The 57,671-nt window shown below is 67.5% G+C and carries 49 protein-coding genes (1 of these 49 running past the window's edge); 27 read left to right on the forward strand and 22 right to left on the reverse strand.

All coding sequences use genetic code 11. The annotated features are described in order from the left end of the window. Positions 1 to 1,180: (Fe-S)-binding protein (locus ABZX86_RS36900; protein WP_355130573.1), on the reverse strand; the 1,180-nt coding region annotated here is incomplete at its 3' end. A 387-nt stretch (positions 1,181 to 1,567) separates the two neighbouring features. Between ABZX86_RS36900 and ABZX86_RS36905 the strand changes: the two genes are divergently transcribed. Next, entirely contained in the window at positions 1,568 to 2,305 is a 738-nt protein-coding gene (locus tag ABZX86_RS36905) for a hypothetical protein (protein WP_355130575.1), read from the forward strand. Positions 2,306 to 2,392: 87 nt separating this feature from the next. Here the strand turns inward: ABZX86_RS36905 and ABZX86_RS36910 are convergent, their stop codons facing one another. From ABZX86_RS36910 to ABZX86_RS36940, 7 genes are all read right to left on the reverse strand, one after another. Beyond that, on the reverse strand, positions 2,393 to 2,650 hold the full coding sequence (locus ABZX86_RS36910) for an NRDE family protein (protein ID WP_355130577.1): 258 nt from the start codon (positions 2,648 to 2,650) through the stop codon (positions 2,393 to 2,395). Continuing rightward, positions 2,565 to 3,227: an NRDE family protein gene (locus ABZX86_RS36915; RefSeq protein ID WP_355130579.1), complete on the reverse strand. Its 663-nt coding sequence runs from the start codon at positions 3,225 to 3,227 to the stop codon at positions 2,565 to 2,567. The genes ABZX86_RS36910 and ABZX86_RS36915 overlap by 86 nt, the downstream gene beginning before the upstream one ends. Positions 3,228 to 3,377: 150 nt before the next feature. Beyond that, the gene (locus ABZX86_RS36920; RefSeq protein WP_355130580.1) at positions 3,378 to 4,730 is read right to left on the reverse strand and encodes a S1 family peptidase; all 1,353 of its coding nucleotides are present in this window, start codon (positions 4,728 to 4,730) and stop codon (positions 3,378 to 3,380) included. A gap of 189 nt (positions 4,731 to 4,919) precedes the next feature. After that, positions 4,920 to 6,278, reverse strand: coding sequence for a S1 family peptidase (locus ABZX86_RS36925; RefSeq protein WP_355130581.1), 1,359 nt, complete (start codon positions 6,276 to 6,278; stop codon positions 4,920 to 4,922). A 104-nt stretch (positions 6,279 to 6,382) separates the two neighbouring features. Next, positions 6,383 to 7,522, reverse strand: coding sequence for a hypothetical protein (locus tag ABZX86_RS36930; RefSeq protein WP_355130583.1), 1,140 nt, complete (start codon positions 7,520 to 7,522; stop codon positions 6,383 to 6,385). Between the two features lie 46 nt (positions 7,523 to 7,568). Continuing rightward, entirely contained in the window at positions 7,569 to 10,922 is a 3,354-nt protein-coding gene (locus tag ABZX86_RS36935; protein WP_355130585.1) for a LuxR C-terminal-related transcriptional regulator, read from the reverse strand. 14 nt (positions 10,923 to 10,936) lie between these two features. Further along, positions 10,937 to 12,718 carry an Hsp70 family protein gene (locus ABZX86_RS36940; RefSeq protein ID WP_355130587.1) on the reverse strand — a complete coding sequence of 594 codons (1,782 nt, stop codon included), beginning with the start codon at positions 12,716 to 12,718 and terminating at the stop codon, positions 10,937 to 10,939. A gap of 316 nt (positions 12,719 to 13,034) precedes the next feature. Here ABZX86_RS36940 and ABZX86_RS36945 point away from each other — a divergent pair, with 316 nt between their 5' ends. From ABZX86_RS36945 to ABZX86_RS36960, 4 genes are all read left to right on the forward strand, one after another. Beyond that, positions 13,035 to 15,482, forward strand: coding sequence for an IniB N-terminal domain-containing protein (locus tag ABZX86_RS36945; RefSeq protein WP_355130589.1), 2,448 nt, complete (start codon positions 13,035 to 13,037; stop codon positions 15,480 to 15,482). A gap of 91 nt (positions 15,483 to 15,573) precedes the next feature. Further along, positions 15,574 to 17,412: a dynamin family protein gene (locus ABZX86_RS36950; RefSeq protein WP_355130591.1), complete on the forward strand. Its 1,839-nt coding sequence runs from the start codon at positions 15,574 to 15,576 to the stop codon at positions 17,410 to 17,412. Further along, the gene (locus tag ABZX86_RS36955; RefSeq protein WP_355130593.1) at positions 17,409 to 17,558 is read left to right on the forward strand and encodes a hypothetical protein; all 150 of its coding nucleotides are present in this window, start codon (positions 17,409 to 17,411) and stop codon (positions 17,556 to 17,558) included. The genes ABZX86_RS36950 and ABZX86_RS36955 overlap by 4 nt, the downstream gene beginning before the upstream one ends. 291 nt (positions 17,559 to 17,849) lie before the next feature. Next, positions 17,850 to 19,427 carry a dynamin family protein gene (locus ABZX86_RS36960; RefSeq protein WP_355130595.1) on the forward strand — a complete coding sequence of 526 codons (1,578 nt, stop codon included), beginning with the start codon at positions 17,850 to 17,852 and terminating at the stop codon, positions 19,425 to 19,427. Between the two features lie 150 nt (positions 19,428 to 19,577). Here ABZX86_RS36960 and ABZX86_RS36965 read toward each other — a convergent pair whose 3' ends face one another. Beyond that, positions 19,578 to 20,738, reverse strand: coding sequence for a zinc-binding dehydrogenase (locus ABZX86_RS36965; RefSeq protein ID WP_355130597.1), 1,161 nt, complete (start codon positions 20,736 to 20,738; stop codon positions 19,578 to 19,580). Positions 20,739 to 20,855: 117 nt separating this feature from the next. Beyond that, positions 20,856 to 22,538 carry an MFS transporter gene (locus ABZX86_RS36970; RefSeq protein ID WP_355130599.1) on the reverse strand — a complete coding sequence of 561 codons (1,683 nt, stop codon included), beginning with the start codon at positions 22,536 to 22,538 and terminating at the stop codon, positions 20,856 to 20,858. A gap of 112 nt (positions 22,539 to 22,650) precedes the next feature. On the opposite strand from ABZX86_RS36970, the gene ABZX86_RS36975 reads away from it, so the two are divergent. The 3 genes from ABZX86_RS36975 (at position 22,651) to ABZX86_RS36985 (ending at position 25,265) form a co-directional block, all read left to right on the forward strand. Then, positions 22,651 to 23,163, forward strand: a complete 513-nt coding sequence (locus ABZX86_RS36975; protein ID WP_355130601.1) for a MarR family winged helix-turn-helix transcriptional regulator — start codon at positions 22,651 to 22,653, stop codon at positions 23,161 to 23,163. Positions 23,164 to 23,237: 74 nt separating this feature from the next. Continuing rightward, positions 23,238 to 24,110: a haloalkane dehalogenase gene (locus ABZX86_RS36980; RefSeq protein ID WP_355130603.1), complete on the forward strand. Its 873-nt coding sequence runs from the start codon at positions 23,238 to 23,240 to the stop codon at positions 24,108 to 24,110. Between the two features lie 48 nt (positions 24,111 to 24,158). Beyond that, positions 24,159 to 25,265: an RNA polymerase sigma factor gene (locus ABZX86_RS36985; protein WP_355130605.1), complete on the forward strand. Its 1,107-nt coding sequence runs from the start codon at positions 24,159 to 24,161 to the stop codon at positions 25,263 to 25,265. Between the two features lie 192 nt (positions 25,266 to 25,457). Here ABZX86_RS36985 and ABZX86_RS36990 read toward each other — a convergent pair whose 3' ends face one another. Beyond that, positions 25,458 to 26,345 (reverse strand): LLM class flavin-dependent oxidoreductase, encoded by an 888-nt coding sequence (locus tag ABZX86_RS36990; protein ID WP_355130607.1) that lies wholly within the window; start codon positions 26,343 to 26,345, stop codon positions 25,458 to 25,460. A 281-nt stretch (positions 26,346 to 26,626) separates the two neighbouring features. On the opposite strand from ABZX86_RS36990, the gene ABZX86_RS36995 reads away from it, so the two are divergent. From ABZX86_RS36995 to ABZX86_RS37025, 7 genes are all read left to right on the forward strand, one after another. Beyond that, positions 26,627 to 27,718 carry a DUF1707 domain-containing protein gene (locus ABZX86_RS36995; protein WP_355130609.1) on the forward strand — a complete coding sequence of 364 codons (1,092 nt, stop codon included), beginning with the start codon at positions 26,627 to 26,629 and terminating at the stop codon, positions 27,716 to 27,718. Positions 27,719 to 27,726: 8 nt separating this feature from the next. Next, positions 27,727 to 28,494, forward strand: coding sequence for a DUF1707 domain-containing protein (locus ABZX86_RS37000; RefSeq protein WP_355130611.1), 768 nt, complete (start codon positions 27,727 to 27,729; stop codon positions 28,492 to 28,494). A 231-nt stretch (positions 28,495 to 28,725) separates the two neighbouring features. After that, positions 28,726 to 30,564 (forward strand): molecular chaperone DnaK, encoded by a 1,839-nt coding sequence (dnaK, locus tag ABZX86_RS37005; protein WP_355130613.1) that lies wholly within the window; start codon positions 28,726 to 28,728, stop codon positions 30,562 to 30,564. Beyond that, the gene (gene grpE / locus ABZX86_RS37010) at positions 30,561 to 31,169 is read left to right on the forward strand and encodes a nucleotide exchange factor GrpE (protein ID WP_355130615.1); all 609 of its coding nucleotides are present in this window, start codon (positions 30,561 to 30,563) and stop codon (positions 31,167 to 31,169) included. The genes dnaK and grpE overlap by 4 nt, the downstream gene beginning before the upstream one ends. Before the next feature lie 84 nt (positions 31,170 to 31,253). Continuing rightward, on the forward strand, positions 31,254 to 32,438 hold the full coding sequence (dnaJ, locus tag ABZX86_RS37015; RefSeq protein WP_355130617.1) for a molecular chaperone DnaJ: 1,185 nt from the start codon (positions 31,254 to 31,256) through the stop codon (positions 32,436 to 32,438). Continuing rightward, positions 32,438 to 32,830: a helix-turn-helix transcriptional regulator gene (locus ABZX86_RS37020; protein ID WP_327142684.1), complete on the forward strand. Its 393-nt coding sequence runs from the start codon at positions 32,438 to 32,440 to the stop codon at positions 32,828 to 32,830. The genes dnaJ and ABZX86_RS37020 overlap by 1 nt, the downstream gene beginning before the upstream one ends. A 526-nt stretch (positions 32,831 to 33,356) precedes the next feature. After that, positions 33,357 to 34,526: a globin domain-containing protein gene (locus ABZX86_RS37025; protein ID WP_355130619.1), complete on the forward strand. Its 1,170-nt coding sequence runs from the start codon at positions 33,357 to 33,359 to the stop codon at positions 34,524 to 34,526. A 102-nt stretch (positions 34,527 to 34,628) separates the two neighbouring features. On the opposite strand, the gene ABZX86_RS37030 is transcribed toward ABZX86_RS37025, so the two are convergent. The 3 genes from ABZX86_RS37030 to ABZX86_RS37040 form a co-directional block, all read right to left on the reverse strand. Then, positions 34,629 to 35,414: an FAD-binding oxidoreductase gene (locus ABZX86_RS37030; protein ID WP_355130760.1), complete on the reverse strand. Its 786-nt coding sequence runs from the start codon at positions 35,412 to 35,414 to the stop codon at positions 34,629 to 34,631. A 70-nt stretch (positions 35,415 to 35,484) separates the two neighbouring features. After that, positions 35,485 to 36,645 (reverse strand): FAD-binding oxidoreductase, encoded by a 1,161-nt coding sequence (locus tag ABZX86_RS37035; protein WP_327142682.1) that lies wholly within the window; start codon positions 36,643 to 36,645, stop codon positions 35,485 to 35,487. 121 nt (positions 36,646 to 36,766) lie between these two features. Further along, entirely contained in the window at positions 36,767 to 37,744 is a 978-nt protein-coding gene (locus tag ABZX86_RS37040) for an NADP-dependent oxidoreductase (protein ID WP_355130621.1), read from the reverse strand. A gap of 279 nt (positions 37,745 to 38,023) precedes the next feature. On the opposite strand from ABZX86_RS37040, the gene clpB reads away from it, so the two are divergent. From clpB to ABZX86_RS37075, 7 genes are all read left to right on the forward strand, one after another. Next, positions 38,024 to 40,579, forward strand: a complete 2,556-nt coding sequence (gene clpB, locus ABZX86_RS37045) for an ATP-dependent chaperone ClpB (protein ID WP_355130623.1) — start codon at positions 38,024 to 38,026, stop codon at positions 40,577 to 40,579. A gap of 244 nt (positions 40,580 to 40,823) precedes the next feature. Further along, on the forward strand, positions 40,824 to 41,693 hold the full coding sequence (locus ABZX86_RS37050) for a DUF5666 domain-containing protein (protein WP_355130625.1): 870 nt from the start codon (positions 40,824 to 40,826) through the stop codon (positions 41,691 to 41,693). A gap of 59 nt (positions 41,694 to 41,752) precedes the next feature. Then, positions 41,753 to 42,874 (forward strand): hypothetical protein, encoded by a 1,122-nt coding sequence (locus tag ABZX86_RS37055; protein WP_355130627.1) that lies wholly within the window; start codon positions 41,753 to 41,755, stop codon positions 42,872 to 42,874. Between the two features lie 180 nt (positions 42,875 to 43,054). Then, positions 43,055 to 43,855, forward strand: coding sequence for an SDR family NAD(P)-dependent oxidoreductase (locus ABZX86_RS37060; RefSeq protein WP_355130629.1), 801 nt, complete (start codon positions 43,055 to 43,057; stop codon positions 43,853 to 43,855). An 8-nt stretch (positions 43,856 to 43,863) separates the two neighbouring features. After that, complete coding sequence (gene pyrE / locus ABZX86_RS37065; protein ID WP_297623653.1) at positions 43,864 to 44,409, forward strand: orotate phosphoribosyltransferase; 546 nt, start codon at positions 43,864 to 43,866, stop codon at positions 44,407 to 44,409. Between the two features lie 86 nt (positions 44,410 to 44,495). Then, entirely contained in the window at positions 44,496 to 45,554 is a 1,059-nt protein-coding gene (locus ABZX86_RS37070) for a beta-ketoacyl-ACP synthase III (RefSeq protein WP_355130631.1), read from the forward strand. 14 nt (positions 45,555 to 45,568) lie between these two features. Then, the gene (locus tag ABZX86_RS37075; RefSeq protein ID WP_355130633.1) at positions 45,569 to 46,255 is read left to right on the forward strand and encodes a lysoplasmalogenase; all 687 of its coding nucleotides are present in this window, start codon (positions 45,569 to 45,571) and stop codon (positions 46,253 to 46,255) included. A gap of 186 nt (positions 46,256 to 46,441) precedes the next feature. Here the strand turns inward: ABZX86_RS37075 and ABZX86_RS37080 are convergent, their stop codons facing one another. The 6 genes from ABZX86_RS37080 to ABZX86_RS37105 all read right to left on the reverse strand — a co-directional run bounded on the left by ABZX86_RS37080 (position 46,442) and on the right by ABZX86_RS37105 (position 52,412). Further along, entirely contained in the window at positions 46,442 to 47,551 is a 1,110-nt protein-coding gene (locus ABZX86_RS37080; protein ID WP_355130635.1) for a phosphotransferase, read from the reverse strand. Next, a complete protein-coding gene (locus ABZX86_RS37085) occupies positions 47,538 to 48,887 on the reverse strand; it encodes a cytosine permease (RefSeq protein WP_355130637.1) in 1,350 nt (449 codons plus the stop codon). The genes ABZX86_RS37080 and ABZX86_RS37085 overlap by 14 nt, the downstream gene beginning before the upstream one ends. Before the next feature lie 175 nt (positions 48,888 to 49,062). Further along, on the reverse strand, positions 49,063 to 49,509 hold the full coding sequence (locus tag ABZX86_RS37090; protein WP_355130639.1) for a hypothetical protein: 447 nt from the start codon (positions 49,507 to 49,509) through the stop codon (positions 49,063 to 49,065). 75 nt (positions 49,510 to 49,584) lie between these two features. Then, on the reverse strand, positions 49,585 to 50,163 hold the full coding sequence (locus tag ABZX86_RS37095; protein ID WP_355130641.1) for a Uma2 family endonuclease: 579 nt from the start codon (positions 50,161 to 50,163) through the stop codon (positions 49,585 to 49,587). A gap of 79 nt (positions 50,164 to 50,242) precedes the next feature. Next, entirely contained in the window at positions 50,243 to 50,884 is a 642-nt protein-coding gene (locus ABZX86_RS37100; protein ID WP_355130762.1) for a response regulator transcription factor, read from the reverse strand. A gap of 136 nt (positions 50,885 to 51,020) precedes the next feature. Continuing rightward, entirely contained in the window at positions 51,021 to 52,412 is a 1,392-nt protein-coding gene (locus ABZX86_RS37105; protein ID WP_355130643.1) for a sensor domain-containing protein, read from the reverse strand. A gap of 141 nt (positions 52,413 to 52,553) precedes the next feature. Between ABZX86_RS37105 and ABZX86_RS37110 the strand changes: the two genes are divergently transcribed. The 3 genes from ABZX86_RS37110 to ABZX86_RS37120 are packed head-to-tail and all read left to right on the forward strand — an operon-like array spanning position 52,554 to position 54,796. Then, on the forward strand, positions 52,554 to 52,880 hold the full coding sequence (locus ABZX86_RS37110; RefSeq protein WP_355130645.1) for a DUF4190 domain-containing protein: 327 nt from the start codon (positions 52,554 to 52,556) through the stop codon (positions 52,878 to 52,880). A gap of 44 nt (positions 52,881 to 52,924) precedes the next feature. Next, positions 52,925 to 53,608, forward strand: a complete 684-nt coding sequence (locus tag ABZX86_RS37115; protein WP_355130647.1) for an RNA methyltransferase — start codon at positions 52,925 to 52,927, stop codon at positions 53,606 to 53,608. Positions 53,609 to 53,653: 45 nt separating this feature from the next. Beyond that, positions 53,654 to 54,796: a glycoside hydrolase family 76 protein gene (locus tag ABZX86_RS37120; RefSeq protein WP_355130649.1), complete on the forward strand. Its 1,143-nt coding sequence runs from the start codon at positions 53,654 to 53,656 to the stop codon at positions 54,794 to 54,796. Positions 54,797 to 54,849: 53 nt separating this feature from the next. Here ABZX86_RS37120 and ABZX86_RS37125 read toward each other — a convergent pair whose 3' ends face one another. Then, positions 54,850 to 55,560, reverse strand: coding sequence for a DedA family protein (locus ABZX86_RS37125; RefSeq protein WP_355130651.1), 711 nt, complete (start codon positions 55,558 to 55,560; stop codon positions 54,850 to 54,852). Positions 55,561 to 55,567: 7 nt separating this feature from the next. Continuing rightward, positions 55,568 to 56,257, reverse strand: a complete 690-nt coding sequence (locus tag ABZX86_RS37130) for a VTT domain-containing protein (RefSeq protein WP_327146308.1) — start codon at positions 56,255 to 56,257, stop codon at positions 55,568 to 55,570. 174 nt (positions 56,258 to 56,431) lie between these two features. Between ABZX86_RS37130 and fbaA the strand changes: the two genes are divergently transcribed. Continuing rightward, entirely contained in the window at positions 56,432 to 57,469 is a 1,038-nt protein-coding gene (fbaA, locus tag ABZX86_RS37135; protein WP_355130653.1) for a class II fructose-bisphosphate aldolase, read from the forward strand. Between the two features lie 121 nt (positions 57,470 to 57,590). Continuing rightward, on the forward strand, positions 57,591 to 57,671 hold the start of the coding sequence (locus ABZX86_RS37140) for a BTAD domain-containing putative transcriptional regulator (protein WP_297623671.1). The gene runs 1,038 nt beyond the window's last position; the window shows 81 of its 1,119 coding nt (coding positions 1–81); it begins with the start codon at positions 57,591 to 57,593; its stop codon lies off the right edge, out of view.

Below are 57,671 nucleotides of genomic sequence, written 5' to 3' on the forward strand. Positions count from 1 at the left end.
ACACCTCGGGATCGATGATGCCGTTGACCTCCGCACCACCGACCAGCGGCCGCTCCGCCTCCGCCCGCGCCTCCGCCGAAATCTTCGACAGCGCAGCCTCATTCGGCTTGCCCTCGGCATCGACGAGACCGATCTCGTCGCCGCCCATATCCTTGCGGCCACCGGCCAGCAGGTACGGCGCCTTGGCATAGCCGTGATCGCGCAGCGACATGATCAGCAGCTTCGGCGACAGCGGCTTACCGGTATTCCAAGCGGGACACTGGGATTGGCAGCGACCGCATTCGGTGCAGGTGGTGACGTCGAGGATGTCCTTCCAGGAGAAGTCCTCGAACTTGCCGACGCCGAAGGTGTCGTTGTCCGGGTCGGCGGTCTCCATATCGATCGGCTTGCCCTGCGACATCATGGGCTTCAGCGCGCCGAGCGCGACGGTGCCGTCGGCCTCACGCTTGAAGTAGATGTTGAAGAACGCCGAGAAACGGTGCCACGCAACGCCCCAGGTGATGTTGCGGCCGACGAGCAGCAGGAACATGGCGCCGGACATGAGCTTGATGAACGCGAAGATCGACACCATGGTGACGTTCGCGGGCAGCAGCTTGGCGACCTCCTGGGTGAAGAAGTCACTCCAGGTGTGGGATTCGCCGTAGGTGGCGATCTTGCCGGCCTTCACGAAGATCATGCCCAGGCCCTCGATGAGGACGATGGCCTCGATGACGTAGGCGGGCGCGAACTTGGAACCGCTGAAGCGTGAGAGCCGCTCCGGCCGGCGCGGGTGATTCAGCTGGCGGATGGTGATCAGCGTGACGATGCCGATGACCGTTCCGATGCCGAGGATCTCGTCCACCAGGTGGTAGATGCCCCAGGCGCCGACGATGGGCCAGTGGAATTCGGGGTCGAAGACCTGACCGTAGGCCTCGAACCAGAGGATGAAGCCCGCGAGGAAGCCGATCATGACCAGCCAGTGCGCCCAGCCGACCGTGCGGAACTTGTTCATCCGCGTATGCGCGAGGAACTCGATCAGCATGGTTTTCAGGCGCGGGAAGAACGGCCGCCACCGATCCGGTGCGGACTGGCCGACCATGATGGTGCGCACGATGCTTCGCGCGCCACCGATGAGCGATGCCCAACAGAAGATGGTGAGCACCGCTCCAATCGTGCCCAGTGTCACTGTCAGGGCATTCATGTCGCGACCTTTCTGACCGGTTCAACAAGCTTCCGGGGACGGCCTGGTCCGCCTCGGTTGGCTCGTATCCTAACGAACAGTAAGTTACCCGTCGGTAACTTAACTGTCCAGCGTGTTCCCACACCGTAAATCCCGGCAAATCGCACGCTTAACAAAGGGCAGGCTTACTTCGAACGTCACAGTAAAGACACAGTTCTTGGGGGCAGCAGGAATCTCGCTAACCGGCAAACCTTCGATTAAGATCACTCCGTCCGACGTCTGTGCGCATCTTCACATGCTCGGGGAGTGTTTGCCGTTAGCGCGTGGCAGGGCCCGAGGGAAGCCAGGGCCTCGCGTGGCGAAGGTGCGGACGATGGATCGAACCTGATGAAGGATTGGAAAAACCGAATGAAGTTTCGCAGCACCACTGCGGCGGCTGCCTTGGTCATCGGCGCAATGACCACGGGGATGACCGTTGCCCATGCCGACGATGCTCCGGCACCGGCTCAGCCCGCGGGGATCTCGTACTCCACCAAGCTTGTCGACAGCCACATCGTCGATGGCAAGCAGGTGGACGGTAAGACCGTCGTGTCCACGTTGAAGAACGGGACCTTCGAGCTCACTCAGCAGGATGGCGCTACGCCCGAGGACCCGAAGCAGACGGTCGTGAACGTCAAGGACGTTCAGGGGGCGACTGTGATCTCCTTCCCGCTGCAGTTCGACGTCGCGGGCACCAAGGTTCCGGCCACGGCCGATGTCAAGGAGGACGGCAAGGTCCTCGAGGTCGTGCCGACCAAGCCGGCCGATGCGCAGATCAGCACCCAGCCGGTCGCGGTCGCTCCGGTCGCGGCTGCCCAGCCCATCGCCTCGCCGATGGAAAACCAGCGCGCGATGAATGACTTCTCCAGCAAGTTCGGTATCGCCACCGCCATCGGCGGCTTCGTCGGCACTGCCGTCGGCGCGATCATCGGCTGCATTGTCACCATCGTCGCCGCCTGCGTCCCCGGCCTGCTCGCGGGCGCCGGCATCGGCGGCATCCTCGGCACCATCGCCGTGGGTGGCCCGGCGCTGCTCGCCACCGGTATCGACCTCATCAACACGATGCAGGCGCCCGATGGCACCACCCAGTGGGCCTCCGGTAAGTAATTCGCCCACCGCTCGGTTCGGCCCGCCCGCTTCGTCGGGGCGGGCCGGTCGTGTTTCCGGGGCCGGGTAATCCCCGGGCGTGTCTTCTCAGTCGGGCAGTTCGAGCCGGCCGTGGAAGGACACCGTGCCCTTGCGGCGGCCGAAGCGCGCGAAGGTGCGCTCGGTCATCTCGAAGCGCCCGTCCTCGCGCACCAGCAGCACGGTGCTGCACCGGGTTCCGTGCAGCGGATGGTTGACGAAACGCGACGAGGCCACGCGCTCACCGAGTTTGCCGATGCCGGTGTCCGGTAGTTCCGCGTCCGCGGCCCGTGTGCGGTCCGCCAGCACCCCGAGGTAGGCCGACATCGCCGGGATCGTTTTCGACGACCCTGCGCAAGCTCAGCACCCCTTCCCGGACCTTCGGCCACGCCGGGGCGCCCGTGCCGGTGCGGATTTCACCGCCGGTCTCCAGGGATGCGGCGAGCGCGCCATTGGACAGGCCGTGGAAGCCGGGGGTCAATTCGCGCGGACCCTGCTCGCTGCGATTGCCGTACCACCACAGCGTCTCCAGATCGGACACAACGAGATTGAAACCGTTGTATTCGTCCGAGGCGGCCGCGACGCCGCGCACGAATTTCTCCGAATCCGCCTCACCCCGCAGGAAATCCAGCAGCAGCGCGCCTCGGGAGCGCGCATCGGCGCGCTTCTCGTTCACCCCGCGCACATTGGTCACCGTGGCGAATCGATGCGATTCCCGGGCCAGACCCAGCCAGGTGCCCGGCACCGGGCCCCCGGCGCCCAGGTCCCGCCCCGCCAGCAATCCGGGCGCCTCGTCCCACCAGCGCAGCGATTCCGTTGGACGCGTGAAGAACTCGTCCCGATTGGCGGCGACGATCAACCGATACTCCGGATGCGCCCGCCACCCGAGCAACACCAAACACATATATCCAGCATGACCGATCGGCCGGTGCGCGGACCACGGCTCAACAGTGCCGTTTCCGGGCGACTTGCCGCCCGATCGCTGCCACTGCCCGGACCGGGAATGCGAAAAGGCCGGTAGCACTGGGCTACCGGCCTTTTCAGCTGCTCATGCTCAGTTGGTGCGGACGCGCAATCCGGGGTTGTCGGAGAGCACGGTGCTGATCGGCTGCGCGAACAGCTGCGGGGCATTGCCCGTGATCAGGCCGATGAGGTTGGGGATCTCGCAGATCGGGTAGTCGGCGACCGAGGACGCGCTGGAGATGCCCAGGGCCAGGGTGCCGGTGACGATCGGGCCGCCGCTGTCGCCGGGGAGGGCGCAGATATTGGCGGAGAAGCTCTCGGTCTGCTGGTGGTCGCCGACCTGGACGGTCTGGTCGACGGCGTTCACCACGCCGCAGCTGAAGCCGGTGCGCGAACCCGACTTGCAGACGGGCGCGCCGACGACCGGATCGGCCACGCCGGTGATGGCGACCGGCGCCGCGCCGGGGACACGAACCAGGTTGTTGCTGAAGCGGTCACGGGACTGATCGTTGATCGAGACGATCGAGTAGTCCTGCGCGGCCAGGATCGACTTCTGGAAGGAGCCGAGCTGATTGCCGATGTGATCACCCGCGGCCAGTTCGTACACGCCGGGAGCGTTCGCGCCACCGGCCGCCGGGATGTTCGGATCGCAGTGTCCCGCAGTGATATTCACGACAGCGCCATTGAGGTCACCGTTGAAGCCCAGCGAGCAGCGCAGCGACATGCGGCCGGCCACCGAGGCGTAGGAGTCGCCCGCGGCCAGGGGGCCGCCGCCCGCTCCGGCGACCGGATCGGCCTGCGGGACAGTGGCGTCCTCGCCGCCGGTCGGCGGCACGGCCATCACGATGACCTGCGCCGGATCGACGAAACTGGGCAGTGCCAGGCCGGCCTGGTCGACCCGCACCGCGATGCTGTTGTTCATGGTGTTGATGGCCACACCGCGCACGGCCTTGGCGACCGTATCGGGCTGACCCTCCAGCCACTTCTGGAAGGCGTTCTTCTCGCCGCGCAGTGTGGTCTCGCTCTTGGCGACGTCCTTGACGGTGAAACCGGCGTCCGAGACGGCCTTGCGGGCGCCGTCGATGCCGTCGCCGTTGGCCAGCGCCACAACGGCCTTACCGTTCTCGTCCAGCCAGGAGCCGGCGAACACCTGCGGGAACTGGCGCTGCGCGGTGGCGGAGAAGGCGGCCACCTTCTGGCCGAGGGTCGCGCGGTCCAGGTATTCCTGGGGCGAAATCTTGAGGTCGCGAGTGATTGCGGTGATCAGTTCCGCGGGCAGCGCCGGGCCGGCCGGAGCCGGGGGAGCGGCGGGGTCTGCGTGTGCGCTTGCCGCCATCGGCCCGGCGACCAGCAGCGCGGCGGCTGCGATCGCGGCGGATCGGGCGAGGGACCGTGGCCTGCGGCCCACGGGCAGCGAGGAATAGCGCATACGTGGCAGGAGCATGACGCCGACTATATGGGCTCCAGCCCGTTATGCCTACTTATTGCCGCGCGCCCGAGCGTAATTCCTGAGCGTTTCGCGCTGAGGGTTCGTGGGCATAGGCGTAGGGTGCGCGGCTCGATCACAAACGCGAGCCGAACCGCGAACCTGCAGGGGATTCGGGTTCGGCTCGCGTTCGGCCGAAGTTCAGATTCAGTTCGTGTTGGAGCGTGAACGCACCTGAATGCCGCTGCCGAGCCCGCCGCCGGAATTCGCGTCGATATCGGTGAGAATGGCGCGGATCGGAATGCCCAGGCTCGCGGTTCCACCGTACTGCGCCAGCTGGGTATTGGCCTCGTTGCAATTCGGCGCGTCGGCGGCATTCGAGCCGCTGGTGATGCCGAGCGCCATGGTGCCCGACACGATCGCGCCACCGCTGTCACCGCCGAGGGTGCAGGCGCTGCTGGCGAAACCGCGCACCGTCTTGGACTGGCCCTCCGAGGTGTACAGCTGCGTCTCGACCCGATCGGCCACGACGAAACCACAAGTGAACGTGGAGGATTGGCCCGACTTGCAGACCGGCGCGCCGGTGATCGGGTCGGCCACACCGGTAATGGTGAGCGTGGTGCCGTTGGCGCCGCGCACCGACGGCTGATCCATGCCCGCCTTCACCGCGGAGTCGTTGAGCTTGATCACCGAGTAGTCGAGGGCATTGCCGCCACCCAGCTGTGAGCGCACGAAGCTGCCCAGCTGCGGGCTGGCGGTCAGATTGTGAACATTCGGCAGGTAGACATCGGCCTGCTGATTGTCCTTGCCGATATTCGGATTGCAGTGCCCGGCACTGATGTTCAGCGCATTGCCGGAGGAATCGACGCTGTTGAATCCGAACGAGCAGACATCCACGGTCGTCAACGCCGAATCATTGAGCGAGGTGGGGGCACTGATATAGGTGTCGCCACCCATCGGGCGCCGCTCGACCGGGCCGCCGCTGTCCGGTGACAGCACCACCTTGATATTCGCGATCAGGGTCGGCAGATTCAGCAGATGTCCGGCCGGAGTGTTCGCAACACTCAGCACCAGTTGGCTGTTGAGGAAATCGATTGCCACCGAGTTGATGGCGCCGGAGATTTCCCGCGGCAGGCTCGTGATCCAGTGGTTCAGCTGATCCACCGAACCCTCGAGATTGTCGGCGCTGATCGGGGCCAGCCGGGTCTGGTAACCGTCGGCGGCGACCACCTTGGCCGCGTCGAGGGAGGTGACCGCGAGGACCGGCTTACCGTCGGTGCCCATCCAGGCGCCCGCGAACTCGTCGGGGCGTTGAGTGCGGAATTCCGTTGCGTAGTCCCGCAATTGCTGAGCCTTGGCGGCGCGGTCCAGATATTCGGACGGCGTCATCTTCAGATCGCGCGAAATCGCCTGCACCAGTTCGGCAGGCAGCTTGTCGGCGGCGAGTTGATCGGCCGGCTCGGCGCCGGCGGGAATCGATGCGAACAAGGTTCCGACTAGGACGGTCGAAGCGAACGTGATGGTTGCAGCTCGGACCGTGGCGCGGCGCGCCATGAACTTGCGCATGGAGTCCCTTCGTAGTGCACCAGCAGACCGACAATCCGGTTACTTTGCGGAACATCGGTCAGCGCACCACTTTAGGGTACAAACCACAGAAGGTCTCTACTAAGTCAGTACGGACTCTGTGGCCAGGGGTCCTGGAAGACCGGAGCCGTCGGCAGCTGCCAGGTGGGCACCGGCGGGTACGTGTAATACGGCGGGTAGCCCCGCGTAGTGGGTGGTGTGGTGGGCCGAACCGTGGTGGTCGGCGGTGGTGGTTCGGTGGTGGTGGGCGGCGGGACCGTGGTGCTGGGCGGTTCCGTCGTGGTCGGGACGTCGTACGAATCGGCGGGCGCCGGCACCACGGCCGCCGACGGCCCGGGACTCGGCGGTAGCAGCGGCGGTACCGCGCCCGCGGTCGCCGCCGGCTGATTGGCCACCTCACCGCGCGGCGGGCCCGGCGGGGAATCGTCCGGACGCAACACCGCCGCCACTCCGAGGCCACCCAGGAGCAACCCGATAATGGCTGTGGCCGCGGCGATCATGTACGGGCCGCGATTGGCGCGCTGCTTCGGCAGCTGCACGATCGGCTGCTCGGCGGTGATCGGACCGACCGCGGAATCGACGGTGGTGGCCGCCGGGAAGGCCGCCGAATACGCCTGCGCCAGCGGCTCGGGCGCGGACAGCGCGGGCAGGATATCGGTGACGTCGGCGGCATTCTGGGTGCTCGCGGTGGGATCGGGCGGGGTCAGACCGGCGGGGGTCGCCAGCACCGCGGCCAGTGCGGCGCGAGCGGCATTGTGTGCGAACGACTTTCCGGTGTCGTCGGCGTCCGGCTGCGGCAGATCGCGTTCGCTGACCAGCACCACCGACTTCAGGCCCAGATAGTCCAGGGCCTCGCGCAGGGCCTGGACGTTCTCCTCCGGCCACCCCGTCGGATGGGTGGCATAGAACTCGGCCGGGCCGTTCAGATGATCGGCGGCCAGATTGATCAGGCAGAAGGCGGCGGTGGCCATCAGGTCTTCGGCGCGGTACGCCTCGCCCTCGTCGACCGGCATGCCCGCCGGATCGCCGACGGCGCTCACGAATCCGCGGATCGAATTCGACGGGCCCTCCGGCGGATCGCCGCCGAGCACCGCATCACCGTCATCGGCCATGTGCAGGATCGACTCGCGCACGATGTAGTGCACCGGGAGTGTCGCGTCATCGCCCGTGACGACGGCCACGACGGATTCGTCGTCGGCTATCCGCAGGCCCACCCCTGTGGCCATCGTGGTTACCTCACTCGGTGCGTCCTGGTTTTCCTCCGCGCCGTGGTCATACGAGGAGTGAACCGTGACCCATGGCGCGGAGCATTGACAATAACTCCGAACGCGAGCTCGCACCGATCCGACGCCGTATCCGGGCGACGTGATGCTCGACGGTTTTCGCGGAGATATAGAGGCGAGCCCCGATTTCCCGGTAGGTCAGGCCGAGCAGTACGAGCTCCGCGACCTCTCGCTCGCGTTCACTCAGGACCGTATCGGTGCGCGGTTCCGGGCGTGGCGGCGGGGCGGCCGGAGCCGGTGCGCGCACCTCCGGCGGGCGGGCCCGGGTGCGCAGGGTCCGGGCCAGCTTGAGCAGGGCGGTCGCGGTGACCGGGTCGCCGGCGGCCAGGGCGGCCTCGCTGGCGAGGCGCGCGGCATCCCAGATCAGGCCGAGTCCGGCCAGGCGGCCGACCGCCGCCTCCACCTGACTGCGTTCCACCTGACCGCGCAGCACCAGCACCCAGGTGCGGCCCGCGTCCGCCAGTGCGGCGGCCTGCGGATCGCCGGATTCGGCGGCGGCCTTGAGCCGATGTGCGTGCGGCACCAGGTCGTTCGGGCTCTCGTGGGCGATGGCGGCCTGAATCGCGTACCAGTGGAAGGCATTCGACCAGGCGGGCGGGTCGCCCAGGCCGCGCAGCAGTTCTCCGGCCGTGTCGACCAGGGTTGTCATCCGGCCCTCATCGCGCAATCGGATTCCGGCAAGCCACAATTCACCGATCGGAAGCAGGGCCAGCAGGTCCGCGCTCACCTCGTCGAACAGCGGGTAGGCCTGCTGCCAAGCCAGAGTCAGGGCCGTGTGATCGCCGCTGCGCCTGGCCAATCCGACGATGACGCCGTGCGCCAGCAGCCGGTCCCTGGGATCCAGCGCGGCCAGGTCCAGCCCAGCGACCATGGTGGCCGCGGACTGCTCGTCCCCGCCCAGCATGGCGACCCACGCGCCGAGCACCAGGCTCTGCGGATTGTGGCCGGCGCCGCGCAATGCGTCCGCCGCCCGCCGGGGTTCGCCCATGGACAGGCACAGCAGCGTGGCAATCGACACCGCCGAGCACGGCAGGAATCGATCCCCGCCATTCTCATTGGGCGCCACCCCGGAATGCGCCGCGTGAATCAGCGCCGATGCCGCCGCGACCGCCGCACTCCGCCCGGCCTCGCCCGCCCGAGTCGTGAAACGCGGTGGAACCGGCGCGAGTTCGGACGAACCATGCGTCATGGCGCTCAATCGGGCAGCGCCGGTGAGGGCCGGCCGTTCCACGCCTTCAGCACCCCGATCAGCTGTGCCCCGGGCGGCATGGGCGCTGGGCAGGTGCGACGCTGGGGAGAATCGGCTGGCGTCGGTCGAGAACGGGTGCGGCGCTGCGTCGAATCCGGTGACGTCGGCGGTGGGCGGGTGTGCCGCAGGGCCGAATCCGGTGGCATCGGGAGCGGGCAGATGTGACGCTCGGCCGAATCCGGCGGCATCGGGAGCGGGCAGATGTGACGCTCGGCCGAATCCGGTGACGTCGGCGGCGGGCAGGTGCGCCGCTGGGGCGAATCCGGCGGTGGGTCGCTGTGGGGATGGCGCGAACTGGGTGGCGTCGGCGGGGGTCAGGTAGGTGCGGGTCGCGGGATCCGCTGTGAAATATGCCGGGGGTGGGAGGGTTTCGACCGAGCCGGACAGGGCGTCGGCGATGAGGGCGGTGCGGGCGGTGGCCTCGGTGGGCGGCCAGTTGGCGGAGCAGGTGGACATGGCGCGGGCGGTGGGCGCGTGACCCGCGAGGTACAGGACGGTGGCGGCTACCGCCCAGTCCGCGCCGACTCGGTCCGCGCCGAGCCAGGTGTAGAGCTGCGCGGCCCGATTGGCGAGACCGCGGCGGGTCCAGACGCCCGCGCAGATGCGCACCGCGGCAGCGAGTTCCGCAGCCGCGGCCTGCGGGCGAGCCAGGACGGGTTCGGCGAGGCGGAGGGCGGTGTCGCAGTCGCCGGTGCGGGCGGCGGCATCGGCCCAGCGCAGGGCGATGGCATCGAGATCGGCGCCGGCCGTCGCCGCGGCGGCGTAGTGGCGGACGGCTTCGTCACCCGCCTTCTCTGCTGTGGCGCAGAGGAATTCGGCCAGTCGGGGGTCGCGGACGCCGGATTCGGCCAGCAGGAGGGCGGTGTGATCGCGCAGCAGGCCGGCGTCCAGCCGGGCCTGCAGAAGTCTGCGCTGCACGGCGAGCAGCCTGCGGTCGCCGACCAGGGTGCGCAGCGGTGCGATGGCAGGGGTCAGCAGGAGATCGGCATCGGTGACCAGTGCGCTGCCGCGGGCGCGATCCACCAGATCCTGTGCGGCCGTGGGGGTCACGTCCAGCACCTCGGCGAGTTCGGCGGTATCCAGGCCCGCGCCGATGGCGGCCACCACGAAGGTGTCCAGCAGGTCCGGATCGGCGTCGTCCAGCCGGCCGCGCGCCCAGGCGGCGACGGCATCGTCGACCGCGGTGAGACCCGCGTCCAACCGGGTGGCGCAGGCCGCGGTCAGCGCCGCCACCACGCCGCCGTGGATTCCGGCGGTCTGGCGGTGGATGTGCTGCGCCAGGCCGCGCGGCACCATCATGCCGAGTTCGCGTGCGAAGGGGGCGATCTCGGTCGCACCGAGCGCCCGCAGATCGACCACCCGCCCGCGCCGCGCCACCAGCTCGGCCAGGGCGCGCAGTCGGGTGTCGTGCGGTCTGGGCAGCGTCGCGATCACGACGGTGCAGGCGCCGGATTCGGCGACGGCACACAACCTGTCGAACTCCGCCGGACTCAAACCGTGCGCATCGTCGACCACCACGGCGACCCGGGACCGGGCCGCCGCCCCAGAACCGCTGCGGGCTTGCTGCACTGCGCCCGCAACCGAGTCGGCAGCACCTCCGGAACCGCTGCGGGCCTGCTGTATTGCGCTCGGGACCGGGTCGGCAGCGCCTCCGGAACCGCTGCGGGCTTGCTGCATTGCGCTCGGGGCCGAGTCCGCCAGGGCTCCGGAACTGTTGCGGGCTCGGCGAATTGCTCCCGCGACCGAGTCGGTCGGGGTGTCGGAACCACCGCGGGCCTGTTGCACTGCAACCGCGTCAGCTCGGGTGCCGGAACCACCGTGGCTGCCTGCGACCGGCTCGGCGGAGGCGCCGGGTCGAGGGAGGTCGTGACGTGACGGTGCGGGGTCGGCCGAGGTGATTGCGGCGGCCTCGATCAGCTGGATACCGCGGGCGCGGAGGCGATTGCGGATGGCGGTGAGCAGGGTTGACTTGCCGGTGCCGGAGCGCCCGCGAATCAGGTACAGCAGGGGAGCGGGATCATCGGAATCCAACTCCCGGAAGATCTCTCGCGTGCACGGCAGGGAATCCAGTGCGACGGGGGTATTGCCTATCACGGGAGAACCAACTCTCAGCCACCGATATGCGGAATGGTCGGCACCGTGGGAACTGCCTTACCGAGCTGGCCCAGATCGGGAAGCTGGACCGTCGGCGCGGTGATCACGGGCTGCGGAACAGTCGGCAGTTGCGGCTGGGGTGCGGCCGGAACCGTCTGGGGTGCGGGGGGAACCGTCTGGGGTGCAGGGGAATTCGCCTGCTCCGGTGCGGGTGCGGCCGCGGGTGCTCCAGGTGCTCCGGGTGTTGCCGGTGCCGCCGTGCCCGGCTGGGTAGGAGCACCCGCCTGTGCCGGAGCCCCCGCATGCGTGACCGGTATCGTCTGCCCGCCGGTATTTGCCGTCTGCCCACCGGCGTTCACCGGGGCAGCAGACGGATTCGGTGCGACGACCGAAGTCGTGGACGCCTGCGGTGCAGTGGAATTCGAGGGCGCGGACTGCGCACCGGTGCCCATGGCCAGGGTTCCGGTGGCGAGAGCGGCCACCGCGATGGCCACCGCGCCGATCACCGCGACTCTGCGCCAGTGTGTGAAACCGGTGCGTGGCTCCTCGTCGGGTAGCTCGGGTAGCGGTGGAACCGCCGCTGCCACAGTGCTTCCGGCGCCATCGCCTGTGCTCACGGCGGCAGCGGGTTCGACGGCGCCGCCGGACCGATCGTCGATCGCGGCGATCTGCATGCTGCGCGGGTCATCGAGTCGAGTAGCCATGTCGCGCTGGGTATTTCCACGTTCGACCGCAGGAGTCCGGGCACCGCCGCCGTCGTGATCATCGCGATGCACCAGAGGTGCGATGGCCGGATGCGCTTCGGTGTCGGTGGTGTCGGCCAGCAGATCGGCGGCCAGCAATGCCGCGCCGTGCGCACTGAGGTGAGCCGGGTCGGCCGCGGCCGCCACTGGGACGCCGAACTCGGTGGAGAGCAATTCGGTGACCAGCGGGATGGCCGCACCGCCGCCGGTGAGCAGGATGCCGTCCACTTCGGCGGCGGTCAGTCCGGCGCGGCGCACGGCCTCGTGGACCAGGTCGATGGAGGCGACCAGCGGGCCCCGGTAGAGATCTTCGGCTTCATCACGCACCAGGCGGACATCGATCGGGTCCTGGCCGGGCATGCGGACCGGAATCACGGTCGCCGTTTGTTTGGAGAGCGCTTCCTTCGCGGTTTTGCAGCGCACCCGCAGTTCTGCGAGTTCCTGTTCGACCAGCGGATCGAAGGGGTCGAAATCCGTTTCGCCCATGGCGAGTCCCAGGGCGTATCGCATGGTCAGGAGGTCGAATTCGGCCCCAGCCACGGCGGTCGACCGCACCGGCTCGCCGAGCAGACCGGACAGCGCGCCGGTGCGCGCCACCGAAACGGTCAAACCCGTTGCACCCAGGTCGTACACGATCATGGCGCCGTCGTGGGTGGATTCGTGCACCTCCTGCAGCCAGCGCATGGCGGCCGCGGGTTCCGGTACCAGGGCCACACTGTCGAGTCCGGCGGCGGTGAGGGCCGCGCGCTGTACCTCCACTGTGTGTTGTGACCACCAGGCCGGATAGCAGGCCACCATGGCCGCGGCGAGGCCGGAATCGTCCACCGCCCGGCCGATCGCCGCGGCCACGAGATCCGCTGCGCGCACAGCGGATCCGTCTCGCATCCGGATATCCACCGGGTCTCCGACCCTGGACAGGAAACTTTCCGGAAGTTCATGCTCCGCGCCGATCATGCTCGGCCGGATATGCAGTCTGCGCTGTCCCCCCGAAGTCGTCACGGCAACCGTATTGGACGTCCCGACAGTAATGCCGAGCGCCATCCCCTGACTCATTCGAGATCCCCTGTCGATCGAAACACGCGTCGGGTGATTCGCGTGCTGGCCGAAAGCTGTTACGTCCGAAATGTGCGAAAGGCTGTGGTGCAGGCCGGATGACCCATGGGACCTGTCGGTTGCTGGGGGACCGCCGTTACCGTTTCCCGCGCGATTCCGGGGAAATTCCCCTAATCGCCATCTACCCCCTACGGAGGGGACACGCGAAACGGGGGGAATTCACCCCGTTACGGCGTAACGGGTCGGGTTCCTAGCGTGAATAGCAATTCGAACAGTGCGGGTCAGCCGGGCCCGCCCACCCAGGAGACGATTCGCCATGAGCCCCAATGCAATTCTCGAGTTCATCCTCAACCTGCTGCGGGATCACGAAGCCGCCGCGAGCTACTGCACCAACCCCGCGCAGTCGCTGGCCGACGCCGGGCTCGGGTCGGTGACACCGGAGGACATCACCGCCGTCGCGCCGATGGTGGCCGAATCCGCCCTGGTAGCGGGAGGTTCGCAGCTGTCCGCGATCTGCGCCGCCGGGGCCGGGGCCGACACCGGCGCCGGGCTCAACGGGAACCTCGGAGGGAACGGGGGCCTCGGGCTGAACGGGTCCGGTGGGCTCACCGGTGCCGCCGGGCTGAATGGTGCGGGTGGGCTCAATGGTGCCGCCGGGCTGAACGGTGCCAGCGGGCTGAACGGTGCCGTGGGTCTCAATGGTGCGGTAGGGGTGAACACCGGCACGGTCGCGGCGGGGACGACCGGCGCCACGGTGAACATCAGCACGGCCACTGCGACCGGCACCGAGGTCTGCTTCAACGGCGATGCCGGCACCGGCCTCGAACTCGGCCTCTCCTCCGGAATCGGCGCCCTGGCCGGTGCCGCCTCCACCCTCGGCGCGGGCCTCTCCGCCGGCCTCGACGGTGCAGCCAACGCCGCAACCGGCCTGGAAGCCAACCTCTCCGGCGTCCTCGGCGCCCAAGCCGCCGCCGACCTCACCTCGGCCCTCACCGGCGGCCTCTCCGCCGGAGCCGGCCTGACCGCCGGAATCCAAGGCGCGGCTGACGCCCTCGGCCAAGCCGGAGCCACCCTCACCACCGGCCTCACCGGCGCCCTCGACACCGCCGCCGGCCTCGAAACCAACCTCACCTCCGCCCTCGGCGCCGCCACCGACCTGGGAGCCAACCTCTCCGGCGCAGTCAATGCAGGCACCGCCGCTGCCACCGATCTCGGCGCGACCCTCTCCGGCGCGGCCACCGCCGCGGCGGGCGTAGGAGGCGGCCTCGCAACGGGCCTGGCCGGTGCGGTGAACGCAGGCACCGGCGCAGCCGCGGATCTCGGAGCCAACCTCTCCGGCGGCCTGAACACGGCCCTCGGCGCGGGCGGCGGCCTCCAGACCGGCCTCAACGGCGCACTGAACGGCGCGACCGACCTCGGCGCGCACCTCGGAAGTGATCTCGGCGCAGGACTTTCCGGAGGTATCGATTCTGCGATCGGTGTGGGTGCGCAGGCGGGTGCGGGGCTCGGAGGTGGTTTGGAGACCGGCCTGAATGGTGCGGTAAATGGCGCAACCGGCCTCGGTGCCCAGCTCGGGAGTGAACTCAACACGGGGCTTTCCGGAGGTATCGATTCCGCGATCGGTGCGGGTGCGCAGGCCGGTGCGGGGCTCGGCGGTGGCCTGCAGACCGGCCTCAACGGCGCGGCCAATGGCGCGACCGATCTCGGTGCGCACCTCGGAAGTGAGCTCGGCGCAGGGCTTTCCAGCGGTATCGATTCCACAGTCGGCGCCGGTGCGGGGCTCGGTGGCGGTTTGGAGACTGGCCTGAATGGTGCGACCGGCCTGGGTGCCCAGCTCGGGAGTGAGCTGAATACGGGGCTTTCCGGTGGTTTGGCGACCGGTGTGGGGGCAGGCGCGCAGATCGGAAGTGGTTTGGAGACAGGGCTTTCCGGGGCAGCGAACGCGGCTGTCGGGGGCGGAACTCAGCTCGGTGCCGGTCTGAATACCGGGATCGATGCCGGTGCGCAGACTGCCGGTGGTCTCGGGGCGGGCCTCGATTCGGGGCTGAATGCTGCCCTGCATGGTGGTTCGCAGGTTGGTGCCGGACTCGAGACCGGGTTGAACGGCGGTATCGATTCGGCGGTCGGCGCTGGCGTGCACGCCGGGAATGATTTGTCTGCCGGGCTTTCCGGCGGGCTGGGGACCGGTGTGGATATCGGTGCGCAGACCGCCGGCGGTGTCGGTGCGGGGCTCAACTCCGGTGTGGATACGGCGCTGCACGGTGGTTCGCAGGTTGGCGCTGGTCTCTCGACCGGGCTTACCAGTGGCATCGATGTCGGTGCGCAGACTGCCGGTGGCGTTGGCGCGGGGCTCAATTCGGGGCTGGATGCGGCGCTGCACGATGGTTCGCAGGTGGGGGCGGGGCTTACGGGTGGGGTTGACTCTGCGGTTGGTGCGGGGGTGCATGCCGGGAATGAATTGGAGGCCGGGGTTTCCGGTGGGTTGGGGACCGGTGTGGATGTCGGTGCGCAGGGTGTGGGCGGGGTGGGGGCTCAGGTGGGGAGTGGGATCGATGCGGGGGCGCATGGTGTGGGCGGAACTGAGGTCGGGGTGGGGACGGGGTTGAATCCTTGGGCGGGCCTGGATGTTTCGAATGCGTTCGGGGAAGGGGTGCATGCGGGGGGCGCGGATGCGGGGTTGTTCGGGGATGGCGGGGTGCACGGCGGGATCGATCTGGGGACGCATCCGGGTGGGGACATCATCGGGGACATGCTGCACTCGTGAGTGCGATGCAGCCCGGTGCCGGGCGAGTATTGGCGGTAGGCCGCATCTCTGACGGGATGCGGCCTCGGAGAAAAGATGTGCGAGGACTGCGATGACCGGGATCGTGGCGGTTGATCCGTTGCTGTCGATACTGTCCGAAACCATAGCGGTGGCGGAGGGGTCGGAGCGCGGGGATCTGGTCGCGCAGCTGGAGGCGGTGGCGGGGCGGGTGCGCGACCCCCGGCGGCGGATCGTGGTGTGCGGGTTGGGGAATCAGGGGCGAAGCCAGTTCGTGAACGCCCTGATCAATCTGGATATCTGCCCGGTGGCCGACGATACGACGACCACGGTGACAACCGTATTGGCGTTCGGGGAGACGGCGCGGGCGGAGCTGGTGGTCGCGGGCGCCCAGGACGGGGAGGTCACCCGGTTGGCGGTGCCCGTCGAGGAGATCGGCGCCGTCGGTGCGCGGTCACCGCATGCGCAGGGGCGTGCCGTATTACGCCTGGAGGTCGAGGTGCCGAATCGGCTGCTCGCCGATGGAATCGTGGTGGTCGATACACCCGCGCTGGGTGCGCACGGCGGCAGCGGTGTGGCGGGAGTGCTCGGCGCGGTGCCGACGGCCGATGCGGTGCTGGTGCTCACCGACGCATCCACCGAGCTCACCGATCCGGAGGTCGAATTCCTGCGACAGGTGCGAGAGCTGTGCCCGGCCGTCGCGGTGCTGCTCACCAAGATCGATCTGTATCCGCACTGGCGGCAGGTGTTCGAAGCCAATCGAAATCACCTGAGCCGTGCGGGAATCGATGTGCCCATGCTGCCGGTGTCCTCGGTGCTGCGCACCCATGCGCTGCGCCTGCAGGATGAGCAGCTCGGGCGCGAATCCGGGTTCGGAGAGGTCTTCGGCTTCCTGCGGGATCATGTGGTCGCCCGCGATCAGGCGGCCGTGCGGCGCGCGGTGGCACTCGATATCAATTCCGCCACAGAGCATTTGGCGCTGGCCCTCGGCAGTGAACTGGTGGCGCTGCGGGATCCGGAACGCGGCGCCGCCGCGGTACGCGAATTGCAGTCCGCGAGAACAGCTGCCGAGCAATTGCATCGTAAGACCTCCGTCTGGCAGCAGACGCTCGGCGACGGAATCACCGATCTGGTCGGCGATGTCGATCATGACCTGCGCAATCGGCTGCGGAATATCTCCCGCACCGCCGAGGACTGGATCGACGAGCATGATCCGGGGCGGCACTGGGAGCGCATGGAGGAGTGGCTCACCGGCACCGTCGGCACCGCGGTCGGCGACAATCTGCTGTGGACGCGCACGCGGGCGGTGCGGCTGGCCGAACAGGTCTCCACCCACTTCACCGAACTGGGCGCGGTCGACCTGCCCGATGTGCGAGAAACCTTGGACGGCGACGCTTCTCGCGCCGGCTCCTGCACGCTCTCGGATCTGGAACCGGACCTCGGCCTCGGCCACAAACTCCTGGTCGGCGTGCGTGGTTCGTACGGCGGCGTGGTCATGGCCGGCCTGGTCGGCACGCTCGCGGGCCTGTCCCTGGTCAACCCGCTGTCCCTGGGCGCCGGACTGCTCCTCGGCAGCAAGGCCTTCCGCGACGACAAGCAGGCGCGCCTGGCCAAACGCCGCGCCGATGCCAAACTCGCCGTGCGCCGCTACCTGGACGACGTCGCCTTCCACACCGCCAAGGAGACCAAGGACCGCCTGCACCGCATCCACCGCCTGCTCCGCGACCACTTCACCGCGATCGCCGAACGCACCCTCCGCTCCCTCGACGAATCTCTCCGCGCCGCGCAGGAGGCCGCCACCCTCGAATCGACCGCCCGAGCCAACCGCACCGCCCTCCTCGAGCGCCGCCTGCACGCCGTAGCCGACCTCCGCCGCCGCGCCGCAACCCTGGCACCCGCCCAGCCTCCGGCGGCTCTACCGCCGCCCGCGTGAAGGGCCGGGCGGTCAGTGTCGACCACGGTTCCAGTGCGCTGGTCGTCGCACTGGAGGCGCTGGGCATCGGCCCCGGCGGGCGGTCGGTGGCGCGGGCGGTGTTCCAGGTGGCGGCGAAGCGGGGTGCTGACTGCACCTCTGCCTAAGCACACGCCTCCCGGTAGCCGCCCCGTCATCCCGGCATGCTTTTGGCCGGGATCCACCAGGGCAGGTGCAGCCACACGGTTGTGGATTCCGGCCAAAGCGCGCCGGGATGACGGGGAGCATGCGCCGGGATGACGGGGAGGGTATGCGCCGGGATGGCGGGGAGGATGCGCCGGGAAGACCGGAATCTGCGGGGTCGCGCACTCGCCGGAACTGGTGTGTTGCTAACACCGGGCGGGGTTGGGGCGAAAGGTTGGCGATGTGTGCGGTGTGTGGTTCGGGTCTGGAGCGCTATGAGATTTGATGTGGGCGGGCCCGGATACGGGGTGGGGGGTGAGACGCGGGGACTGCTGGCGGCGGCCCGGCGGTCCTTTGCCGACCGCGGACGGGTGCGCGGGCAGCTCGAGGAATGTGCGCGGCGGCTGGACGAGCCGCTGCGGATCGCGCTGGCCGGGCAGCTCAAGGCGGGCAAGTCGACGCTGTTGAATGCGCTGGTGGGGCAGGATATCGCGCCCACCGATGCGACCGAGTGCACGCGCCTGGTGACCTGGTACCGGCACGGCGCGGCCCCGCGCGTCACCGCGTACTCGCCGGAGGGCTCGCACGCCGATGTGGTGGTGCGCCGCGGCCGGAGCGCGGAGGGGCTGCCGGGTGCGCACGGGCTCACCTTCGATCTGGCGGCGCTGCGCTGGAATGCGGGCGGTGCGCGTGAGGTCGACCACCTGGCGGTGGAGTGGCCGTCCGCGGAATTGGCGCAGACCACGATTATCGACACTCCCGGAATCTCGTCCCTGTCGCGGGACGTATCGGCGCGCACCTCGCGGTTGCTCACGCCCGGCGGGACCGGAGTTGCCCTGCCCGGTGCGGATGCGGTCGTCTATCTGCTGCGCAGGCTCGACACCGCCGACGTGGATTTCCTGGAACACATCGGCGCCGGCACCGGAGCCGGCGGACCGCTCGGGGTGATCGGCGTGGTGTCGCGCGCGGATGAGATCGGTGCGGGACGCATCGACGCTCTGCATTCCGCGCGCGATGTGGCCTCGCGATTCGCGGGCGAATTGGAGCGAACCGGGCTGTGCCAGTCGGTGATTCCGGTCGCGGGTCTGCTGGCCTTCGCCGCGGCCACCCTGCGGCAGCGCGAGTACGCGGCATTCGAGGCATTGGCAGCCGCGCCCGTGGACGAGGTGAGCGCTGCCCTGCTGTCGGCCGACCGATTCGCCCGCCCGGATCTGCCGCTGCCGGTACCGCCGGACTTGCGCGCCCACCTCGCGGCGCGCTTCGGCCTGTTCGGTATTCGCCTGGCCGTCACCCTGATTCGCCTCGGTGTACGCGACTCCGCCACGCTGGCAGCCGAACTCACCGCCCGCAGCGGCCTCGATGAACTCCGCACCGTCCTGGATGTGCAATTCGCCCAGCGCGCAGAGGAATTGAAGGCGCACTCCGCACTGACCGCCCTGGCGCGCATCCTCGTCGCCAACCCTGGTACCGAGGCCGATGCCCTGCTGCCCCGGGTGAAGACTCTGCTCTCCGATGTACACGGCTTCGCCGAACTCCGGCTGCTGGGCCACCTGCGCACCGACGAATTACCCCTGCCCCCACCCGATCTCGCGGAACTGCACCGCCTGATCGGCGGCATAGGCGTGGCCCCCCACCGCCGCCTCGGCCTGCCCCCGCACACCGATATCCACACGCAGCGCGAGCAGGCTCTGACCGCAGTCCACAAATGGCGCACCCGAGCCCGCCACCCCCTGGCCGACCAATCCATGGTCAATGCCTGCCTGACCGCCTCCCGCAGCGCCGAAGGCCTCCTGGAAATCCTCCACGAACCCCCCACCACCCCCTTCGCCCGAATCCCTCCGCCACACAACTGAGGTGTTCCCGCCCACCAGCCCGGTCGAAGTCAGAGGCGCGCCCGCCCGCACACGAGGTCAGCCGGTACGCACGAATTATGGTGTCGCGCAGTAGATCGCCACAGATTGCGTGCGCGGCAGGTGAGGAAATGTGTGGGTCGGTGGGCTCGGTCAGAGGGTGGTGGCGGTGCTGGCCGGGTCGATGAGGATTTTGGCGTGGTGGTCGGGGGAGGCGAGGGTGGTGTACGCGGGGTCGACGCCGTCCAGGCCGACGGTGCCGGTGATGAGAGGGGAGGGGTCGACTTTGCCGTCGGCGATCATGTGCAGGGTGTCGCGGAATTCGCCGGGGTCGTAGCCGAGGACGAAGCGCAGCTCGATTTCCTTGTTGATGGCGGTGGCCGGATGGATGCGATCCGATTCCATGCACACGCCGACCACCACGATGCGGGACATCGGCGGTGCGGCGGTGAGGATCTGGTCGAGCATGCCCGGCACGCCGACACATTCGAAAATGACCGGCCCGGCGGGACCCTTGTTGAGGGTGTGCGCGGCCCGGAATATGTACCACCAGGGCAGATTCGGAATCCGCCGCAGCCGCTCCATGGCGTCGAACCCGAGATTGAGAATGTCACTGGCGCCGGTGATGCGCGTCTTCTTGGGCGAGGCCGTCCACGGCGAGTCGACGCCCGGATCGACCACCACATCCGCGCCGCAGGCCGCGGCGAGTTCCCGGCGGCGCGGGGAGAAGTCACTGGCGATGACCAGTGCGACACCGGACGCCTTCAACATGGTGATGACGGCGAGACCGATGGGCCCGCAACCGATGACGAACGCGGTCTGCCCCTTGCCGACACGCCCCTTGCGCACGGCGTGCCAGGCGACGGCCATCGGTTCGGTGAGCGCCGCATGCTCGGCGGAGAGTCCGTTCGGAATCGGGAACGTCATCGATTCCTGCACCAGCACCTGTTCGGCATACCCGCCGGGCGCGTCGACGGACAGCCCCGTGAGGTGGGGTGTGCGGCCGGTCCGCAGAATGGGCAGCGACACCACCGGCGTGCCCGGCTTCCATCGCCGCCGGGTGCCCGAGCCGTAATCTACGACCTCGCCGGAGAATTCGTGCCCCATCACCACGCTCTGGTCCGAGCGCATGAAGTGCTGGTAGCCGGTGGCGGCGGCCATATCGGCGAGTTCGTCGCAGTGCACCCGGGCGTGCAGGTCGGAGCCGCAGATGCCGCACCGCAGTACGTTCACCAGCACCTGCCCGGGACCGGGAGTGGGAGCGGGCAGCTCCTGTACTCGGAATTCGCCCTTGGTTACCGTGACCGCGCGCATGGCTGACTCCCGTCGAAAGACATTGTCAGTCGGATTCTTCCGCGCCCGGCGTGCTGTGGAAAGCACAACTGTCCACAGCGCCGGTGTGCACCGAGGCTGTGGACAGTTGTGGATAGATCAGACCTGCACCAATTCGTCGTCCACCAACTCGTGGACTTCCAGCTTGGTGTCCTTGGGCAGTGCCGCGAATCCCAGGCAGACCAGCACCATGATGCCGATGCCCCACTCCAGCGTGTGGTCGAAGGTGTGCGCGAAATTGACGGCCGTGGCCTCCTTGCCCGCCTTGGCCAGCGTGACGCCCATGGCCGGGTCGCCGCCGGTGCTCCGGCAGCTGGCGGGCACGACCGACGGATCCACCTCGGCGGACCGATCCTGCACGCAGGCACGGAAATTGGCGAGTATCTGATCCTGTGCGGGCCCGGGCAGCCCGGCCGCACTCAACTCCGTGCGGGTCTGCGCCGCGACCGCGTCCACACCGCGCCCGGAATCATGATCGAGCTGTGTGAAGAACACGATCCCGACCAGCGCCACGCCCAGCGCCATCCCCAGCTGCTGGCCGGTATTGAGCAACCCCGAGGCCGCTCCGGCCTCCCCATCGGGAATCTGGCCGAGCAGCATATCGATGGTCGGCGCGACCACGATGCCGAATCCGGTGCCGGTGATGATGAGCGGCAGGACCATCTGCCAGGACGCGAAATCCGAACCGTAGTGCGCGGCCATCCAGCCGTACAACCCGAATCCGGCCGCCGTGACGAGCCCGCCGCCCATCAGCACCCAGCGCCCGAAGCGCGGGGCCAGCAGACTCACCGAGGTTCCGGCGCCGATGCCCGCACCGACGGCGAAGAAGACCGAGGTCAATCCGGCGCGCATGGGTGACCAGCCGAGCCCGGCCTGCATGAACAGGGTCCAGATGAGGAAGAACCCGCCGAAGCCGATCCAGAACAGCAGCCAGCTCGCCAGGCCGACGGTGAAGGCCCGGGACCGGAACAGCTCGAGGTCGATGAGCGGGGAGCCGACGGTGCGCGAGCGCCACCGCTCGTAGAGCACGAAGGCCGTGAAGGTGACCGCGGAAGCGCCGATCAGCACGAAAGTCCAAGTGGGCCAATCCAAGCGGCGACCTTCGGTGAGCGGGTACACCAGCAGTACCACCGCGGACACGGCCAGCACCATGCCGATGATGTCCAGGCGCGGCGGCTGCGGCGAGCGCGAATCCCGCATGACGACCGCGGCGGCGGCCAGCGCGAGAATGCCGATCGGGATGTTCACCAGGAAGATCGGCCGCCAGCCCAGATCGAGCACATTCCACTGCACCAGCAGTCCGCCCAGTGCCAGGCCGACGGCGGACGCGGAACCGCCGACACCGCTGTAGATGGCAATCGCCTTGGTGCGCTCCTCTTTCGGGAAGGTGACGCGAATGATGGCGAGGATCTGCGGCACCATCAGTCCGGCCATGGCGCCCTGCACGAATCGTGACGTGATGAGCATGGTCGGGTCGGAGGCCAGTCCGCCGGCGGCCGAGGCCAGCGTGAATCCGGTCATGCCGAGCAGGAACATGCGTTTGCGGCCGTAGATGTCACCGAGCCGGCCGCCGGTGATCAGCACTGCCGCGAAGGCCAGGACGTAGGCGGCGATGATCCATTCGATCTGCGCGTACTCGGCGCCCAGATCCTTCTGGATGCTGGGCACCGCGACATTGACGATGGTCACGTCGAGCAGGTCCATGAACCCGGCGGCCAGCACGACGGCGAAGGCGATCCACCGGCGTGGATCGAGGGTGGTGGGGATGGTGTCGGATTCCACGGCGAGCTCTCTTCGACTGGGTGGGGGTGATACGACCCCTCAAACTATGCACTTGAAGTGATTATCACGCAAGATGGCAATCATGATTAGTGCTCGCATGTAGAATTCCGGTGTGACCGACGCCGATCCTCGCCACGTGCTGCTCGCCGACTCCATCCCCTTCCTGCTGGGGCAATTGGGTACGCATTCGGCCTACCGGTTCACCGACCTGCTGGCTCCGCTCGGCATCAAGCCGCAGCAGTTCGGCATGCTGCGCATCCTCGAGGCCAGTGGTGGGCGCTCGCAGCAGCAGTTGTCCGAAGCGCTCGGCATCCACCGCAATGTGATGGTCGGGCTCGTCGACGATCTGGAGAAACGCGGGCTCGCCGAGCGCCGCAAACATCCGACCGATCGGCGTGCGCACGCCGTGTACCTGCTGCCCGCCGGTCGCGAAATGCTCGCGCGCGGAGCGGAAATCGCTGCCGGGCTGGAACGGGAGATCACCTCGGAGCTCGATGCCGCGGAACGGGCGACACTGCTGGTTCTGCTGCAGAAGGCGGCGGCCGGAAGCGGTCTGCTGCCCGGCATCCATCCTGGATTCACTACCGAACGACCCGATGATTCTGGATGTGATGCAGGTCACTGACATTGCCGGTCACAGCGGCCCGCGGCCGGTGTCCAACCAGGTGAAGGCAAAATTCACCCGGAAGGACAGCCATCATGGCCCGCATCGACGTACTCGACTCGTTCCTCAACTACAGCGACACCGGCAGCGGTGACATCCCCGTGGTGTTCCTGCACGGCAATCCCACCTCGTCATACATCTGGCGCAATGTGATTCCGTATGTCAGCGGTGAAACCCGAGTGCTGGCACCGGATCTCATCGGCATGGGAGCTTCGGGCAAGCCCGACAGCGACTACCGGTTCGTCGACCATGCCCGCTACCTCGACGCCTGGTTCGAGGCGCTCGGGCTGGAGCAGGTGATCATCGCCGGTCACGACTGGGGCGGTGCACTCGGAATGGACTGGGCCGCAAGGCATCCCGGCCGAGTTCGCGGCATCGCCCTGGTGGAGACCTTCCTCCGCCCCATGCACTGGTCGGATATGCCGCCGCAGGGCGCGGAACTCTTCCGCCGCTTCCGCTCCCCGGAGGGGGAGGAGATGGTGCTGGAACGCAATATGTTCATCGAATTCAACCTGCCCGCCTCCACCCACAAGCTGTCCCTGGAAGCTCTCGACGCCTACCGCGCGCCCTACCCGACGCCGGAATCCCGCAAGCCGATGCTGGTGTGGCCGCGCGAATTCCCGCTCGACGGCGAACCGGCCGATGTGGTCGCGATCATCGAGAACTACGACCGCTGGATGGCCGCCACCCCGGAGGTGCCCAAGCTGGTCATGGCCGTCGAGAACGGCGTCGGCCTCGGTTCCCCGGAGACGATCGACTGGGCGGCGTCCACCTTCGCCGCCGTCGAGATCGCGAATATCGGCCCTGCCGGACATCACTGCCCGGAGGACCAGCCCGATGCCATCGGTTCCGCGGTCGCGGAATGGATTGAGCGCCACGCGCTGACCACATCCCCGGTGATTGCCTGACCGTCGAACTACCTTGCATCGCCCCGCCTTCGCGCCCAAGCTGGCAGGATGGAGACCGATGGCAGTAGGCGGACTTCCGCCGACGAGTCCGCCCTGCGGTTGGACAGCGCCGTGAGCAGTTCCGGCACCGACACTGCCCGAAGTGTCGTGCCGGAGGCTGTGCTGGAGGTCGATGGGCCGGACGCGGCGCATGCGGTTGAGGTGGCGGCCGGGCCGGATGCGGCGGAGCGGGAGTTGGTGACGCGGGCGGTCGGCGGGGAGCGGGCGGCGATCTCCGAAGTGGTTCGGCTGCTGCAGGATCCGATCTATCGGCTGGCGCTGCGCATGCTGTGGCGGCCGGCCGATGCGGAGGATGCCAGCCAGGAGATCCTGCTGCGGGTGGTCGGCAAGCTCGGCACCTGGCGGGGTGAGGCCAAACTGCTCACCTGGGCGTACCGGATCGGGGTCAACTATCTGCTCAACCTGAAACGCCGGACGCCGCAGGAGCGGCAGCAGCTCAGCCTCGACGAATTCGGCGAAGGCCTGAAAGACGGTCTGGCCGAACAGGATTACCGCGGTCCGGAAGCCACCCTGCTCACCCACGAGGTGCGGCTCAATTGCAGTCAGGCCATGCTGCAGTGCCTGGCCCGCGACGAGCGCATTGCCTTCGTGCTCTCCGAGATCTTCGAACTCAGCTCCACCGAGGCCGCCTGGATTTCCGGCACCACCGCCCCCGCCTACCGGAAGCGCCTGGAGCGAGCCAAGAAACGCCTCGGCAACTTCCTCACCTCGACCTGCGGACTGGCGAACCCGGAGGCCCTCTGCCGCTGCTCACGCCGCGTGGAGAAGGCCGTCGACCTGGGCCGCATCGACCCCCGCCGCCCCACCTTCGCCGCCCACCCCCTCACCCCGGGCGGCCGCACCGTCGACACCGCCGCCCGCCAACTCACTGCGGGCGGCCGCGCCGTCGATACCGCCGCCCGCCGACTGCCCCGCCCCCGCCCCGTGACACCGCCAACCGGCGGTCGCGCCGCTCAGGAGGCTGAGCACCAGATGGCACAGCTGCACGACGCCGCCGCCGTACTCGGCGCCCACCCGGATTACGCTGCGCCCCAAGCCAAAATGGACGCCATAGCCGGCCTCCTCAACTCCGGCCACTTCCCCCTACTGGACTGACCGCCGTCATGCCCCGCAATCCAGGTCATCAGCCCCGGTCATCCCCCAACCCTGGTCATCGCCCCGTCATCCCGGCATGCTTTTGTCCGGGATCCACACCGGCTGCGCTTCAACGTGTTTGGTGTATCCCGGCCAAAAGCGCGCCGGGATGACGGATGGTTTCGCGTCGGATGGCGGGCGGGTGTTGCGGCGTCAGCTCAGGAGTTCGCGGGCGGCGGGGACTACGCGGCGGGCGAAGCGGTGGACCTGGTCTACGTCGAAGCCTGGAGGCCAGTAGATGAAGGTGTCGAAGCGGGCGTTCTTGTGCAGGGCGGCAATGATTTCCGCCCATTCCCGGGCGGAGCCTTGGATGGGGTCGTTGCCGCGGGGGCGGGGTTGGAGTTGCTGATCGCTGATGACGCCGGGGAGTGCGGCCATGCGGGTGATGATTCGGGGATCGCGGTGTTCCGCGAGTGCGGCCGCGTCGATGCGATCCTGTGCCGCCCGCCACCGTTCCCAGGGCAGCCAATTCGGCAGTGGCGCAACCCATCCGTCGGCAACCCGGCCCACCAGGTCGAGGGCCTGCGGCCCCATGGCGCCGATCCAGATGCCGATCCGGTGCGCCGGCGCGGGCCCGCCCGCGATGCCCTGCACCGTGTATTCATCGCCCCGCACCGAGACCAGGCGCCCGGGTCTCCAGGTGGCGCGAATGATCTCGATCCCCTCCTCGAGCGCCCGCAGGGCCGCCCGCCCGGCGAGCGCCGGCCCGCCCATGGCGACCACACCGTCCTCGAAAGCGCCCGCCCCGACCCCGAGTTCGAACCGCCCGCCGCTCAGCAGATCGAATGTGGCGGCCTGCTTGGCCAGCATCGAGGGCCGCCGCAGCGGCATATTCGCTACCCCTGGATAGACACTGATCCGCGTGGTCGCGCTCAAACAGGCTCCGAGCACCGCGAAGGTGTCCCCGAATTCCGCCGCATACGGATGATCCTGAATCCCCACCAGATCCAGCCCCTCGTCCTCGGCGGCCTTCGCCATATCGAGGACGTCCTCCAGCGCCGCCGCGGTGGGCGGGATCGAAATGCCGAATCGAATATCCATCCCGCCTCCTTCGCGTGCGACGCCAAGAGGATCTTCGACTGCCCGGGGAGCGATGCCCGGAATTCCCGATTTGCCAGCGTGTCTTACCGCTATGACAGCTGGTGAAGGCGTTAGATGCAGCTCCCGATTGAAGTCCCACCGCCTCCGCCGCATTCGGTGGGTGGAATCGAGCGGCCGCCGCGCCCCGGAAGTGGTGTGTACCTGCCGGTCCGCACCCGGAGAACCGCTGGGTATGCCCGCTTCGTCCGGCTAGTCGAGGGTGGGGCCGTTACCCTTCGGGGGTGAGTGCGAGGTCGTCCGATGCGTCGGGGTTTGCGAGCGCCGGGCGAATGCGGGCCCGGGATGTGGATCGGGTGGATACGCGCGCCCGCCTCGATGCCGCTTATGAGGAAGGGCAGCTGGGGGCGGACGAGTACGACCAGCGGTCGCAGCGGGCTCAGGCCGCGCAGACGATCGCGGAGCTCGCGCAGCTGGTGGGGGATTTGCAACCCGGGCGGAACGAGGCGCCGCCGACGGCCACGCCCGCGAAACCGGCGGAGCTGAGCCGGTATCCGACCCGGACTCGGGCACGGGACAGTGATCGTGCGGCGACCGCCCTGCTCCTGGACGCGGCGCTGGCCGACGGGCAGCTGAACGAGGCCGATCATCGGGCGCTCATCGAACTCGCCGGGGAAGCCTCGACCCTGGGCGAACTGGCCGACCTGACCTCGGACCTGCAGCGGCCGGACAATGCGCCCGCCGTTGCGCAACCGCCGAAGATGCACCGGCGCAAGGTTTTCGGGTGGGCGGTGCTCGCGGCCTGTGCGGCAATGTTCGCGGCCGGATTCGTGGCGGTGGATCAGCCGCCGGATATTCCGGCGGGTGCGCCCGTCGCGCCGCTCGGCGTGGTCCAGCCGGTAGTCGTGCCGATGCCGAATCTTCTTACCGCGGAGGGCTTTACCACCTTCCGCGATCTGTACCGCGCCAAGTTCGGTGACGTTCTCACCGATGATCTGACGCTGTACCCCGGCTACGCCATCCTGACGCGGTCCGTGCCGGGCCAGTCGAACAGGCAGGTCCGCTACGACTATCGCGGGGGCTTCGCCGCGGGCGACAATCCCACCACCCGCAAGCTGAACACCCCCGTATTCGATTTGGGCGCAGTCGATCCGGCGGCCCTCGGCCGTTTGATCAGCACCGCGCTGACCACAATGAACGTCGACCAGGGCACCATCAGCGACATTATGTTCGACATGGAGGACGTGTCCTCGGCGCGCGGCGGCGGGTCCGCACCGACCGTGCGCGTCTACGTGAGCAACAAGGCGAACGAGGCCGGCTACGTCGAGGCGACGCCCGCGGGCGTCATCACCCGATCCTCCCCGTTCCGCGGATAGGCGAAGAGATGGCCGAGAACCGGAACCAAGGCATGCGCGCCCGCGACTCCGATCGTGTGGACGCCTGTGCACTACTCGACAATGCCCGTGCCCAAGGCGAATTGACCGAGGCCGAGCATGCGCGGCGAACGGCGGACGCCATGCAGGCGCGGACCTTCGGTGCGCTCGATGTGCTGATCAGCGATCTGCAGATTCCGCGCAATCTGGTCGGCACCCCGCTGCTGCATCCGCCGCGGCGGAACAGTGCGCTGCGCTGGAAGATCGCGGCCGGTGCGCTGTCGGTGGCGCTGCTGGCCGGTGCGCTGGGCGGCTGCCTCGCCCGTGCCACCGTGTCGAAACCGGCCATGCCGGACGCGACCACGCCCGCCGGGCTCGCGAGTTTCCTTGCGGCATACCGCAATCACTACGGTGACGCCGTGGCCGATGAGGTCACGCTGTTTCCGACCTATGTGGTGGTGGAACGGCGAGTGGGGCAGACCGATACCTCCGACCGCATCCGCTACGACGGCGGTTTCGACTCCATGGACAACTCCACGCGGATGTCCGGCACCGACTCGATCGATCTGGCCACGCTCGATCTTCCGAAGCTCGCGGGCCTGATCGCAGGCGCGCCGCAGACGCTCTCGATGCCCGGCCGTGCGGTGAGTCACATAGATATCGAGCACAGGACCGGCAAGGACCCGGTGGTCGGCATCTACGTCGCGAACGGCTCCAAAACCGGAAACCTGCAGGTATCGCTCCAGGGCGAGCCGATCCAGGTGAACCTCCCGCAGTAATCTCGACCCTGCCCGAAAAATTTCTGCGCTCCCTGGAATAGATGTCGAGAGTCGCCCGTTGGTGCTGTTCAGACAAGGTTGAGCGAGACCGACTCAAGTTCAACTTGCACCAGACGGACAACCGGTGCAGGATTGAGCCGACCACGCTCAGTGTTGCTGAGGATCCTGCTCCAATTCGGGGCAAGATCCCGCCGCTAGGACACATCGGTACGTCAATCAGGAGGAATCACCATGGCTCGTGCGGTCGGTATCGACCTCGGGACCACGAACTCGGTCATCGCCGTTCTCGAAGGCGGTGAGCCGGTAGTCGTCGCCAACTCCGAGGGCTCGCGCACTACTCCGTCGATCGTCGCTTTCGCGAAGAACGGCGAAGTTCTCGTGGGTCAGCCCGCGAAGAACCAGGCGGTCACCAACGTCGACCGCACCATCCGGTCCGTCAAGCGCCACATGGGCGAGGACTGGTCCGTGGAGATCGACGGCAAGAAGTACACGCCGCAGGAGATTTCCGCGCGCACGCTGATGAAGCTGAAGCGCGATGCCGAGGCCTACCTCGGTGAGGAGATCACCGACGCGGTCATCACCGTCCCCGCCTACTTCGAGGACGCGCAGCGCCAGGCCACCAAGGAGGCCGGGCAGATCGCGGGCCTGAACGTCCTGCGCATCGTCAACGAGCCCACCGCGGCCGCACTGGCGTACGGCCTGGACAAGGGCGACAAGGAACAGTCCATCCTGGTCTTCGACCTCGGTGGCGGCACCTTCGACGTCTCCCTGCTCGACATCGGCGAGGGTGTTGTCGAGGTCCGCGCGACCTCCGGCGACAACCACCTCGGTGGCGACGACTGGGACGAGCGCATCGTGACCTGGCTGGTCGACAAGTTCAAGGCGTCCTCGGGCATCGACCTGACCAAGGACAAGATGGCCATGCAGCGCCTGCGTGAGGCCGCGGAGAAGGCCAAGATCGAACTGTCGTCCTCGCAGTCGACCTCGATCAACCTGCCCTACATCACGGTCGACGCGGACAAGAACCCGCTGTTCCTCGACGAGCAGCTGACCCGCGCCGAGTTCCAGAAGATCACCTCCGATCTGCTGGACCGCACCCGCAAGCCGTTCCAGTCGGTCATCAAGGACGCCGGCATCGCCGTCGCCGATATCGATCACGTTGTGCTCGTGGGTGGTTCGACCCGTATGCCCGCCGTCTCGGAGCTGGTCAAGGAACTGACCGGCGGCCGTGAGCCCAACAAGGGCGTGAACCCGGACGAGGTCGTCGCCGTCGGCGCCGCCCTGCAGGCCGGTGTGCTCAAGGGTGAGGTCAAGGACGTCCTGCTGCTCGATGTCACCCCGCTGTCGCTGGGTATCGAGACCAAGGGCGGCGTGATGACCAAGCTCATCGAGCGCAACACCACCATCCCGACCAAGCGGTCCGAGACCTTCACCACGGCCGATGACAATCAGCCGTCCGTGCAGATCCAGGTCTTCCAGGGTGAGCGCGAAATCGCTTCGCACAACAAGCTGCTCGGATCCTTCGAGCTGACCGGCATCCCGCCGGCCCCGCGCGGCGTGCCGCAGATCGAGGTCATCTTCGACATCGACGCCAATGGCATCGTGCACGTGACGGCCAAGGACAAGGGCACCGGCAAGGAGAACACGATCAAGATCCAGGACGGCTCCGGCCTGTCCAAGGAGGAGATCGATCGCATGGTCAAGGACGCCGAGGCGCACGCTTCGGAGGACAAGGCCCGTCGCGAAGAGGCCGAGACCCGCAACCAGGCCGAATCGCTGGTGCACCAGACCGAGAAGTTCATCAAGGACAACGAGGACAAGGTCCCGGCCGAGATCAAGACCAAGGTCGAGGAGGCCATCGCCGACGCCAACAAGGCGCTCGAGGGCACCGATATCGCGGCCATCAAGACCGCGGTGGAGAAGCTCGCGACCGAGTCGCAGGCGCTGGGCCAGGCCATCTACGACGCCAGTGCCGCGGATCAGGCCGCCTCGAGCAATGGCTCGAGCGCGCCCGACGCCGATGACACCGTCGTCGACGCCGAGGTCGTCGAGGAGCCGGAGAAGAAGTGACGAACCCGAACCCGGAACAAGAACCGATCACGGTCTCGGGTGAGGGCGGCCCGGCCGCGGCGGACGGATTCGCCGCGGCCTCGGCCGCGGATGATGTTGCCATGAGCGAGGATTCGCTCGCCGACACCATCACCGCCGAGCTCGCCGAGCGCACCAACGATCTGCAGCGGCTCACCGCCGAATACGCCAACTACCGCCGCCGCGTCGAACGGGACCGCAAGGCCACCATCGACAATGCCAAGGCGACGGTCGTGAGCGAACTGCTGGCCGTGCTCGACGATCTCGACCGTGCCCGCGCACACGGCGACCTGGACAATGGACCGCTCAAATCCGTTGCCGACAAACTGGTCACCGCCCTGCAGAAGCAGGGCCTCGAGGACTTCGGTTCGGAGGGCGAGCCTTTCGACCCGACCCTGCACGAGGCCGTGCAGCACGAGGGCTCCGGGCACGACCCGGTGATCGGCATGGTCATGCGCAAGGGTTACCGCTTCGGCGACCGCGTCCTGCGCCACGCGCTGGTCGGCGTCACCGACGGGGTGGCAGATCTGAACGGCTCGGCCGCATCGGATTCGACGAACGCCGGCCCCGATGCCGCTGGCGCCTAATACGGTGGCGGCCCCGTATGGGGCCACCACGTCGGTCCCATACGGGATGCCGACATCGAGGAATCTGGAAGGAGGAGATGCCCGGTGAACCGGGAGTGGCTCGAAAAGGACTTCTACAAGGAGCTGGGTATCGCCTCCGGCGCGACCCAGGAAGAGATCAAGAAGGCGTACCGCAAGCTCGCCCGTGATCTGCATCCGGACAAGAACCCGGGTGACGCCAAGGCGGAGGAGCGGTTCAAGGTCGTCAGCGAGGCGCATGCCGTGCTGTCGGATCCGGAGAAGCGCAAGGAGTACGACGAGGCGCGAAAGCTCTTCGCCAACGGCGGTTTCGGCCGCGGTGGCTTCTCGCCCGGCGGTGGTGGTGGCTACGGCCAGCCCGGCGGATTCTCCGGCGACTTCAACCTGGGCGATATCTTCGGCGGTCAGACGGCCGGAGCCGGCGCGGGCGACGGCGGGCTGGGCGATCTGCTCGGCGGGCTGTTCAATCGCGGCGGCACCCGCACCTCCTCGCGCCCTCGGCGCGGCAGCGATGTGGAAACCGAGACGACACTGGGCTTCCGCGAGGCCGCCCAGGGTGTGACGGTTCCACTGCGCATGACCAGTCCGGCGGCCTGCACCACCTGCCACGGCAGCGGCGCCAAGCCGGGCACCAGCCCGCGGGTCTGCCCGCACTGCAACGGATCCGGAGTGGTCAGCCGGAACCAGGGTGCGTTCGGATTCAGCGAGCCGTGCGAGGACTGCCGGGGCACCGGGTCGATCATCGACGACCCGTGCGTCGACTGCCACGGCAGCGGCATCCAGAACCGGACCCGGACCATCACCGTGCGCATTCCCCCGGGGGTGCGTGATGGTCAGCGAATCCGGTTGGCGGGCCAGGGCGAAGCGGGACTGCGCGGTGCGCCGCCCGGTGACCTCTTCGTCGCCGTGCACGTCAGCCAGGACAAGGTCTTCGGCCGCAATGGCGACGACCTGACCCTGGTGCTGCCGGTCAGTTACAGCGAACTGGTGTTGGGGACAACGGTTTCCGTGCCCACGCTGGAGGGACGCGTCGGCGTCAAGGTGCCCCCGGGCACCGCCGACGGCCGTACCCTGCGCGTGCGCGGACGCGGTGTGCCCAAGCGCGACGGCGTCGCGGGCGATCTGCTCGTGACCGTCAAGGTCGCGATCCCGCAGAAACTGGACGACGAGGCCACCGAGGCGCTGCGGCGCTATGCGGAGGCGGAGAAGACCAGTGGTTTCGATCCGCGAGCCGGCTGGGCAGGTGCGTGATGAATCCCGATCCGAAACAGGCCGCCGAGGCTCAGTACTTCCTGATCTCGGTGGCTGCGCAGCTGGCGGGCATGCACGCCCAGACGCTGCGTACCTATGACCGGCTGGGTCTGGTGTCGCCGCAACGTACTTCGGGCGGCGGCCGGCGCTACTCGGACCGGGATGTGCAGCTGCTCCGCGAGGTGCAGCGGCTGTCCCAGGACGAGGGCGTCAACCTGGCGGGCATCAAACGGATCATCGAACTCACCAATCAGGTCGAGCAGCTGCAGCAGCGAGTTGCCGAACTGGGCGCCGAAGTGGACAGGCTCCGGTCGGGCTACCGCCCGGATCTGAGTCCGCCGCAGCGCAGTACGGCGCTGGTCGTGTGGCAACCGCGTCACCGCCGCACCTGACCGGTGCGGTGTAAGGGATTTCCGGGGACCATGTCCCCGGGCCCCGGAGAGAAGGAACAGCGTCCCGTGATCGGGGCGCTGTTTTTCTTTGTTGCAGGCAATGTGCTGAGTTTCTTTGTGTAAGTGAAAGATTGTGGATAACTTTGGGGGAGTATTAAATACAGACCGGCCGGTTGCTAATATCTTCCGATTGAGAGTTTTGTCCTTATATCGCAACGCCTTTCGGTAGCCATCGAGGTTGCGGGAGGATCGCTCCTTTTCTGAGTCTTGCAAAACGAATGTCCCAGATTCGACGTGCGAAACCCCGTGTCCCACGGTGATTCCCAGTTGAACAGTCTGTTTTCCGGGTAGTTTGCTTGCTGCTTGTTCGTTTTTAGGGAATTACAGGCACGTAGTTGAAACGTCCCGTTCCGTTGCTGGCAAACCTCGCCTACACTTGCTCAGCAACGGCAGCTGTCGAGTGTCCCGCAGCACTGCACTCACCGGCCCGGGCTGTGTTCGAGTGCGAAATGGGGTTGTGACACAAATGGATTCGCGGACCGTCGCATTGATTAGAACGACGTTCAAGTCGGTTGCTGCGGAAGACGGTGGCCCTGAAAAGCTCGCTCGTTCGTTCTACGCCATTCTCTTCACGGAGTATCCCCAGGTGCGGGATTTCTTCCCCGCCGCGCTGGATGCCCAGCGCGACAGGTTGGTGAAAGCGATCGCCTATGTGGTCGACCGGCTGGAGGAGCCGGACAAGTTGCTGCCCTTCCTCGCCCAGCTCGGCCGCGACCACCGCAAATACGGGGTGGTGCCCGAACACTATGCGGCCGTGGGCAAATCCCTGAAGACGGCCATGCAGGCCTACGCGGGTACCGAGATGTGGACCGATGAGGTCGACAGCGCCTGGGACGAGGGGCTCGGCGTCATCGCCGGCACCATGATGGGCGCGGCCGAGAAGGAAAGCACCCCGCCGGTGTGGACCGGCACCGTCATCGAACATCGTGAGGTACTGCGCAATCTCGCCATCGTGCGCCTCAAGCTGGATCAGCCGATGCAGTACGCGGCCGGGCAGTACATGAGTGTGCAGATCCCGTCCCGCCCGCGGATGTGGCGGTATCTCTCCCCGGCCATCCCCGCCAATGCCGGCGGTGAGATCGAATTCCATGTGCGCGGCGTCACCGGCGGCTGGGTCAGCCCGGCCATGGTCGGCCACACCAAGGTCGGCGAACACTGGCTGATCGGATCATCGCTCGGCGGACTCGGCGTCCCGCGCAATACCCGCCGCAAAATGCTGATGATCGCCTGCGGCACCGGAATCGCCCCGCTCCGTGCACAACTCATGGCCATGACGCAGCGCCGGTCCAATCCGAAGGTCGATCTGTTCGTGGGCGGTCACTACCCCTGCGATCTCTACGACCTCGAAATTCTCAGTCAGCTCGCCCTGGCCAACAAGTGGCTCACCGTCACCCCGGTCACCGAGAGCGATGAGAATCCCTGGTGGCAGCTCACCAATTCCAGTGAGCCTCAGGAACATCCGGGTCTGCAGCCGCGCCGGGTCGGCCAGATCGGCAAGATAGTCGCCGGTTTCGGGCCCTGGGAGGATCGCGACGTGCAGATCGTCGGGTCGCCCTCGATGGTGCAGACCACCAAGTTCCGTCTCATGGCGGCGGGTACCTCCACCGAGAACATCCGCCACGACCCGCTGTTCTGACGCGGGCCCCCAAGCCCCCGCGCCGCTGTCGGTCTTCGGGCAGCGGTGCGGGGTACCAAACGTTCGGTGCGGGTACCGAACGTTCACATCCGTGCGAGCGGCTCAAAACCCTTCGTAGCGAATGGCTTCCGGAGCCGTTCCGGTGGCGACGAGCCGTTCGACGGCCGAATGCACGGCAGCGGTATTGCCGCACACCACGATGTGCTGATGGTCCAGCGGCGCGAAGCGGGTGACGATCTCCGCCAGGGTGCCGGGCAGCAGCTCCTCCGGCTCGAATCCGATATCCACCCGGCAGGCTTCGTACCAGTGGTCGGTCCAGTCCGGATTGTCCTCGTCCAACACCACGGGAAGCACTGTGAGCCAAGGTAGTTCATTGGCCATCAGATGCAGCATATCGTCGGCGTAGAGGTCGCGAGGGTATCTGCCGGCCACGAACAGATGCGTGCGCGGCGGCGTCTCGCGACGTGAGAGGTCCAGCAGCAGTGCGCGCATGGGGGCCAGTCCGACACTGTCGGCGAGCATGACCACCTCGGTGGCCGCCTCGTCCACGGCCAGCCAACCGGCGGGTGCGCTGATGCGCCATTCGTCACCGGTCCGGGTGTCCGAGACCAGGGAACCGCTGCACCAGCCGCCGGGGACGGTGCGGATGTGGAATTCCAGCTTGCCGTCGAGCGAGGGCGGCAGCGCGGGATAGAGGCGGCGCACCATATTCGGGTGCTGCGGCGTGCGCACCTCCACCGACTGGCCGGGCGCGAAGGGTACGAATTCGCCGATCAGCCGGACCACCGCGAGATCCTCGCGCAGGCGGTGCGCGCCGACCACCGTGGCCGTCCACTCGGCGGTATCGCCGATCCTGATGGGGCCGGTATCGTCCGGGCCGAGGGTCACCGCATTCTCCTGATCATCCACACACCTTGCACTGCAACCATATTCGCCCCGACCGGCGGCCGGGGCGCGCTCACACCGGATCGCAGGCGATGGCCGACTCCGGGGTGCCCACCGCGAGCAGTGCCCGCTTGGTATCGGCGATCATGCGCGCCGAACCGGCGATCTGGATCTGCCGATCCGCCCACGCGCCGAAACTGGCCACCACCGCGCCCAGATTACCGATCAGCCGCCGGTGCATACCGAACGGCGGATCGGCGGGCGCGTACGGATGCCACCACGGATTGGTCTCGTTCTCGCAGACCGGAATCACCGTCAACCACGGATTGCTCTGCGAGAGCTGCCACATGTTCTCGACGTCGTACAGATCGCACGGATAGCGCCCGCCCATGAACAGGTGCACCCGCGGATTGATACCGCGGCGGCCCATCTCGATCAGCTGTGCGCGGATCGGCGCGATACCGGTGCCCGAACTGATCATCAGCACATCGCGGCGACTGCGCAGATCCACGTGCAGACCGCCCAGCGGGGAGGCGATCATCCAGCGATCGCCGACCTTGGTCTCATTGATGATGGCCGGGCTCACCCAGCCGGTGCGCACCTTGCGCACGTGGAATTCGATCTCACCGTACGGATTGGTGGGAATGGCCGGGGACAGATAGCGCCACATCTTCGGCCGCTGCGGAATCGCCACCGGTACGTACTGGCCCGCCTGATACGGGATCGGCGTATCCGATTGCAGCCGCACGATCGCCAGATCGTCGACCACCCGGCGGTGGCCGACCACCGTCGCCTCCCAATAGGGTTGCGACTTATCGGAATTGGCTCCTATGGCCATCGACGCCGAGATCAGAATGGTGATGTCGCGCCATCCCGCCTCCAGCTGCCGGCTCCAGTTCGCCACTCCGTTGTAGGAGCGGAACGCGGAGAGCAGCGCACGACCGGCAATGTCGTAATGCGCTGCTTCTACTCCATATTTGCGATGGTCACGCGCGAGTTGTTCCAGGAAACGCTGTGCGCGGTCCCAGTCCTCCAGATTGTCGAGCACGTACTGAATGGCCGTCATCAGCCGCTTGGGCTGCATATCCATCGCCGTGGGGAACAGTTCCCGCAGGGCGGGGATCTCCGCGAAGAGGTGACCGTAGAACGCGCTGATAAGCCGTTCGGCGCCCTGAGGGGCTGCGACGACTGTCCGGAAGTTTGCGCGGACCAGCGCTGCTGAACGCGCATCCACGACGTCGAGCTTTCCTTTCCTTGCTACTACACCGGACGCACCTGGTTCCAGGCCGTCCTCCGCGTCAAGTATCCCTGAAAAAACGGTGGTCGCACGGATATAGCGGAGGCAGCTCGATAGTTCAGATAACCAGCACCGTCTTACCGCGCGCGCCTGAGGCGCCGATCACATCGGGCGCCGCCTCCAGCGGAGGCGTGTTGTCGATGGGCACCACCAGATCGCCATTGCCCACATGACGCAGCAATTCCCGCAATTCTGTTGCGCCCCCGGTGGATTCGAAGTTGCCGCCCGTGATGCCGCGCGCCTTCAGATCCGCCTCGTCGGCCGACCCGATGGTGGACAGGGCGGTACCGCCGGCTTTGACCAGGCTCGCATTGTCGGCGAAGACCGGGGGCGGGCTCACCAGATCGAACAGCACATCCACACCGCCCGGGACGCTGGTGCGCACCGAATCGGCGACCGAAAGCTGTGAGTCCTCCGGGTGGGTGGGGGAGTCGGTGACGGTGATGCGGCCGTAGTCGACCACCTCGGTCGCGCCCAGCCGGATCATCCGGTCGGTGTCGTCGGGGCGGGCGGTGGCAATGACGTGCGCGCCGGCCAGGGCGGCCAACTGCACCAGGAAGGAGCCGACGCCGCCCGCCGCGCCGACGATCAGCACGTGCTGCCCGGAGGTGACCGCGGCGGACTTGATCAGATCGAGGGCGGTCAGGCCCGCGGTGGGCAGCGCGGCGGCCTGGATCGCGGTGATCTCGTCCGGGACCTTGGCAATGGTGCTGTCGCGCGGGACCACGATGAATTCGGCGAAGGTGCCGTGCCCGACCGGTGGGATGAGGAACTTGCCGACCACCCGGTCGCCGATCTCGAAATCGTCGACGCCCGCGCCCATGGCCACGACCCGGCCCGCGCCGTCCACGCCCGGGATGAGCGGAAAGTCGTGCGGCAGTTTGCCATCCAGGAAGCCGTCGATAATCCGTTTGTCGAAGGGGTTGACGCCCGCGGCCTCGAGTTCGATCTTGAGGGTGCCTGGCCCGGCCTCGGGGGCGGGCATATCCGTGGCCTCGGGGCGGCCGCCGAACTCACGTACCACGATCGCGCGCATTGCTGCTCCATTCGTCCGGGATATCCGAGCTTGCGGTGAGCGGGTGATGCGTCAACGAACCCGGACCATCGTAAGCAGCTCACCTCCGAGAACTCCGCGATTCAGGCCTTTCGGTCTTGGCCGTGGCGCGTAGCGTGAACGATGACCTTCGACTCTTTCGGTCGCGCCGAAAATTTTGCAGACTTGAGCGGAACAGACTCAACTCTTGTCGCGTTGGATCCGGTAAGCGCTGCATCGAATAAGTGCTGCATCGAATAAATGCCTAGCAGGAAGGTGAACGTGGACTCGTTCAATCCCACCACCAAGACTCAGGCGGCTCTGACCGCCGCTCTGCAGGCGGCCTCCGCCGCGGGAAATCCGGAAATTCGTCCGGCACACTTGCTGGTGGCGTTGCTGGATCAGACCGACGGCATCGCCGCACCCCTGTTGAAGGCCGTCGCAGTCGATCCGGCAACGGTTCGGCGCGAGGCCCAGGACATTGTCGACCGGCTGCCCCGCGCCTCCGGAGCGACCACGCAGCCGCAACTCGGCCGGGAGGCGCTCGCCGCCATCACGGCCGCCCAGCGGCTAGCCACCGAAATGGGCGACGAATACGTCTCCACCGAACACCTCATGGTCGGCCTCGCCGCCGGTGACTCCGATGTCTCGCAGCTGCTGCTGAAGTACGGGGCCACCGCCGACGCACTGCGTGAGGCGTTCACCACCGTGCGCGGCAACACCCGCGTCACCACCGCCGATCCCGAGGGCAGCTACCAGGCGCTGGAGAAGTACTCCACCGACCTGACCGCCGCCGCCCGCGAGGGCAAACTGGACCCGGTCATCGGGCGCGACACCGAGATTCGGCGCGTCGTGCAGGTGCTGTCGCGGCGCACCAAGAACAATCCGGTGCTCATCGGCGAACCCGGCGTGGGCAAGACCGCCATCGTGGAGGGCCTCGCGCAGCGCATCATCGCCGGTGATGTGCCGGAGTCGCTGCGCGGTAAGAAGCTCGTCTCGCTGGACCTCGGCGCCATGGTCGCCGGCGCGAAGTACCGCGGTGAGTTCGAGGAGCGGCTCAAGGCCGTGCTGGAAGAGATCAAATCCAGTGCGGGACAGATCATCACGTTCATCGACGAGCTGCACACCATTGTCGGTGCGGGCGCGACCGGTGAATCCGCCATGGACGCGGGCAATATGATCAAGCCCATGCTGGCGCGCGGCGAACTGCGGCTTGTCGGCGCGACCACGCTCGACGAATTCCGCCAGCACATCGAGAAGGATCCGGCCCTGGAACGCCGCTTCCAGCAGGTGTTCGTCGGTGAACCCTCGGTGGAGGACACCGTCGGTATTCTGCGCGGGCTCAAGGAGCGCTACGAGAATCACCACCACGTCCGCATCACCGACTCGGCGCTGGTCGCCGCGGCCACGCTGTCGGACCGCTACATCACCTCCCGGTTCCTGCCGGACAAGGCCATCGACCTGATCGACGAGGCCTCGTCCCGGCTGCGCATGGAAATCGATTCCCGCCCGGTGGAAATCGATCAGGTCGAGCGGGCGGTGCGGCGCCTCGAGATCGAGGAGGTCGCGCTCGCCAAGGAGACCGACGAAGCCTCCAAGCAGCGCCTGGAGAAGCTGCGTTCCGAATTGGCCGACGACCGTGAGCAACTCAACCAATTGATGACCCGCTGGCAGAACGAGAAGCAGGCCATCGATTCGGTGAGTGGGCTCAAGGAGGAGCTGGAGGCACTGCGCGGGGAATCCGAGCGCGCCGAGCGCGACGGTGATCTGGGCAAGGCCGCCGAACTCCGCTACGGGCGAATCCCCAAGCTGGAGAAGGAACTCGCCGAGGCGGAGACCAAGGCCAAGGGCGCCTCCGACGGTGACGTCATGCTCAAGGAGGAGGTCGGGCCCGACGATATCGCCGAGGTGGTGTCGGCGTGGACCGGAATCCCCGTCGGCCGCATGCTGGAGGGCGAAACCCAGAAGCTGCTCCGTATGGAAGACGAGCTGCGCCACCGGGTCATCGGTCAGACCGAGCCCGTGCAGGCCGTCTCCGATGCGGTGCGCCGGGCCCGGGCCGGGGTCGCCGACCCGAATCGGCCGACCGGATCGTTCATGTTCGTCGGACCCACCGGCGTCGGCAAGACCGAATTGGCAAAGGCCCTGGCCGATTTCCTGTTCGACGACGAGCGAGCCATGATCCGCATCGATATGAGCGAGTACAGCGAGAAGCATTCGGTGGCTCGCCTGGTCGGGGCCCCGCCCGGATACGTCGGCTACGACCAGGGTGGTCAGCTGACCGAAGCGGTGCGGCGGCGGCCGTACTCGGTGGTGCTCTTCGACGAGATCGAGAAGGCGCACCTGGACGTCTTCGACATCCTGCTGCAGGTGCTCGACGAAGGCCGGCTCACCGACAGCCAGGGTCGCACGGTCGACTTCCGGAACACGATCCTCATCCTCACCTCCAACCTGGGTGCGGGTGGCTCGCACGAGATGGTCATGAATGCCGTGCGCGCGGCGTTCAAGCCGGAGTTCCTGAACCGGCTCGACGATGTGGTCATGTTCCATCCGCTCGACGAGGAGCAGCTGGAGGAGATCGTCGGCATCCAGCTGAACCAGCTCCAGAAGCGGCTCGCCCAGCGCCGGCTCACCCTGGAGGTCTCCGATTCGGCCCGCTTCTGGCTCGCGGTCCGCGGCTACGACCCGGCCTACGGGGCGCGCCCGCTGCGCCGCCTCATCCAGCAGTCCATCGGCGACACCCTCGCCAAGGAATTGCTGGCGGGCGAGGTCCAGGACGGCGACACCGTGAAGGTCAACGTCACACCCGACGGAGACTCCCTCATCGTCGGCCGCTGATTCGGCCTGCACACAGTCCACGGCCCCGAAGACACAGGTCTTCGGGGCCGTCGCCTTGTCAACATCCATTCCAAGTTCGTGGCCCGCCCGGGTCTGGACTGAGCGGAGCTGTGCCGCGCAGCGGCGAGCGCAGGGAGGGAAGAACCGGGTAACAGGGCCACGAACCCGCCGAAGCGAAGCGTAGGCAATTAAACACAGCCCGAGTTCAAGGCTCGAGCGAGCTCGGCCACCTAGTCTGGAGGTCATGACTAGTCCGAGCGATCCGTGGTCGCGGCGGCCCGAACCTGAGCCGGTGGATGGTCCGACCGAGAAGGTCGGGTCCGGCGCCGGGCAGGCGGGGCAGCCTTCGGAAGTCTCGCCGACCGAATACTTCGCGCAGCAGCAGGGGCCGGAGGCCACCCGGGTGCTGCCGCCGCACGACCCGCAGTGGGGTGGCTACGAGAGCGGCGGCGAGTATCCGCCGACCGCCGCCTATCCGCCGGTGTCCGGCTACGGGCCGACGCCGGGCAACCCCGGAGGCATGAGTTACGGGCCGACTGCCCAGTACGCCGCGCCCGGGTATCCGGGCGGACCCGGTGGGCCCGGCGGCGGGTATCAACCGGCAGGGTTCCCGCAGCAGCCGGGGCCACCGCCACCACCCTCGCGGACCAACCTCTGGATCGGCCTCGGCATCGCCGCGTTCGCGCTGGTCGCACTGGTCGGCGTGGTGGTGGGAGTGCTACTGGCGCACAAGGATTCGTCCGACAGTGCCGCCTCGGCGACCACCACGCGAACGACCGGATTCGCGATCCCGGGCTTCCCCGGCAACACCTCCGCGCAGTCGCCGCCGAGCGGTGTCCCGACCATCCCCGGCCTCGGCGATATCGACCAGCTCGGCGCGAATATGGGCACCATCGCGAGCAATGACGGCACCACCCTGACCATGACCTCCCTGTCCGGCACTACGGTGACCGTGCACACCGATGAACGGACGCAGGTGATTTCGCTGAGCAGTACCAAGGTGGCGGATCTACCCGTGGGCGAGATGGTGATGGTGCAGGGCGACAAGAACGCCGACGGATCCGTTCAGGCCAAGATCATCATCAGCACATCGCTGCCGGGTGGACCTCGGTGACATATAAGGGTGCAGGCGTACCGGGCACACACCCGCCCGGCTGGATAGGGTAGGCGGCGATGACGGCTATATGGTTCGGGTTGGCGGCGATCGCGCTGGTGGGTGCGATCGTGCTGCTCTATTTCGATCGGCTGCAACGGCAGCGCACGGGACATGTGCGACAGGTCTGGGCGAAATCCCAGGGCTACACCTATGTCTCGGTGGAACCGGCGCTGGCCTCCACCTGGCGGCGCGGCGCGCTCGCCAAGCTCGGCTACCTGTCCGCGGTGGATGTGGTGTCCGGCAACCGCAAGGGCGAGAAGTTCGTGCTCTTCGATCTGGAGGACGCCGCCACCCTGGTCGCGGTGCGCCGGCAGATCGGCTCGGACATCGATATCGACCTGCGCCTGAAGACGGCCGCACCGCCCAAGGACCACGATCTGGAACTCCTTGGCGCCATTGGTGATCGGGTCGTGTTCGCCACGAATCCGGATATCGCCAGGCATGCCGTGGACCAGCGCATGGTGGCGTTCATCGAATCGCTGCCCGATACCGTGCAGCAGCTGTGGAGTGAGGGCAACTGGACCCTCGGCATGCTGCACGTGGCCTCCGTGTCCAAGGACTGGGAGATGGCCATCGACGCGGTGCTGCGGCTGTCCGGGCTGCTGCACGTGCTGCCGCCGGTCATCAGCTCCGAGCGCGGTCGCGACGAACTTCCGGAACCCGGTCGCTCGCACCCGGTTCCGGAGGACGAGGACTACGACGGTTATGACGAGGACGGCGATTACGACCGCCCCGCCGCCCGCCCGGCGCGTGCCGGAGAACCGGACGACGAGGACGAGTACAGCCCGCTGCTGAACGATATCGCCGGCGAGGAATCCGAGTCCGAGTCCGAGAACTGGCGCCCCGCACTGAAAGTCGTGCCGGATCCGCGTAATCGCCCGCGCCGCAACTGGCCACCCGCACCCGAGGCCGAGGGCGAGTGGTCCGACGAGGACGCCGAGGGCCGGCCCCGCCGCCCCCTGGTCGGCGACGACGACTGGCACGACGCCGAATCCGGCGACTGGCACGAGGACGACTCCGAAGACCTTCCGGACGAAGAGCCCGAAGAGGGCTGGCGCAAGGATCAGGGCCGCAGCGCCCCGCCCGGCGGCCCCTTCCATCCCGGCTTCCGGCCGTTCCAGGGACCCGCTCCCCGGTGAGTCGCCACGCCCCGGTCTACAAGACCGGGGCGTTTTCGTGCGTGTATTCGCCGCGCGGAGAGCCGCGAGGGACCACAATGGGTCCGCAGTCCCGGTCATCGCCGACCGTGCCCATATCGTGCGAGTGACGGGTTGTCGATGACCGAGAGCTCTCCTGATGATCATGTAGATGACGCCGCGATGAGCGCCGCGCGTTTGCCCGGTGCGCATCGCCCCGTGGCCTTGGTCACCGGGCCGACGTCCGGTATCGGTCAGGCGTACGCGCTGCGGCTCGCGGCCCTCGGCTACGACCTGGTGCTGGTGGCGCGGGACCGAGCGCGGCTCGCGACACTCGCCCACGAGGTCGAGGTGCGATTCGGGGCGCGCGCACAGGTGCTGCCCGCCGATCTGGCGCTCGCGGCGGATCGGGATCGGGTGGCCGCCCGGCTGGGCGAGGGCGTCCAATTCCTGGTCAACAATGCGGGATTCGATCTGTCCGGTGAGTTCTGGACGCTGGCGCCGGACGCCCTGCAGGCGCAATTGGATGTGAACGTCACCGCGGTCGTGCAATTGACCAGGGCGGCGGTGCCGTCCATGGTGCACGCCGCCGACGGCACGGTGGTGAATCTGGCCAGCATGGCCGGTCTGATACCCGGTAGGGGTTCGACCTATTCGGCCTCCAAGGCGTACGTCGTATCCTTCTCGCAAGGGCTGGCAGGCGGGCTGGCCGGGACCGGAGTCCGGGTGCAGGCATTGTGCCCGGGGTTCGTCCACACCGAATTCCACGAACGGGCCGGAATCGATATGGGCTCGCTGCCGCGACCCCTGTGGCTGACCGTGGACGAGGTGGTGGCGGGCTCACTGGCCGATCTGGAGAAGAACCGGGTGATCAGCGTGCCCGGCGCGCAGTACAAAGCGATCGCCGCGGTCGCCGGACTGATCCCACGGTCCCTGGTGACCCGCCTGAATCGTGGCCTTTTCAACGCACGCGGAAGGACATAGACACAGCAATGCAGGTAACGACGACCGACCGGGACAGACTGGCCGAACTGGTGCGCGCACTCGCTGTCGTGCACGGCAAGGTCACCCTGTCCTCGGGCAAGGAAGCCGACTACTACGTGGACCTGCGGCGCGCCACCCTGCACCACGAGGCGGCGCCGCTCATCGGCAAACTGCTGCGTGAGCTCGTGGCGGACTGGGACTTCGAGGCTGTCGGCGGGCTCACGATGGGTGCGGATCCGGTAGCGGCCGCGGTGCTGCACGCACCGGGCCGGCCCGTCAATGCGTTCGTGGTCCGCAAGGCCGCCAAGACGCACGGCATGCAGCGGCAGATCGAGGGGCCCGACATCGTGGGCAAGCGCGTACTGGTGGTGGAGGACACCACGACGACCGGTAACTCGCCGGTCACCGCGGTGCGCGCACTGCGTGACGCCGGTGCCATTGTGGTCGGTGTGGCGACTGTGGTGGACCGGGAAACCGGGGCCGATGGCGTGATCGCGGCTGAAGGACTGGAGTATCGGTCCATTCTCGGGCTGAAGGATCTGGCTCTGGGCTGATTCGGTGCCCTGGGTTAGCCTGAGTGCTGGTTTTCTGTCCGACAATGTTGTCGAACTGCTGTTGTGAAGGGTCGTGTGAGTCACCTGTGGTGAGCATTGCAATCAACAAGGGTCATCAGAATGTTGCGATGCTCGGCATCGGTGCCTATCGCCCCGAGCGCATCGTCAGCAATGCTGAGGTGTGCGAGCGGCTCGACTCCACTCCCGAGTGGATCTTCGACCGCACCGGCATTCACAACCGGCGCTGGATCAGTGGCGACGAGACGATTCGATCGATGTCGGTGGCGGCGGGCGAGCGCGCGCTGAAGAACACCGGCATCGATCGGTCCAAGATCGGCGCCCTGGTGCTGTGCACCTCCAGCTGGCTCAAACTCACCCCGCACGGCGCGCCGAGTGTCGCCTCCGACCTGGGCATGAACGGTATTCCGGCCTTCGACCTGGTCTCCGGCTGCGGTGGCTTCTGCTACGGCCTCGGGGTGGCGACGGACATGATCCGTTCGGGCTCGGCCGAATACATTCTGGTCATCGGCGCCGAGACCATGACCGTCGGACTCGACCCGACCGATCGCGGCACCGCCATGATCTTCGGCGACGGTGCGGGCGCGGTCGTGATCGGCCCGAGCGAGGAGAACGGCATCTCCCCGACGGTGTGGGGCAGCGACGGCGAGAACGCCGAGGCCATCTCCCAGGACGTGGACTTCCTCGCGTACATGAACAAGGCGCAGGCCATGCAGGGCACCGATCCCGAGGTCGAGCCCATCGGGCGCATGTCGCTGCATATGGAGGGCCCCAAGGTTTTCCGCTGGGCCGCGGTCACGCTGCCGCGCGCGCTCTCCAGCGCCATCGAGCTGTCGGGTGTGGCCAAGGAGGACATCGAGGTGTTCGTTCCGCATCAGGCCAATGCCCGCATCAACGAGCTCATGCGCAAGAACCTCGGGCTGCCCGACGATCTGCCCATGGCCAATGACATCGAGAACACCGGCAATACCTCGGCGGCGTCGGTCCCCCTCGCCATCGAGGAGATGCTGGTGACCGGTAAGGCCAAGGGCGGTCAGCTCGCGCTGCTGCTCGGTTTCGGCGCGGGCCTGTCCTATGCCGGCCAGGTCGCCGTGCTGCCCCCCGCCCCGGCCGAAGCCAGCTTCTGAGCCGAGATCCGCTGATGCCCAGGCCATTCCGAGCCGCGTTTGCCGGCGCCGCAGCCGTGACGGTGTTCGGCGCCGTCACCGGCCGCGACAAACTCCAGTGGGCCGCAAAGCCTTTGCTGATGCCGCTGCTGGCGGCGGATGTCGCCACCAATGACGACGGCCTCGACCCGGCGGACCGCACCGTGCTGCTCGGCGCCCTCGCCGCGGCGACGGTCGGCGACATCCTGCTCATCGCACCGGACGACGATCGCCGATTGATCGCGGGCGCTTCCTCTTTCGCGCTCATGCAGTCGGCCTACTCCTGGCTGTGGTGGCGTCGCGGCGCCCGCCCCCGCCCCCAAATCGCCGCACCTCGCCTCGCCGCCTGGCTGGGCGCTGCCGCCCTCATGCGCGCTAAGGCTCCCACAGTCGCTCTGCCGCTCACCGCATACGGAGCCACCCTCGGCACCGCCGCCACCCTGGCAGGCGACCCCGGCCTCGCCCCCGGCGCGAAAAACATTGCAGGCCTGAACATCCCAGGCCGCGACCCCCGCACCCGCCTCGGCCTCGGCGCTCTCCTCTTCACCATCTCCGACGGCCTCATAGTGCTGCGCAAGATCTTCGCCCGCACCCCTCGCTCCCGCCACGTCACCGAGGGTGTCATCCTCGGAACCTACGCCGCTGCCCAATATCTCCTGGCCGATCCCCGCGCCCACCGCTGAGAGCCCGTCATCCCGGGTGCGGGAGGCTGCCCCGTCATCCCGGGTGCGCGGAGGCTGCCCCGTCATCCCGGCATGCTTTTGGCCGGGATCCACAGCGGCCCAATTCGTTTGCGGTGGATTCCGGCCAAAAGCGCGCCGGGATGACGATGGGTGCGCCGACGCGCACGCCGGGATGCGGGTTTTCGCTCAGCGGTGGCGGAGGTGGGTGAGGAGGGGCTCGCCTTCGGTTGTCCACCACTCGGTGTGGCCGAGGAAGTAGTGGTGGTAGGCGATTTCGGCGTTGGGGGGGTTGCCGGTGGGGATGACGCTGAGGAAGTAGTCGATTTCGGAGAGTTCGTATTCGGCGTGGACCAGGGGGAGCAGTGCTGGGAGGGCGCGGGATTCGGCGCTGGTGAGGGGGCGGAGGGATTCGTAGCCGTGGAGTAGGGCGTCGACCTGGTCGACCTGGATGCGTGCGGGGCCGCCATTGCGCAGGGAGATCCAGTCGACGGCGCAGCGCTCGAGGGCGATGGCGACGTCGTGGATGGCGGTGGTGCGGTCGCAGAGGCCGAAATCTATGACGGTGGAGGGGGTTTCGTACTGCCAGAGCAGGTTGGTGCCGTGCCAGTCATTGTGGGTCCACCTGGGGGATAGGCCGTCCAGTAGCGGGTGGAGGCGGGCGTGGAACGGTAGGTGGAGGCGCTCCACATCGGTGCGCCAGTCGCGTGCGTCCAGGAATGCGGTGAGCGCGGGGCGGGCGGCGGCCAGTTTTTCGATGGCCGCGATCGGATCGGGGGAGGAGAAGACCGTGAAGCTCCCCAGCAGGGGGCGGGGCGGCCGCGCCGGAGCGTCGTATCCGAGTGCGGCCAGGTGCACTCGGGCCAGCATGCGCCCGGCGGATTCGGCCTGCGCCAGGGATTGATAGGGCGACCAGGTGAACGTTCCCCGGTACAGATCGTCGCCGATCCCCAGTTCCTGTACCTCGTAGACGAATTCGCCCATTTCGCGGGTGAGCAGCACTCGCGGGATCGGAATTCCGTTCTCCCGCAGGTGATTCATGAAGCCGTGCTCCTCGGCGAGCGCTGCCGCATCACGCAGGCTGCGCGGCAGCCGCTTGACGATGACCACGAGGCCGCTGGCGGCGCGGACCTGCGCGGTGGCGGAAAGTGGTCGGGGACTGCGCCATTCGATGACGGCGTCCGCATCGAGCAGGGTCATGATCTCGGGCTGGGTCAGCGGCGGCCAGTCGGGTGCGACCAGCGGATCCGACCCCATCCCGAAGACACGCTCACCCGCTGCGGAATCAGACCCTGCCATCGGCCGGTGCCCTCCGCCGCTGTGCCACAACAAGAACGGCGGTCACCGCAGCGGCCACCAGCCAGGAGAACAGGGAGGCCGAGGACCACCAGCCGGGATGGAAACCGATGCCGTCCTGCACCTTGGTCCAGAAGCTCACCCACCAGTCGATGGAGCCCGGATTGCAGAGCTGATAGACCACGAATCCGCAGATCCAGGGCAGCAGCATGAGCGGGCGGGTGGGAGCGTCCTGAGCGAGATTCCAGCCGTGCCGTCCGCTGCCGAAGAAGTAGTCGACGATCAGCACCGCGCTCAGAGGCACGAAGACCGACCCGATCAGGTAGAGGAAATTGGCGTAGCTGCTGAAGTCGTGCACCGGCAGCGCCAGCAGCGTGACGACCACGCCGACACCGAGGGTCAGCAGGCGGCGGTCCACCCGTGGCAGCAGGTTCTGGATGGACATGGCGGTCGAGTACACGTTCGCGAAGGACTGATCGGCCTCCCGCAGCACCAGCACCGCGAAGAAGGCCCAGCCCGCCGTGACGCCGAGGAAGGTGTCGAAGATGCGGGTGGCATCGCCGCCCGCCTGCAGAATGGCGAGAATGCCGAGCAGATAGCACCAGAACTGCGCCACCGAGTAGCCGAGCACGGTGGCTCCGGCAGCGGTACGCGCCGAGCGCGAGTGCCGGGTGTAGTCGGCGGCCAGCGGCACGAACGACACCGATACCGCGAGCGTGGTGTCCACAGCCGGGAAGAATCCGCTCCAGCTGGTGCCCGTGACCGCCGGAATCGGTTGCCGCAGTAGCTGAATCGTGAAGTAGATGAGCGCGATGCCCACCGCCACAGCCACGTACTTGCGCAGGATGTGCATAACTCGCAACGGCCAGATGGCCATGACGGTGGAGAGCACGCCCCCTGCCACGATCACCAGTGCGTGCGGAACATGATCGTGGGTGAGCGCCGAAACACCCAGCGCGATGACGGTGAGTTCGTACACGCCCCAGCCGATGCACTGCACGATATTGGCGGCCGTCGGCAGGTAGGAGAGCTTGGTGCCGAAGAGTCCGCGCAGCACCGCCATGGCGGGCGCGCCGGTTCGGGTGCCGACCGCTCCGGTGCCGGCGACCATGGCGATACCGGCCACGGTGCCCACCAGGGTGGCCAGCAACGCGCCCGCGATCGGCAGCGGCGGATGGCCGGTGGGGAACAGGACGTAGGCCGCACCGCTGAACCCGATGAGGCTGACGCCGAGATTCAGCCAGAAGGCCGCCTGGTCACTGAAGCTCAGCGTGCGCGGCGGCTCGGTATCGAGCAGCAGCGGCGCTTCCTGGCGGTCGGGCGGTGTAGCGGTGGTCATGACCAGTGATGCTACGGGGCGGGTCGGGCAAAACGGGCAGCTAGCCGCCCTCGCGGGCGGGACACCGCCCGCCATCCAGCCGTGGCCCGCCCGCTGTCCCGCCTGGCCCGCTCGTCATCCCGGCGTGCTTTCGGCCGGGATCCACACCGTCCTCAGCGCCACCGCTCGGTCGCTCTCACAGGCACAGCATGATGCGGTCGCGGTTGCGCGGATCGACGCGGATCGAAAGTATGCCGCCCACTGCGATTCTCGGCTGCACCACCGGTTCGACGTCGAAGACGATGCTGCCGTGATAGGTCTCCGACCCCGGCACCACCAATTCCAGATCGAGTGCGGTGAGCTCGGTGCAGTGATCGGTGCGACTGAGCGGGTGCACACCCTCGATGGTCGCCCAGCCCTCCAGGCCGTAGCGCTTGAGCCGCCGATCCTGGCGAGAGGGCTGCTGCGCCAGCAGCATTCCGAGGCCGAGGAAGGTGCCGAACAGGCCGACGAGCACAACTATCTGCAGCGGTACGGTGCCGGGTGGAGTCAGTGGCTCGAGCCAGGCCAGCCAGATGCAGAGTGAGACGACATATGCGGCCGTCACGCCGAGCACAGTGCGAAAAATACGCGCGTGGTCCATCGAGACCCTCCAACCACGGCTTCCGGGACTCCAGGATAGTCCCGAATTTCCGTCCGCGTAGCGGATCGGGCGAGGTCAGGCCGTTGTGCGCAGTGCGGTAAGCGCATCCAGGTCGAGGGGGAGGGTGATGCCGTCCAGTTCGAGGGTCACCTGTCCCGAGTACTCACCGGTCGGTTCGTAGCGGCTGTCGCGCAGCCGGTGCGTGGACAGTCGCACCGACCCTTCGGTATCGAGCAGCCAGTAGTGCTCGATACCGCATTGCGCGTACTCCGCGAATTTCATGACCCGATCGGTGCGGCGCGAGCCCGGCGAGACGATCTCGATGGCCGCCAATACATCCGGGGGCAGTACCCGGGTGGCATGCGCCGCGCCCGCCTCACCGCCCACCACCAGCACGTCCGGCACTCGGACGGTTGCCGGATGTGCCTGCTCGATGACCAATTCGATGCGGGCCAGTGCCGCGACCCGCCTGGGTAGCGCGGGTTCCAACTGGGCCGCCAGCCGCCACACCGCCAGCTGATGGCGGGGCGGTTGCGGCGCCAGTACCAGCACTCCGTCCACCAGTTCGCGGCAGCGCCCGCGCTGCTCCTCGGGGAACGCCGACCATTCGGCCAGTGTCAACAGGTGATCAGGCCAGGACTCAACAGCTTTCATTGTTTCCGCCAGCGCTACCGCAGGACTCGACCGACGCATTCCGCCAGTCTTTCACGCTCGGCAACCCCGCAGCGACGTTTCAACCCTTCAATCGCAGAACCGCCAGCACCCGCCGGTGATGCAGATCCGACGGCGGCAACTCCAGCTTGGTGAAGATATTGCCGATGTGCTTCTCCACCGCTCGTTCGGTCACCGTGAGCGCCTGCGCCAGCGCGGAATTGGACAGGCCCTGCGCCATCAGTTCCAGCACCTCCCGCTCGCGCGGCGTGAGCCTGGCCAGCGAATCCTGTTGCCGGGCCGCACCCATCAGCTGGCTCACCACCTCCGGATCGAGTGCGGTGCCGCCGGTCGCGACCCGTTGCAGGGCATCCACGAAATCACCGATATCGGCCACCCGATCCTTGAGCAGATAGCCCACCCCGCCCGCTCCGGAGGCGAGAAGTTCGGTGGCATAGCGGGTTTCGATCCACTGCGAGAAGACCAGCACCCCGATTTCGGGATGACTGCGGCGCAGCGCGAGGGCCGCCAGCAAACCCTCGTCGGTGAAGCTCGGCGGCATGCGCACATCCACCACCGCCACATCGGGACGGTACTCACCCACGGCCGCCGCCAGCCCGTCCGCATCACCCACCGCCGCGACCACCGCATGACCACGCTCGGTGAGCAGCGCGGTCAGCCCATCGCGCAGAATCCCGTTGTCCTCGGCGATCACCACCCGCAACGGCACAGGCCCGGCGCCCGCGGTGCCGTTCATGCGGCGCTCGGGTGCTCGGCGCGATCACGGTCGGCGGCCGGAGCGCATGGCCCGGCTATCGCTTCGTCGCGGCGGTCCGCTCGTGTGGCGCGTGCGGACGCCTTCACTGTGGGCCGGCCAAGGGTAGGACCAGTGTCACGACGGTGGGACCGCCGCTGGGGCTGTCCACAGTCAGGGTGCCGTCGACCGAGCGGGCGCGGGCGGCCAGGCCCGAAAGCCCGCCCGCGACAGCGGCTTCGCCGTGGCCGATCGCCGGTTGCAGCGCACCACCCTGGCCGTTGTCGCGCACGCTCACCATCAGGGCGTCCGCGCCGGTGGGCAGGACCGCCACCCAGATGCGGTTCGCACCAGCGTGTTTCACCACATTGGTGAGCAGTTCGGCCACCGAGAAGTAGGCGATGGCCTCGATGGCGGGGCTGGGGCGCACCGGCAGCAGCACCCGCAGCTCCACCGGTATCGCGCACCGGGCGGCCAGGGTTTCCAGGGCGGCCTCCAGTCCCAGATCCAGTGCGGGCGGGTGGATGCCGCGCACCAGTTCGCGCAGTTCGGTCAGCGCCTCCTTGGAACCGGTGCGGGCCTGGGCGATGAGTTCACCGGCGTCGCCGCCGGTGGCCAGCCGCTCCTCGGCGCGGCCGAGCATCATGGCAATACTGACCAGTCGCGCCTGGGTGCCGTCGTGCAGATCGCGTTCCAGCCGGCGCAGGGTGGCGGCGGAATCGTCGACCGCGGCACGCCGGCTCTCCTGCAGTTCGACCAGCCGGCGGTCGCGGGCGGTGGGTGTGAGCAGCCACTGCCCCAGCAACCGGTGCAGCAGGCAGACGCCGCGGATCAGCCACGGCAGCAGGAAGCAGCCCAGCACGCCCAGCGCCGAGAAGGCGAGCACTCGCGGCCAGGTGTCCACGAAGTACTGGTTGAACTGCATGAGCGAATGGTGTTCCACCCCATCGGCATCCACATTCGTGGGATTGAACAGCGCCCACGGGATGGGGGAGAGCGCCAGGAATCCCGTCATGGCGACGACCATCAGCGTCAGATAGCCGACCCCGATGCCGAGCACACCCTCGAAGGCCAGGAAAAGCACTGCGCGCCAGGAGGTTCGATCGGTGAACGCACCGCGCAGCCAGCCCCAGATGCCGGGCCGGAAGGTGAACGGGGGCGGCTCCGGCAGCGGCGTACCCAGCAGCAGCGTGGACAGCACCCGGTAGATCCGGCCCCAGATCCGGCCGCCGAGGATGACGCAGGCCATCAGCGGGATGCCGATCAGGACGATGAACGCGTACAGGCTGCCCGCGAATCCGAAGGCAAGGTAGACCGCGCCGATGCAGCCGAGCCCGAAGGTGATGATCAGATAGGCGAATTCCTTCCAGGTGCGCGCCCGGAACGGGGTCAGCAGGAAGGTGCGCAGCATGGCGGCCGGATCGGGGCGCGGCGGCGGCGCGGGTTCCGGATCGGGCATATCGAGCACGATAGTGGGGAATCCTGCCGTTTCGCTCATACCTCATCGTGGCTGGCAGACGGTACCGGGCACGAGCGAGCAGACCCGTCGATACGGGGTGTGGCCAGCACGACCATCGCGCGATTTGTCGCGCTCCGGCATGAATCGTCGTTCCGGGATATGGCGAAATACCATGGTGCTGTGAGCTATCCGCCTTACGGCTACCAGGGTTATCCCGGTTACCCCATCCGGCCGCCGGACCATCCGCAGGCGACGACGGTCATGGTGCTCGGGATCATCAGCCTGGTCGGCGGGTTCCTGTGCCTGGTCCCCATGCTGCTCGGCCCGGTCGCGTGGGTGATGGGCGCCAAGGCCCGCCGGGAGGTGCAGCTTTCGGGCGGCATGCTGGGCGGGAGCGGCAATCTGCTGGCCGGAATGATCTGCGGGATCGTCGCGACCGTGATCCTCGGCCTGGCGATCCTGGTCTACGGCGGGATCATTCTGTTCGCGATCATCAACAGCCACTGACCGGCTGGGCAGGTGCGCCCTGACCTGTCATTACGATGACGCAGGTGAGTTCCAGCCCGACTGCCGACGAATCGCTCGCCCCCGGTCCTACCGAATGGGGTGAGCATCCGCACGGGGTCGGGCCGTGGCGCGAGGAGTACGGCACCGAACCGCCGGACGATCCGCGCCTGGACCCGGAATTGCTCGCACACGGCGATCGCCGCAATGTGGTGGACGCCTACCGCTATTGGGCCCGCGAGGCCATCATCGCCGATATCGACAGCCGCCGGCATCCCTTCCACGTGGCCATCGAGAACTTCGGTCACGATGCGAATATCGGCACGGTCGTGCGCACCGCCAATGCCTTCGGCGCGGCCGCCGTGCACATTGTCGGCCGCAAGCGCTGGAACCGCCGCGGCGCCATGGTCACCGACCGCTACCAGCACATCCACCATCACGCCGATACCGCCGAACTGCTGAAGTTCGCCGCGGCCGAGGGCCTGACCGTGGTCGCGGTCGACAATGTTCCCGGTTCGGTCCCGCTGGAAACCGCTCGGCTGCCTCGCGATTGCCTGCTGCTCTTCGGCCAGGAGGGCCCGGGCGTCACCGATGCCGCGCGTGACGCCGCCGTCCTGACCGTGTCGATCGCCCAGTTCGGCTCCACCCGGAGCATCAATGCGGGTGTGGCCGCGGGCATCGCCATGCATGCCTGGATCAGAGAACATGCGGATCTGTCACACGCCTGGTAACAAATCAGCCACGAAACCGGGCGTGCGGCTGGCACTATTTGTCCTATGACTTCGCGGACCGGGCGCAATATCGAGCCGACCGCTGCGCTCTGGTCGGAGCGTGCCGATCTGGCCGAGTCGGCGATCGTTTCGCGGCATCTGAGAACGCTGTGGGCGGTGCCGGGAACAGCGCTCGGGGTGGTGGGGTGGCCCGCGACCAAACGCGAACGCGGCTTCGCGAACTGGCACTACTGGTGGCAGGCGCATCTGGTGGACTGCGCGGTGGATGCGGCGAATCGGGCGCCGACACCGGTGCGGCAGCGCCGGATCTGGTCGATCGCCCGCGGTATGCGGATGCGCAATCTCTCCGGCTGGACCAATAACTACTACGACGATATGGCCTGGCTGACAATCTCTTTGGAGCGTGCCGAGCGCACCCAGCAGGTCACCGAGGTCCGGGGTGCGCTGATCGCGCTGGACAAGGAGCTGTACAACGGTTTCGAGCCGGAGTTCGGCGCGGTGCCGTGGCGCAAGAACTCCGATTTCTTCAATGCCCCCGCGAACGGTCCGGTCGGTATTGCGATGGCCCGGCTCGGCCGCTACGCCCGCGCCCAGGAGATCTCCGACTGGCTCGACAACACCCTGCGCGACAAGGAAACCGGTCTCATCTTCGACGGCGTCCATCTGCCGTCGGGTGAGGTCGAACGTCCCGTCTACAGCTACTGCCAGGGTGTGGTGCTGGGCCTGGAAACCGAACTCGCCGTGCACACCGGGGAGCCCCGGCACGTCGAGCGGGCCGTGCGCCTGCTCGCCGCGATCGAGGAGCATATGGTCGGTGGCGGTGTGGTCATCGGCGGCGGTGGCGGAGACGGCGGCCTGTTCAACGGCATTCTCGTGCGCTACCTGGCGCTCATGGCGCTGATGCTGCCCGGTGCGGACAGCGCGCAGGTCAACGCGCGCCGCACCGCGGCCGCCATCGTGCGCGATTCCGCGACGGCCGCCTGGGAGAACCGCCTGGAGGTGGAGGGCGATCCGCTCTTCGGCCCGGACTGGCGATTACCCGCCCGACTACCCGCGGTATCGGGTGCGGGGCGCTTCGAAGGGGGATCGGTCTCCGCCTCGCGCACCCCCGAACGCGATCTGTCCGTTCAGCTTTCGGGCTGGAAGCTCATGGAGGCGGCGCACACCGTCTCGGCCGCCGGACTCTGACTCGAACCCCGTCATCCCGGCATGCTTTCGGCCGGGATCAACAGCGTGGAACGTCAGATATTCTTCCGCCGCACCTCGGGCGGCACGGTTTCGCATTCGCTGTCGAGGTCGAAATCCTCGACCGGCCGCGACATTTCGGCCCGGTACTGGCGTACGCCGACCAGGGTGCCCAGAATCAAGCCGACCACGAGCGTCCCGATCACGGCGGGCATCAGCCAGGACACCTGTTCCAGGAAGCTGCCCGCGTAGTAGCCGACCAGTAGCAGCACCGGCGCCCAGATGATCGCGCCGATGGTGGAGGCGATCGTGTACTTGCGGTGATCCATCTCCGCGGCCCCGGCGACCATGGGGCACAGCGTGCGCACCCACGGAATCCACCGCGCCACCAGCACGGCCAGGAACCCGTGCCGGTGCAGTAGTTCGGCCACCCGCCCGAGATTCCGGGTATTGATGTATTTGCCGTTCTTACGCGCCACCAGGTGATGCCCGGTGCGCTGTCCGACCACATAGCCGACCTGATTGCCCGCGACCGCGGCGATCATGGTTCCGCCCGCCAGCGCCCAGATGTGCAATTGGCCGCTGGCCTGCGAGGCCAGCACGACACCGGCGGTGATGAGCATCGAATCCCCGGGCAGGAACAGCCCGATGATGAACGCGCACTCCAGGAAAACGAAGGTGAGGACAACAGTCCACACCAGCACCGGCCCGGCCGTCTCGAGCGGTCCGAAGCCGCTGAGCGCGAGGGTTAGTGGGGTGGTCGACACCGATGGCTCAGTGCGTCGGCTCGTTCGACGTGGCGGCCAGCTCCGGCGCCGCGCCACGATTGCGCAGGTTCTTCACCACGGTGACGATGCCCGGCAGGATCGAGACGAGCACGATGAGCAGGAAGATGGCCTCAACGTTCTTACGAATGAATTCGACATTGCCCAGGAAGTAGCCGAGCACGGTGACGCCGCCACCCCAGAGGATCGCGCCGACGATGTCGAAGGTGACGAACTTGCGGTATTCCATCTTCGAGACACCGGCCAGCACCGGCATGAACGTGCGCACGATGGGCACGAAGCGGGCCAGGATGATGGTCTTCGGCCCGTGCTTCTCGAAGAATTCGTGGGTCTCGGTGACATACCGCTTCTTGAAGAAGCGACTGTCCTCCTTCTGGAACAGCGCGGGGCCGATGGCCCTGCCTATCCAGTAACCGGACTGGTCGCCGAGGAACGCGATCACGATGACCGAGAACAGCAGCACCCAGAAATTGACCGGCGGGTTCGACTGCGCGGACAGCAGACCGCCAGTGAACAACAGCGAGTCGCCCGGCAGGATCGGGAACAGCAGCCCTGTCTCGATGAAAACAATCACCAAGATCGCCGGGAGCACCGCGTGCTTCATCCAGGTATCCGTTAGGAGATGCATCGGATCGAGAATCGCGGGCAGGGCGGCGTTGGTCGTCACGGCATCTGACAAGGCCAGCAAGGTCACGGCGACCACCCTACCGGTGAATGCGGTCTGCCACAGAATGTCGCACAGCGTGCTCTCAGGTGGTTCGCTTCCAGGGCACCGCTTATGGCGAAACACGACTGCCCTAGGGTGTCGCCTGACAGAATTTGTTGTACACAGCACACCACTACGGAGGTCATTGTGCCCATCGCGACTCCGGAGATCTACGCCGAGATGATTGCTCGGGCCAAGGAGAACTCCTTCGCGTTCCCCGCGATCAACTGCACCTCGTCCGAGACGATCAATGCCGCGATCAAGGGTTTCGCCGACGCGGGCAGTGACGGCATCATCCAGTTCTCCACCGGCGGCGCCGAATTCGGTTCCGGCCTGGGTGTGAAGAGCATGGTGACCGGCGCGGTCGCGCTCGCCGAGTTCGCGCATGTGATCGCGGCTGAGTACGACATCACCATCGCGCTGCACACCGACCACTGCCCGAAGGACAAGCTGGACACCTTCGTCCGCCCGCTGCTTGCCATTTCGGCCGAGCGTGTGAAGGCCGGGCAGAACCCGCTGTTCCAGTCGCACATGTGGGACGGCTCGGCGATTCCGATCGACGAGAACCTGGAGATCGCGAAGGAGCTGCTCAAGCAGTGCCACGCGGCCAACATCATTCTCGAGGTCGAGATCGGCGTCGTCGGCGGTGAAGAGGACGGCGTAGAGGCCGAGATCAACGAGAAGCTCTACACCTCCCCCGAGGATTTCCAGAAGACCATCGACGCGCTCGGCGCCGGCGAGAACGGCAAGTACCTGCTCGCCGCCACCTTCGGCAATGTGCACGGTGTGTACAAGCCCGGCAATGTGGTGCTCAAGCCCGAGGTGCTGGCCGAGGGCCAGCGGGTCGCGGCCGCCAAGCTGGGTCTGGGCCCCGACGCGCAGCCGTTCGACTTCGTCTTCCACGGCGGCAGCGGTTCGCTGAAGTCGGAGATCGAGGATTCGCTGCGCTACGGCGTGGTGAAGATGAACGTCGACACCGACACCCAGTACGCCTTCACCCGCCCGCTGGCCGGGCATATGTTCGCCAACTACGACGGCGTGCTGAAGATCGACGGTGAGGTCGGCAACAAGAAGGTCTACGACCCGCGCAGCTACCTCAAGAAGGCGGAGTCCTCCATGGCCGCACGCGTTTTCGAGGCCGCCAACGACCTGAAGTCGGCCGGTCGCTCCATCAGCGCCAAGTAAGGTTGAAACCCGAGGCCGGAGAAAACTCCGGCCAGGTGAGCAGAGCGTGCCGCGGTAGCCGTTCGGTCTCCGACCGAATCGGTCGCCGCGGCGGCTCGCTTGTAATACGAGGTGCAGCGCAATGACTCTCGATGTGCGGGTCCTCGGACCTGTGCAAGTGCTGGTCGGCGGCCGGCCGGTACTGGTCGGCGGCCCGAAGCCG

The organism is Nocardia sp. NPDC006630, from assembly GCF_040611495.1.
Lineage (GTDB): Bacteria > Actinomycetota > Actinomycetes > Mycobacteriales > Mycobacteriaceae > Nocardia.

Coding starts and splice junctions, on each gene's coding strand:
- ABZX86_RS37000 (WP_355130611.1), top strand. CDS start 27,727: ATGGCCGAGAACCGGAACCAAGGCATGCGCGCCCGCGACTCCGATCGT.
- ABZX86_RS36930 (WP_355130583.1), bottom strand. CDS start 7,522: ATGGCCACAGGGGTGGGCCTGCGGATAGCCGACGACGAATCCGTCGTG.
- ABZX86_RS36910 (WP_355130577.1), bottom strand. CDS start 2,650: ATGTCGGCCTACCTCGGGGTGCTGGCGGACCGCACACGGGCCGCGGAC.
- ABZX86_RS37085 (WP_355130637.1), bottom strand. CDS start 48,887: ATGACCACCGCTACACCGCCCGACCGCCAGGAAGCGCCGCTGCTGCTC.
- ABZX86_RS37105 (WP_355130643.1), bottom strand. CDS start 52,412: ATGAGCGAAACGGCAGGATTCCCCACTATCGTGCTCGATATGCCCGAT.
- ABZX86_RS37080 (WP_355130635.1), bottom strand. CDS start 47,551: ATGGCAGGGTCTGATTCCGCAGCGGGTGAGCGTGTCTTCGGGATGGGG.
- ABZX86_RS37040 (WP_355130621.1), bottom strand. CDS start 37,744: ATGCGCGCGATCGTGGTACGTGAGTTCGGCGGCCGCCCCGAGGCCACG.
- ABZX86_RS37055 (WP_355130627.1), top strand. CDS start 41,753: ATGACGGCTATATGGTTCGGGTTGGCGGCGATCGCGCTGGTGGGTGCG.
- ABZX86_RS37050 (WP_355130625.1), top strand. CDS start 40,824: ATGACTAGTCCGAGCGATCCGTGGTCGCGGCGGCCCGAACCTGAGCCG.
- ABZX86_RS37120 (WP_355130649.1), top strand. CDS start 53,654: ATGACTTCGCGGACCGGGCGCAATATCGAGCCGACCGCTGCGCTCTGG.
- ABZX86_RS36945 (WP_355130589.1), top strand. CDS start 13,035: ATGAGCCCCAATGCAATTCTCGAGTTCATCCTCAACCTGCTGCGGGAT.
- ABZX86_RS37095 (WP_355130641.1), bottom strand. CDS start 50,163: ATGAAAGCTGTTGAGTCCTGGCCTGATCACCTGTTGACACTGGCCGAA.
- ABZX86_RS36925 (WP_355130581.1), bottom strand. CDS start 6,278: ATGCGCAAGTTCATGGCGCGCCGCGCCACGGTCCGAGCTGCAACCATC.
- ABZX86_RS37025 (WP_355130619.1), top strand. CDS start 33,357: ATGGATTCGCGGACCGTCGCATTGATTAGAACGACGTTCAAGTCGGTT.
- ABZX86_RS36980 (WP_355130603.1), top strand. CDS start 23,238: ATGGCCCGCATCGACGTACTCGACTCGTTCCTCAACTACAGCGACACC.
- ABZX86_RS36950 (WP_355130591.1), top strand. CDS start 15,574: ATGACCGGGATCGTGGCGGTTGATCCGTTGCTGTCGATACTGTCCGAA.
- dnaK (WP_355130613.1), top strand. CDS start 28,726: ATGGCTCGTGCGGTCGGTATCGACCTCGGGACCACGAACTCGGTCATC.
- ABZX86_RS36940 (WP_355130587.1), bottom strand. CDS start 12,718: ATGAGTCAGGGGATGGCGCTCGGCATTACTGTCGGGACGTCCAATACG.
- ABZX86_RS36990 (WP_355130607.1), bottom strand. CDS start 26,345: ATGGATATTCGATTCGGCATTTCGATCCCGCCCACCGCGGCGGCGCTG.
- ABZX86_RS36985 (WP_355130605.1), top strand. CDS start 24,159: ATGGAGACCGATGGCAGTAGGCGGACTTCCGCCGACGAGTCCGCCCTG.
- ABZX86_RS37075 (WP_355130633.1), top strand. CDS start 45,569: ATGCCCAGGCCATTCCGAGCCGCGTTTGCCGGCGCCGCAGCCGTGACG.
- ABZX86_RS37090 (WP_355130639.1), bottom strand. CDS start 49,509: ATGGACCACGCGCGTATTTTTCGCACTGTGCTCGGCGTGACGGCCGCA.
- ABZX86_RS36920 (WP_355130580.1), bottom strand. CDS start 4,730: ATGCTCCTGCCACGTATGCGCTATTCCTCGCTGCCCGTGGGCCGCAGG.
- ABZX86_RS37060 (WP_355130629.1), top strand. CDS start 43,055: ATGAGCGCCGCGCGTTTGCCCGGTGCGCATCGCCCCGTGGCCTTGGTC.
- ABZX86_RS37020 (WP_327142684.1), top strand. CDS start 32,438: ATGAATCCCGATCCGAAACAGGCCGCCGAGGCTCAGTACTTCCTGATC.
- ABZX86_RS36905 (WP_355130575.1), top strand. CDS start 1,568: ATGAAGTTTCGCAGCACCACTGCGGCGGCTGCCTTGGTCATCGGCGCA.
- ABZX86_RS36960 (WP_355130595.1), top strand. CDS start 17,850: ATGAGATTTGATGTGGGCGGGCCCGGATACGGGGTGGGGGGTGAGACG.
- ABZX86_RS36915 (WP_355130579.1), bottom strand. CDS start 3,227: ATGTGTTTGGTGTTGCTCGGGTGGCGGGCGCATCCGGAGTATCGGTTG.
- ABZX86_RS36965 (WP_355130597.1), bottom strand. CDS start 20,738: ATGCGCGCGGTCACGGTAACCAAGGGCGAATTCCGAGTACAGGAGCTG.
- pyrE (WP_297623653.1), top strand. CDS start 43,864: ATGCAGGTAACGACGACCGACCGGGACAGACTGGCCGAACTGGTGCGC.